The organism is Agathobacter ruminis (assembly GCF_002735305.1).
Taxonomy (GTDB): domain Bacteria; phylum Bacillota; class Clostridia; order Lachnospirales; family Lachnospiraceae; genus Roseburia; species Roseburia ruminis.
Map to the genome: position 1 here is coordinate 1 of NZ_PDYG01000015.1, position 49,986 is coordinate 49,986.

The window sequence follows — 49,986 nt, forward strand, 5'->3', positions numbered from 1 at the left end:
TACGGTTTTGGATGTACGGATACCTGCGTAATTGTAGGTATAGGATATGTCATGATCTGATCATTGACGCGAATTAACTCATCAGATGCATTATAACAATAGGACTGTAATAAGTCATCATTTAATGATACTGAAAGAATATTTTTCTTCGCATCATAGCTGTATCGCATAAGAAAGCATGTTGCTTGCAACATGCTCGCGCCGAGCACGGTTTTCCTATCGCGCGAGTGCGCATCCATTGCGGAGCGATTTTTATGATATTGGGATTTCGGAGAAATCTCCTATATCATAAAAATCCCTCCTTACTGAACCCTTTTGATGTCCAGTAAAGAGGGTTGATATCACACTTCTCAGAAGCTTTTTATACATTCAAATTTGCCACTAATTTGCTTTCGGTTCTTCCGGTCGCATACCGCCGGGACCTCCATTTCCATCTCCATTTGGGAATCTGCCTTCACCTCCATTTTGGGCGCCGTCCGGTCCACCGAACGACTGGTTTGTGATGGTATTGGTCTCTGTTCCGTTTTCGATGATGGTTCCGCCTGTTACCTTTGCCTCCCCATCATAATCAAACGTGGACTGACCTGTTATATCAATGGTTCCTCCATTCACATAAATATTGCCGTTTGAATCGATTCCGTCCGTATCTCCGGCTCCCATTGTGATTTTCAAAGAACCATCATTGATTTCCACGGTTGGCGTATAGGCAGATGACTTCTGAGATGCATTGATGCCATCATCCGATGCGTTGATGGTAATATCACCACCATTGATTTTGATATAGGTTCCTTCCACGCATTCAGCTGCTGTCAAATCAACTGTTCCTCCATCAATTTCGACCGTGGTTGTCGCGTGAATGCCATCATCCTCTGCCGTAATATTGACAGCGCCGCCGCTCACAGATACTGATCCCACAGTATCATCATCATTGTCCTCTGCATGCAGACCATCTTTGGAAGCCGTGATATTGATAGAGCCGCCGGTAATATTCAGACTGTCTTTGACAGATATGCCGTGGCTCGCTGATGTGATTGTTAAGGTTCCATCTCCATTGAGCTCCAGGTCATCCTCTGAATAGATGGCAGCATCGAGCTGATCATTTTCTTCGGATACCTGCAGACTATTTTGGGTGTCGGTTGTTGTAATAGATACTTTGTCCGCAGACGCAACATATACTGCCGGAGCCTCGTCGTTTACGATGCTCACCGAATCCAATACCAATTCCACCTCATCAGTTTCATCTGCTTTTATGGTGATCGTTACATTTTTTGCCTCTCCGGTAAACTCATAGGTTCCTGCGGATGTGATGGTGATATCTTCTCCATCCTGTAATGTATATGACTGCTGCGACTCGCTGATGGTGGTGCTTTCGGTTGATTCCTGCTTACCGGTACATGCAGTTAATGTGCAAAGCAGCAGCACACTTGCCAAAATCATTGTGCGTTTTTTCATCATTCTTTCCTCCTATAGACTATCTGTGTTCTCAATCTTTCTACCAAGGCTGATATCAAGATTGCCATTTCTGGTTCGTATCGCGTCAAGAAAATCCTTTGTCGACATATTTGCCTTTGGCACGACGCTGAGTGTCAATTTATATAAGCTGCCCATGTTGCTGGTCTTTACTTCCTCATATTGATAGCTTACGAGATATTGTTCAAAGATATCTTCAAATTTGCCCTCATAATCCAGATTTTCCGGAACTGTAATGCGAAGGGTGCGTACAGTCTCATTGCCTGTATACCACTTTGTCATATGCATCATCCAATGGATTCCGGAAATGATAATTGTAAATACTGCTGCAATTCCGACATATCCCATTCCGGTCGCCAATCCCACAGCCATCGCCAGGAAAATTCCTGTGATTTCCTGTCCGCGTCCCGGCGTAGAACGAAATCTGACAAGACTAAATGCGCCGGCCACTGCAACACCTGTACCGATATTGCCATTTACCAGTATGATCACCAATTCCACGATTGCCGGAAGCAGCACCAGCGTAATCACCAGGCTCTTCGAGCATCGATTCCTGATCCCAAACGAGAATGCTATCACAAGGCCGCACAACAATGCGACAATTGTCGAAACAAAAAATTCTCCCCCTGTAAAAGTCCCATCTGATATTATTGAAGAAAATAACAAATTAAACATATCCTACCAATCCTTTCTTTTTACTAATCATAGCCTCATATCCTCTTCCGTATTTTGAAAATGAATTTGGAAAAATGGATAATTCGGCGAGCTTGCGTGCCAATTTTTGCGGCAGCGCATCCTTAACTTTGATTTCCATCAAATGACATCCATCCGCCAGAATCTGATTTCCTCTCTCCTGCTCTCTGAGATCCAGGCAATCCGTACTCCAGGTAATCTTCGTGTCAAAAGTGACTCGAAAACCGGGATCATCAATTCCTGCCATTGCAATGCGATCATATCCGATTCGCATCGCCGGCCTGAGGTTTCGATACATCTGAAGAAATCCTGCAATTTCCTGCGAAATCTGTGAGTCATCGATTGGCTGTCCTTTGCCGATCAGATAACGAAATGTATGATCGTAATCACCGGATACGCGTCTCTTGTATACTATCCCGTCATACTTTTTCTTTATCTCTATAAATGAGTTTGTTTCCCCATTTGTATCTCCATAAGTGCGAAGCCTTAGCTTTTCTTTGTAAATCGGTTTTTCCAGTGAGGTACGAATCAACCGGTAATCCGGGGTATCAAAATAAATATTTTGGATTCTTGTCTTTCCGTATTGATCAACGCTTGCCATCTCCTGCATAAACGGAAATAGCTGTTCATACTGTTCCCCGGATAAGAGGTATTTGATTTCTTTTCGCTTAAAAGTTTCAATATATTCAGCCATATGTGCCTCCTTTCCTGATGCATTTCTTATCTTGATGCAATCATACCGGTCAAACCTTAAATGAATATTAAAAAAAGAGGTTAAATGAAATATTTAACCTCTTTTGAAATCTTCATTATTTAAATTCCACGCAAAATGTCGTCGTGCGTGCTGTGCGATCTGATTCGGCACGAATCGTTCCGCCATGATTCTGCACAATTTTCTTTGCAATTGCAAGACCCAGACCATATCGATTCTCATTCCTGCTACGCGCCTGATCGGCACGATAGAATCGCTCAAAGATGTGCTGTTCCTCCCCTTGCTGAATCGGTTCTCCACAATTGATTATTTCTAGCATCGTTGACGATTTCGCCCGATATAGGTTCAGCCGAATTGTACTATTCCTGTCACTATGTCTGATGGCATTGTCCATCAGGATACTGACAAGCTTCTCGATTTCTTCCCGGTTGCAATGCAGCCTGATAGATTCTGTAATCGCGGTTTCCACCGCCACCCCCTGCTCGAAGGCGACCGCTTCAAAGACCAATGCTGCTTTTTCGACAATTCCGGACAAATTTTCATCCTGATAAGCAGCTTCTGTAATTCCATCTTCGAGCCGTGACAAATCCAATAACTCTGCAATGAGCTTCTTCATCCGCTCTGATTCATATTTGATGTTTGCAATCAATTTCCTGTTTGTCGCATCTTCCGGCAGTTCATCCGCCGAAGCCATAATCACAGCAAGCGGTGTCTTCAGCTCATGAGAGGCATCAGCGATAAAATCTTTTTGTCTGTCAAAAGCTTCCCTTGCCGGTTTGGTAATCCATCCAGTCATGATTTTTGCAATCATGACAATCAGTAGCTCGATTACGACAAAGATTGCCAATGATTCTAACAGCACACGCCACAGTTTTTGGGCAACAACTGCGTCATTCGCAATGATAATGGAATTGTTGTTGCGATAATGAAATGAGTAATTGCCCGCGTATAGATTCTCAATATGCACAGTATCACTCGGATACGCTGCCAGAATTGCTTCGGCAGCAGACTGTGCATCAAATGCGTCGTCAGGTTCTCCCATGGCAAATGTCCTTAGAATCGTACCTTCCGGAGTCAATTCCGCGACATAAATCTCATAATCCATGATCATCATATTTTCAAAGTCTCTGCCGCCTTTGTCCATGATAAAAAGATTGCGTTTGACATTCTCATATTCTCTTCGATAGCTGGTAACATTCATCACCGCCAATACCACTACAAGAATCAATGTCAGTATCCCCAGAAGCGTCCAAAAGACCTTTCTATTCAGTGCCTTCATCCATTGTCTCCATTCGGTATCCCATATTGCGAATTGTCTTAATGGTTACATTTGCATCAATGCTCTTTAGCTTCTTTCTCACAAAGGAAAGATATGCCTCAAGATTATTGGACAAGGTATCACTGTCCGTTCCCCATACCCGGTCAAAAATCATTTCTTTTGAAAGGACACGGCTGTGATTGATCATAAAATATTCCAACAACTGGAATTCCTTATTGTTGATCTTGATTTGTTCGCCGGTACAACTATTTTTGACAGCCGGTACCTGGTAATCCAAAATGAGATTGCCAAATTGTAATTCTTCTTTTGATATGGTCGCCACGCGCAACTGCGCATTGATTCTTGCCAAAAGCTCATCGATGTGAAAAGGCTTCGGTACATAATCATTGGCGCCCTCGGAGAATCCAAGAAGCTTATCCTCCAGCTCCCCTTTTGCCGTAAGCATGATTACTTTTGATGCAATTCCCTCCGCGCGTATCTCCTTTAGAATTTCAATCCCATTCCTGTGTGGCAGCATAATATCCAGCAGAATCAGATCGTAGATTCCGGTGAGCGCCTGAAACAGTGCTTCCTCCCCATCTTCACAGACATCTACCAGATATCGTTCTTTTTTCAGCCGTTCCGCAATCAGCTCCGCCAATGCGGTTTCATCCTCAACCAGCAATATTCTCATCTTATCTTGGCTCCTGCTATTTTACAGTAATTGTTACAGGGAATGTCTTCTTTCCAATTGTTACATAAAGTGTTGCAACACCTTTGCCTTTGGCAGATACAACTCCTTTTTTATTTACAGTAAAAATCTTCGTATCGGAAGAACGATAGCTCACACGCTGCTTTGTTCCGGTCACTTTGATTGCAAGCGACTTTCCGCTTTTTACGGTTGCGCTTGTGTAATTAATAACAGCTTTCTGATATCCGGTATGGTTGATTTGTTTATTGACCGATGATGATTTGCTATTTGCTGTCTTGTATTTACTCCATTTACCACGGTGTGCTTTTCTGGCTTCCTTTGTATTTAATAAGAAGTTAGTCGTACGATAATCATATCCTGTCATCGAGCGCAAATGATACCACTTGCCGCCGATTTTGACCTGAGACCATACAATCGTAGAAGTTCCTTGTCCAGCCTCCCGGATTTTTGAAGTCACTGTATATGTTGCAATTCCATAATGTTTCATGATGACGCTAAACGCATCACAGAGGCCATATAAATTTGCCTTTCCTTTGACAAGGCATCCATCTGCAGTCGACTCAACCGGTGTGCCAAAAAACACTCCCCATTTGAGTTCCACATTCTGATCAAACCACTCGATGGTCGCGCAGGCTTTCTCATAATCCGACATCTCCGGCGTCACTGCATACTTGTAAATCAAATTCAAAACATTTTTCTTCGTACGCTTCACGACTGTAATTTTCTTGCTGTATTTTTTGCCATTATAGGTCACCACGAGATTCGCGCTTCCGGCTTTCTTGCCTTTTACATAATAATTCTTTCCGCTGACAGCAAGCACGGATTTGTTAGAGCTTGTCACTTTAATATCATGTGCATTCAAAACAACAAAGTCAATACGACCACCGACAAATGTCTTTGGTGCTTTGCATACAATCTGTACTTTCGTAGAAGTACTTGTCTGCCAATGATTACGCAGTGCATCCTGTCTCGCATAAGAAGATTTCGGCGCCACAATGGTAATATTGTTGCCACGCTCCAAATCCCAAGCATCTTCTTCCACTCTTGTCTGATTGCCCGTGATAATCAGCTGATAAAATTTCTTACAACCGCTAAATGTCCATTCCGGAATTTTCTTTACACGCTTGCCAACTGTAACGCGCTCCAGCTTGATACATGACTGGAACACACTATCTCCAAGTGTCGTAACCGTATCAGGAATGGTCATTGTCTTCAAGCTCTTACAGTCGCAAAATGCCTGCTCGCCAATTGAGGTCAACGACTTTGGGAATTTGACCGTTTGCAAATTATGGCACGAATTGAATGCATAGTCCGGCAGAGAAGTGATTCCCTCCGGCAATTGAATCGTCTTTAACTTAAAAGAACAAATGCTCCAACTTTTGGCAACTTTCTTACAACGGGCAATTGAAACATACTCTGCATTTTCCCACAACAATTCATCAAAGTTGTCAATCGCACCCTTGATGGTAACTTCTTTTAATGACTCAAAAATCGCATAATTAGCATTATTAAATGCAAAAAAATCTTTTTCTACATCACCTTCTATCACCAACTTGGTCAAGGTATGTCCATTGCTCTCATAGGTGATTTGTGTATCCGGATTAAGATATACAGAATAGACCTTCCCATCCGATGCGGTCACTGTCTTTGGAATCGTAAGCGTATTGCCGTTCAAATGAATTTCCGACAATACCATGTTGCCACTTTCGTCCAAAACATAAGTTGCATTTTCCGTCACAATGGTCGTCGGCAACGCATTCGCTTGTGTAACTGCAGGCTTCCACAGCATGACAAACACAAGAGCAAACAAAATACATACAAAACGCCCAATTCTCTTTTGATTTGTTTTCATATTCTCTCCTATCCGGTCACTGTTTTCATTTATGTGACCAACAAAAAGATTATAGCACCATATTGAATGAATTGGCAAACAAAATAGGACCTGTGAAATCCATTCACAGGTCCCTGATATGACTGATTTGTTCGTGGCGCTTGAATTAGCAAACACCCTGTGCAAGCATTGCATCTACTACCTTTTCGAATCCGGCAATATTTGCGCCTGCTACATAGTCGTCGTTTCCACCAACTGTCATGTTGTATCTCTTTGCTGCATCGGAGATATTTGCATAAATGGTCTCCATAATGCCTTTTAACTTGCTGTCAACTTCTTCGAATGTCCAAGAAAGTCTCTCAGAGTTCTGGCTCATCTCAAGAGCTGATGTTGCAACACCACCTGCGTTTGCAGCCTTTCCACCAACGAAGAGAACACCGTTCTCCTGTAAGTACTTGGTTGCTTCTAATGTGGTAGGCATGTTTGCACCTTCTGTTACAGAAGTTACACCGTTTGATACAAGCATCTTAGCATCTTCAAGATCCAACTCGTTCTGAGTTGCACATGGAAGCGCAAGATCAACCTTGTACTGCCATACACCGTGCTCTCCGTTCTTCTTCTCGAAGTACTGAGCGCTTGACTTAGCAGCTGCATACTCAGTCAAACGAGCACGCTTCACTTCCTTGACTTCCTTAAGAAGTGCTACATCGATTCCTTCCGGATCATAAATCCAACCGGTAGAATCAGAGCAGGTTACAACCTTAACTCCAAGCTGCTGAGCCTTTTCGATTGCGTAGATTGCTACATTTCCTGATCCGGAAACTGCTGCAGTCTTTCCTTCCAAGCTCTTTCCATGATCTCTCCAGAGTGCATCTGTCAAATATAACAGACCATATCCGGTTGCCTGTGTACGGGCAAGTGATCCACCCCAGGTAAGACCTTTTCCTGTCAATACTCCTTCGAACATTCCCTGAATTCTCTTGTACTGTCCGAACATAAATCCGATTTCACGAGCGCCGGTTCCGATGTCACCAGCAGGAACGTCTACATCAGCTCCGATATATTTGCTAAGCTCGGTCATGAAGCTCTGGCAGAATGCCATGATTTCACGATCAGACTTGCCCTTAGGATCAAAGTCAGATCCACCTTTACCACCACCGATTGGAAGAGTGGTAAGAGAGTTCTTGAAGATCTGCTCAAATCCGAGGAATTTGATGATACCTAAGTTTACAGAAGGATGAAGTCTTAAACCTCCCTTGTATGGTCCGATTGCGTTATTGAACTGAACACGGAATCCTCTGTTGACCTGAACCTGTCCATTGTCATCTACCCATGGTACACGGAACATAATCTGACGATCCGGCTCGGTAATTCTCTCAAGGATTGCCTCCTTGCGATACAACTGCTCATTGGCATCAATTACCGGACGAAGAGAATCCAATACTTCTGTTGCTGCCTGTAAAAATTCCGGCTCAGAAGCATTCTTTTTCTTCAGCTGCTCTAAAACTTCATCTACATAACTCATGTCTCATTCTCCTTTATCATTCTTGTTTTTAATTTTTCTTGTACGATAGTTAATATTCTAAAGCAAAATGCAAGATTAGACAACAAAAAATTCATTTTTCGCCTATTTTCCTAATTATTTTAAGTATTATCAGTCTATTTTTGAAAGTTTGCTTTATAATTTATGCGTTTTATAACTCCCGGTGTTATTTGACATAATCTGGAATTATAAAGCCTTATTTTTTAATTCAGTCGGGGTTGACAGTGCATATAAAATAAGTTAACCTATTATTCGTTGATATTGAGTTATCAAAATATATTACTGCTAGGGGTGCGTAAGCTGAGAAATACCCTTATTACTTGAACCGGATAATACCGGCGTAAGGAAGCAATCATAAGGTATCATCGATTTACCTTCCGGCAGTATGTTCAGGAGGTTTTTTTATGTCATTTTTTATCAACACAGAAGACGGTTACTTCACACTAAAGACAGCCGGATTGACTGGACTGGTCATTGTATGCATTCTGGCGATTGCCATCGCAGCCATCATTGCTGCGCGCAAGCAAAAAGCCGGACCATTCAACACCCGCACGCTTGTCTTTGCAGGCATTTCACTGGCGCTTGCATTTTTGACCAGCTACATCAAGTTCGACTGGTTCATGGGCGGATCCATTACCTTATTCAGTATGTTCTTTATCTGTTATGTCGGATATCTGTATGGAGTATCTGTCGGATTTCTCACTGCGTTTGCCTACAGCATCCTGCAATTTATCCAGACCGGCAGCAGCTATTTCCTCAGTCCGTTTCAGATTTGCTGTGATTACTTCTTTGCTTTTACCGCACTCGGCATCGCAGGATTCTGGTTTCGGAAGAAAAACGGTCTGCTCATCGGATATATTGTAGCATGTCTGGCAAGAGGTCTGTTCCATACCATCGGCGGATACATTTACTGGATGGATTACATGCCTGAATGGTTCCACACACATCACCTCGACAGTGTTTATTCGATTATCTACAATTACAGCTACATCCTTGGAGAGATGGTGATCACCATCATTGTCCTGAGTATTCCTGCTGTCAAAAACGCACTGGCAAAAATCGCAGCTGATACAACCAGTCAGCAATAAAAAAATCCTGCCGGATTTCCGGCAGGATTTTTTTAATATTATTCCATATGTCCATCTCGATACATTGAGAACTTGTCCATTGGATAATTTTTAAGGTTCTCAAGAATCTTACGTCCATCGGCCTTGCCGATCAGGCCGGTTCTGGCTTTGAGAATTTCTTTCTCAGCCTTATGCTTAGAAGGTCCACCGACGCAACCGCCGTCACAAATCATACCTTCGACAAAGTCAGCATCCAGCTTGCCACTCTTTAAAAGCATAAGCGCCTTCTTACAATCCGCTCCGCCGGCACACTGCATGAGCCTGATGTCATCTGTGTTTTCTCCACGCTCCTGCATACACTCGATTACAGCCTTTGCAACACCGCCTGAAGATGCAAAGTGCTTACCAAATGTAGAGGATTCCTGATATGCCTCCTCTACCGGTTCAAACTCAACACCCTTTGAACGCATCATTGCACGAAGTTCACCATAAGTGATTACATAATCTGCATTTCCCGGTACTGTCTTATCATTTGCTTCTGACTTCTTTGCGATACACGGGCCGACAAATACCGTAATCGTATCCTCACCCATAGTAGCCTTTACATAGCGTGAGATTGCACACATTGGAGATACCGTTGAAGACATGTTGTTTTCAAACTGCTCCGGGAAGTGCTTTCTAAGCATATTGATAAAGGCCGGGCAACAGGATGTTGTCATCTGATGACCTTCCTTCTTTGCCTCACTCCACTCAGCTGACTCGTATGCAGCTGTCATATCTCCGCCAAGCCCCACTTCTATCATGTCGTAGAATCCAAGCTTCTTGCATGCAGATTTTACAGCAGCCATTGAGATATCTTCACCAAACTGACCTTCTGTGGCAGGCGCGCACATGGCAACCACCTTTTTGCCTTCAAGAATCGCCTTGATGATATGTACAAGATATGTTTTTGAACCGATGGCGCCAAACGGACAGCTGTGGATACAGTGACCACATGAGATACACTTTTCATCGTCGATTACGCAGTGACCATATTCATCATAAGAAATAGCGCCAACCGGACAAGCCTTCTTGCAAGGTCTCACAAGGTGAACAATAGCCTGATATGGACATTCCTTGGCACACATACCGCACTCCTTGCACTTGGCAGGGTCGATGTGCATTCTTCTTTCGCCCGGAACGATAGCACCAAACTTGCAGGAATTGAGACAAGCCTTTCCCAGACAAAAACGACAGTTATCGGTCACTGAATAAGATGCAATGGAACAGTCGTCGCATGCCGGCTGAATAACCTGAACAACATTCTTTGAATCCGGATTGGTCGGAAGGTTGTCAGCGCAAGAAAGAATCACTCTCTGTCTTACAATTTCTCTTTCCTTGTACACGCAACAACGATATGTCGGTCTCGGTCCGGGAATAATTTCGTAGCAAACAGCCTCCTTGTGCTCTGCATCAAGCTCACCGCGCCATGCCAGTTTACAGACCTCTTCCATAATGCTGTGCTTCAATCTGACAATACTTTGATCTGATGTAACCATATTCTCCTCCTTTTACACTGTTTTGCCCTTAAAAACTTCCAAACTTCTGTCCAAAATACCATTAAATTGTGCGATTGCCATTCCGTAATTAACGATAGGTACCCCGCTTTGTATGCAATGTTTTGTTCTATTTTGCATTTCGGCAGCATTTACCATGCAGCCCCCGCAATGCACAACTAATTTATATTTGGATAAATCTTCCGGAAATTCATTCCCCACAGTAAAATCAAACTCGATTTCTTTGCCGCTGTATTTTCGAATCCAGCCCGGGAGTTTGACTGTACCAATATCATTACACTGTCTGTGGTGTGTGCAGGCTTCTGCTATAAGCACCACATCTTTATCATTTAAACTTTTTAATGCAGCTATGCCTTTCAGCTGTGTATTCAGGCTTCCGCTGTGTCTTGCCATCAGTATGCTGAAAGATGTAAGTGACACATCAGCCGGCACGATTTTTGCTACATTTTCGAATACCTGTGAGTCGGTGATGACCAAAGACACTTGTTTGTTTTGCTGTAATACCTCTGCAAGTTCTTCCACCTGGCAGCAAATTGCCTTGCAATGATGATCCAAAAGGTCTCTGAGTACCATCTGCTGTGGCAGAATGATACGCCCCTTTGGAGCCGATTCATCGATAGGGATTACCAAAACCACGGTACTCTTTTCCGGAATTAAATCTGCGACGATTGCAGGGTCCGCCATCTTTGGTGCAAGCGCCATCAGAGCTTCTTTCACGGCACTCATATCATCCCTTATGGCATCGATATAGATTAACTTTTCATCCGCCAGCTCCGGATAATCATGGGCCGCTGCTTCATCCACATGATTTTCGATGATGATATAAGGAAGCTTTCGCTCCTTTACCATCGTAAGAAAATCAATCTCGTCCGCTGTCAGATGGCTTGCTCTGGCATCAACCACCATCACCACAATATCCATCTCGTTCAACGCTTTATATGTGCGCTCTTTGCGAAGCTCACCGAGCTCTCCCTCATCATCAATGCCTGCTGTATCAATAATCACAACCGGTCCAAGCGGGAGAATCTCCATTGATTTTTTCACCGGGTCAGTGGTGGTGCCCTTGTGTTCGGACACTAAAGACATTGACTGATTGGTGAGCCTGTTTACGAGGCTGGACTTGCCTGCATTTCTAATTCCGAAAAAGCCAATGTGTATACGCTGGCCATTCGGTGTACTGTTTAAAGACATATAAACCTCACCCACATACTTACCTGGATTATCACTAAAATCTGAAATCGCGTCTGTCAGAATGCTTGATTGCTTCAATGTTTTCCGCAGCTGTTTTTCTGACATTCTCCTTTGGAATCTTCCTAAGCTCTTCTTCAATCATCTTGTAGCCCACTTCTTTCGTCTCGTCTGAAGCATAATCGACCAAATATTCCGTAAGTGTCATGAGTGCATTTGGATGACAGCAATTGATAATCTGGCCCGTCTTGCAAAGTGACATGAATCTGTCACCTGTGCGTCCTGCTCTGTAGCATGCTGTACAGAAGGAAGGGATATGGCCTGTCTCCATGAGCCATTTGACAACCTCGTCAAGTGTCCTCTGGTCTGAGACATCAAACTGCTCTGTATCATGTGGGCGCTCCTCTTGCGTGTAGCCACCTACCGATGTACGGCTTCCTCCCGAAACCTGTGAAATCCCTACCTGAAGCATCTTGCGACGAACCTCCTCAGACTCACGGGTAGAGATAATCATACCTGTATATGGAACTGCGATTCTGATGCATGCTGCAATCTTTGTAAATATTTCATCAGGAATCGAATTGTCAAATGCCTCCGGGTCGATATCATCCGCATGCTTTACACGGGGCACAGAGATTGTGTGCGGCCCCACGCCGTGTACAGCCTCAAGATGCTCCGCATGCATCAGAAGTCCTGCGAACTCATACCTGTAGCTCTCAAGTCCGAAGAGAACACCAAGTCCCACATCATCGATACCACCTTCCATGGCTCTGTCCATCGCCTCCGTGTGATAGGCATAATCATGCTTGGGCCCTGTGGGATGAAGTTCCTCGTAGCTCTTTTTATTGTATGTCTCCTGGAATAGGATGTATGTACCGATTCCTGCTTCCTTGAGCTTGCGATAGTTTTCAACTGTTGTTGCAGCGATATTTACATTGACACGCCTGATATCGCCATTTTTGTGATGAATGCTGTAGATGGTATTGATGCACTCAAGGATGTACTCGATTGGATTGTTTACAGGATCCTCCCCTGCCTCAATTGCAAGTCTCTTGTGCCCCATATCCTGAAGTGCGATTACCTCAGCCTTTACTTCTTCCTGCGTGAGTTTCTTACGTGCGATATGTTTGTTCTTTGCATGATATGGGCAGTAGACGCAGCCATTGATGCAATAGTTTGAAAGATAGAGTGGTGCGAAAAGGACGATACGATTGCCATAGAAAGCATCCTTGATTTCCTGTGCAACCTGATACATCTTTTCGATGTATTTTGGTTCGTCACAAGCCAGCAATACGGATGCCTCACGATGCGTAAGTCCCCTGCATACGCAACCTTCTGCAGTCTTCAAAGGACGTGCCTTTTCCAGCAATTCTTCGATGAATTCAAAATTATACTTATTCGCCTCAGCGTACTCAATCGTGTCAAGTATTTCCTGATTGTCTATAAACTCCTCAGCTTTTAGCGATTTAACATTGTACATTTTCCCCACCTTACTTATCTGTACATTTTCTATAACCCTGCTCTGTTTCCAGGGTCAGTAACAATTTGATACCGGATACTTTCCATTCGCCGCTTTAGGCATTCCAGGCACTCAGCAGCTTCTTCTCCCGTACATATCTTGTTGTCGTACAAAGCGTATTTTTTTCTGACGCTTGCAGGCGACAGATTTGGCATTACTACATTTGCACCAGCCATAATCCCCATTTCTCTCCCCCTTGGATGAATCGTCCCAAGAGCTGTGGTAGCCGGTAGCAACACCATAGGATAAATCATTCTAATCAAAGATAAACAAAACAATGTCGTCTCAAGCGTACCACTCGGCTCATTTGCAAAAGGCGTGTCCTGATGCGTAATAAAAGGACCGATTCCGCACATGTCAGGCTTGAACTCCTCCACAAATTTCAAATCCATTGCAAGATCACGCATGGTCTGCCCCGGGGACTCCACCATAAATCCGGCGCCAACCTGGTAGCCGATTTCTTTTAAGTCCTTTAGGCAATTCATGCGATGCTCCCACGAAAGTTCTGCCGGATGCAGTTTGGCATAAAGCTCAGGACTTGCAGTCTCATGCCTCAGTAAATATCGCCTTGCGCCGGCGTCATAGTATCGCCGGTAACTCTCACGAGAGCGCTCACCGATGGAAAGTGTTACAACCAAATCTTCATGAGCCGACCGGATACTGCGAATGATATCGCAAATATCATCATCGCTGTATGCAAAATCCTCACCACCCTGAAGCACGATGGTGCGAAAGCCCATATCATAGCCTTCATTGGCGCAATCCACAATCTCCTGTTTGTTCAAGCGGTAGCGCTGGCAGTTTTGATTATCTCTACGGATTCCACAATATAGGCAATTGTTTCGGCAGAAATTTGTAAACTCTACCAATCCCCTGATATAAACCTGATTGCCATAATATTGATTTTGAAACTCTTTGGCATAACCGGCCGCTATTTCCATGCTCTCACAATCCCGATGTTCCAGCAAATACCGATACTCATCAAGCGTAAGACTGTGCTCTTTTTTTAATTTGTTTAATAACGTCTTTGCATCTAATCCCATGACTAATCATATAATTTAGCATTTCATATTGAACAATTTTAATATAACATAAATTGCTCATCCGTGGCTAAATTTCAGGGTTTTTATTTCTGTACAAAAAAATGCGTGGCCGAAGCCACGCATATTCATATGTGTCTTTTTAGAGCATGTGTGCTCTTAATTCTTCTCCGCTTACCGGGGAAAGATATGCAGGTGGAATATCAAGAATGGTCTTGCATCCCGTCTGTCCTTCCTGACGCATCCTGTAAGCAGCACGCGCAATGCATACCAAAACGCTGGTGGTGAATTCCGGATTGGAATCCAGTTTCAGGCTATATTCGATTACATGATTGTGCTCCTTATTTACGCCGGTCTTTCCGGTACGGAATACGAATCCTCCATGCGCAAGTCCTGCATGGTTTGTAAGCAACTCTTCCTCGCTGATAAAATGTACGGTGGTATCATAGTCAGCAAAATAGTTTGGCATTTCCTTGATTTCTTTTTCTACCTTTGCAGCATCTGCTCCATCCTCAAGTACAACAAAGCACTCTCTTGTATGTTTCTGACGAGTGGTCAGCTCAGGATTCTTTCCGCTACGAACTGCCTCTAAAGCACTGTCAACCGGAATGGTGTACTGCTTTGCATTCTTCACGCCTGCGATTCGGCGGATTGCATCAGAGTGTCCCTGAGAAACGCCTTTGCCCCAGAAGGTATAATCTTTTCCATCCGGAAGAATTGCATTTGCATATACTCTCATCAACGAGAACATTCCCGGATCCCATCCACAGGAAATCACGCCGATGGTTCCCGCAGCCTTTGCTGCTGCATCTACATTTGCAAAATGCTCCGGAATTCTTGCGTGTGTATCGAAGCTGTCTACAACCGTAAACATCTTTGCATACTGTGGTGTCATTTCAGGCAAATCTGTTGCGCTTCCTCCGCAGAGAATCATAACATCAATCTTGTCTTTCCAATTCTCAACCTCTGAAACGGATACAACAGGAATATTTTCTGTTAAAATCTTTACACTCGAAGGGTCTCTTCTGGTAAATACGGCAACCAGTTCCATGTCAGGTGCATCCTGCAATGCAACTTCTACACCTCTTCCAAGGTTTCCGTAACCCATAATACCAAGTCTGATACTCATATGTTTCCTCCTTTAAAATGAATTGTAACCAATCTATCATATAGTAATCCCAAGCAAAAATAATTTCAACACTTTTTTTATTTAGTCAAAAAGGGTCTGCCAAAGGCAGACCTTTTTTCTGTGATTAAAATACAACTCTCTGCTACTCAAGAATTAATTGCATACTTCCATACATTCCCGCATCGTTTCCAAGTGTTGCCAATTCAAAACGGGTATTGCGACAAGCGAAAAATGCACGCTCTTTAAAATGCTTTTGAACCGCATCAATCAAGATTTGTCCTGCCTTTGAAACTCCACCTCCGATTACGAAGACTTCCGGATCTGCAATACAGCTGATGTTTGCAAGTGCACCGCCAAGATATTCTCCAAGTGTATCGACCAGCCCGATTGCAACAGCATCTCCGGCCTTTGCCGCATCAAATACATCCTTTGCAGTGACTTCTGCAAGATCACGAAGGGAAGTTGCATCATTATCTGCTGCCAGCTTTTCGGTTGCAAGACGAACGATTCCTGTTGCAGAAGCATATTGCTCTAAGCATCCCTTGCCTCCACAGTTGCAAGCTTTTGTCTCAGTCTTATTCACATTGATATGTCCGATTTCTCCGCCGGCTCCGTTAAATCCTTCTACGACTTTTCCGTCGATGATAACTCCACCGCCAACTCCGGTTCCTAAGGTAACGACTACAACGTTCTTGCTACCCTTTGCACCACCTTGCCACATTTCGCCAAGTGCTGCAACATTCGCATCGTTTCCAACCTTTACGTTTAATCCTGTTAATTTTCCAAGTTCCTCAGCAACATTGACATCACTCCAGCCAAGATTTACGCAACGCTCTACATAACTTGCATTCTTGACCGGTCCCGGAACACCGATTCCGATTCCCTGAACATCAGATTTATCAATTCCTTCTTTTGCAAGTTTCTCCTCTAACGCCTTTGCGATATCCGGCAAAATTGCAACGCCGTTATTTTCTGTATTGGTCTTGATTTCCCACTTATCCAACATCTTTCCGGTTGCCTCAAAGAATCCAATCTTTACAGTGGTTCCTCCCACATCAACGCCAAATCCATATTTTTTCATTTGTTCTTCTCCTTCATTATTGGTTTCAAATCACTAGACCTATTTTACCGCACTATATTCATGTGGGCAATTATCGTTTTTATCTTTTTTCTAATTATTTTTTGTCTTATTCCGCGTCATGATCCGCGTCATCCGCATGATCCCGGTCATCCTGATTTTCATTGTTTTCCTGCTGCTCCTGCTCATCCTCATCATCACGGTTTTCGGATTGATCATCGCGTGACTGCTCGCGGTTAAAATCATCAGACAACTTTGCATACGGCAGAAATTTCAGCGGTGACAATCCCTCGTGAATGTGATTCATATAATCCTGCCAGATGTGTGATGAATATTTCTCTTTGGTAAGATTCTCGATAGTCTTTGGCATATCAAATCCCACCCACACAGCAGTCGTATAATAACGCGTATATCCTACGAACCAACTGTCTTTGCTGTCGTTGGTCGTACCGGTTTTGACTGCTGCCGGCATATGATTGTCGAGTTCAAAGTCTCGCGCAGTCCCTTTGAATACATGCGTGAGAACCTCTGTCATCATGCGCGCTGCCGTCTCCGTATAAACAATCTGTTCCAGCGGCTCATATTTGTATACCACATTCTGATCTTTATCCACAATTGAACGGACACAGGATGGTTCACGATAGACACCATCATTTTCGAGCGCACTGTAAGCACTTGCCATCTCAAGTGAAGACACGCCTTTCGTAAAACCGCCGAGGCAGGTTGGCAAAATATAATCCTCATCGACAATTCCATTGAAATTCATCTTGCGCAGATAGCTCAGTCCCACCTCCGGTGTCAGCTCTTCATACAATTTCCATGCAACTGTATTGAGCGACTGCTGCACAGCAAAATCGATGGTCACATCACCATAGTATATGTTCGCCGCATTTTTCGGGCCGTCTTTGAATTTTTCGTCTACGATTTTGCTGTCCTTGGTATAACCGTTTTCAAAACATGGTGTATATACAATCAGTGGCTTGATTGAGCTTCCCGGCTGGCGATGACTCTGATATGCGCGATTCAGCGTATAGGATGAGAAATCCTGCGAACGGCCGCCCACAATTGCAACCACCATTCCGGTATCGTTGTCGATGGTAACCGCGGACGACTGCATCTCATAGATACCCTCATCATTCTTGCCTTTGAATTGCTTCAGCCGTTTATCAATGGTCTCCTGCAATGCATTTTGTTTGTCCATGTCGATGGAAGTATAAATCGAATATCCCTTGGAGAACAATTGCTTCTGGTAACGCGCAAATTGTTCATCATATGCTTCGTCGTATTCTTTCTCCTCTTCCTCGGTCTCGAAGTCCTGCTTGAATTCGAATCCGTTCGCCTCCATCAATGCGCGTGTGGCACAATAATAGGTATAGGTATCCACATAATTGTTCCACTTTTCGACTTCATCCTCCGGGTGATCGAGAATGATAATCTCATTGACTGCATTCTCGTAATCGCGTTCTGAGATTTTGCCATCCTCTCGCATATTCCGCAAAATCAGATTCCGACGTTTGATGGTATTGTCATAATTGGTCAGCGGATCATAGTAGGTCGGGCTGTTTGGAATTGCCAGCAAAAAAGCAACCTGTGATACCGTCAGGTCAGACAGCTCACAATTGAAATATCCTTTACAGGCCGCAACAATTCCATAATATCCATTTGCAAAATAAATATTGTTCAAATAAAATTCCATGATTTTATTTTTGCTGTAGATTTTTTCAAGCTCCATGGCAATCGCCATTTGTTCAATCTTGTATTGCCAGTCACGCCTGCTCACATCCATATAGATCAGTTTTGCCAGCTGCATTGTAATCGTGCTGCCTCCCTGTGTCACCTCACCATTTTTGAGCATGGCTTTGACCGCTCGCAGCAAGCCCTTGATATCTACGCCGTTGTGAGAATAAAATTTTTTATCTTCGATGCTGATAATGGCCGTCACGAAATCGGCCGGGATATCTTCATATGCGACATATCCGGTCTGCTTCGCACTTTTCTTTTCGGAAATCACATCTCCGTTTGCAGCATAAACAGTCACAGTTTGAGAAGGCACAAAAGCAGAAGGGTCGGAATTTACCACCAGCTCATGCGCTTTGTGCCGTAGAGAATCCACCTGCTTTGCATATCCGCCCACAAAATAATAGCCGACTGCAATCATCACAAGTGTCATCAGAACAATCTGAACTTTTATAAAACCCCAGAAGACACGATGTTTCTTCTTTTTTGTTTTTTGATTCTTTGCCATATATTTAGTTTAGCTTATCTACCATTTCTTTGCAAACTTCTGCGACCGTCTTTTGGTCTGTCACAATGGTCAGATCTGCTGCCTCTTCATATTTTGGCTTGCGCTGTTCCATCAGTGTTGCAATATATTCCACATTCATATGGTCGTTCAAAAGAGGACGGTTTGTTGTATCTTTTATCCGCTCATAAATCACCTGCGGAGAGGTTTTCAGATAAATAATCCTGCCCCCGGCACGCATCGCCTGTACGTTTTCCACACGCATCGGCACACCGCCTCCGCAGGATACCACGCAATTCCCCTCCTGACGAATGCGGTGAAGCAATGCAGTCTCCCGCTCTCGAAAATCAGCTTCGCCGTATTGTTCAAAAATATCTGCGATGCTCATTCCGGCTTCCTGCTCGATTTGCTCATCCATCTCGACGAGCTTCATCTGCAGTTCTTCTGCCAAAAGGGCGGCGATGGTACTCTTGCCACAACCCATAAATCCTATTAGAAACAGATTCTTTTTCATTTTGTCTCCTCACCAAAGCAATATGCCTTTACCGCTTCCACCGGCATCTCCTGCCCTGTATATAACAGGAATGCGCGTGCTGCCTGCCACAGAAGCATCCCTTTTCCGCCGAGTACCCGACAGCCTGCCGCCTTTGCCTCGCGCAGCAATCTGGTCTCAACCGGATTGTAAACTACATCATAAACCACCATATCCGGTCTGAAATATTCCGGATGTGTGATAATACTTTGATCATCCATCGGTTTCATTCCGACTGAAGTCGCATTGATCAGGATATCCACTGTCTGCATGGCATCACGCAGGGCTTCCTCATCGGTAATATCACACAAATGAATCTGTACATCCTTGACTTTCTTTTGGATTTCCTCTGCAATCGCTTTTGCGCGCTCAAACGATTTGCCCGGACGATTAAAGAAATACAATTCTCTCGCACCGTCCAATGCACACTGCACCTGAATGGATGTAGCAGCTCCGCCACCGCCGCAAATCATGACGGATTTTCCCTTGATGTCGATGCCATGATCGTGCAGATCCATTACAAGCCCTTCGCCATCCGTATTATATCCATGCAGCTTTCCATCTTCGTTGACAATGGTATTTACCGCACCAATCATCTCCGCTGCCGGTGAGAGCACATCCATATACTGCATCACCTCGATTTTGCACGGATAAGTCACATTGCATCCACGCATCTGAAACGTACGCATAGCTGCCATTGCATCGCCTACCCGGTCTATGTCGATTTGAAATGCAAGATAAGCATAGTCAATTCCCAGTTTTGCAAATGCATAATTGTAAATGGCCGGCGAACCGGAATGCCCCACCGGATTGCCAATGAGGCCAAGCATGGTCGTAGTTCCTGAAATTCGTGCTTCCATTTGTCAAATCCTTTCCGTTATACATAACGAAGCAATTCAGCAGGCATATCGATGATTGCCTGTGCTCCCTGCTTCTCCAAAAAACTCTTGCTCTTAAATCCCCAGCTGACGCTGATGCATGACATGCCGGCATTCTGCGCCGTCTGAATATCCACTTCGGAATCGCCGACATAAATCGCATGTTCTACCGAAACATTCAGCTCTTTTAATGCCTCCACAACCGTATCCTTCGCCGGTTTGCGCTGTACCCCCGGACGCTCTCCGATTGCCACATCGATGACATCCTTAAAAAAGACCTGTGCGAGATCCTTGACTGCCGGATCGAGTTTGTTTGATACAATTGCCATTTTGATGCCACGGTGCCGCAATTCGTGTACGAGTCCCATGATACCCGGATATGGCATGGTTTTATCCAGACTATGTGCCTGATAATATTCCTTGAATGCCACAAAAGCTGCCTCAAATTTTGGATTCTGCTTTCCGCCGATGACACTTCGCTCCATCAGCAGACCGACACCGTTTCCGACAAAGCTTTGCACTTCCTTGCGGGTGCGGTTTGGTTCTCCCACCTTTGTCAGCGCTGCATTCACCGCATCTGCGAGATCGTCAATCGTATTCAGCAGCGTTCCGTCGAGATCGAATACCACCGCTTCCACCTTTTCAGCGCTGTTGTTGACCGGCTGGTAGCGGTTTTCAAACATTTCTTTTTCGATGATATAAAGATCCTGTGCGGAATTGTTACGCATCAGAAGATAATCACCCTTGTCACCTTTGCGATATGCCCTTGTATCCCAGAGGTCAAACAGTTTGATATTTTTTTCAAGGCGGGCTGCCGTCACCGTTTCTTCCCTCTCCGGAATACAGACCTTGGCACAATTCAAAAGTGAAATCGCCTCTGAGCCCTCTTCGTCTACACGGATGGTCGGCTCGTATTCCGAAGATTTCAATGCAAACTTCCAGTCTACTGTCCGATAATCCGCATCGAAGATACTGCGACTGATGGCATTGACATCTCCGTGATCACCAATCAGGAACAGCATCTGCTCCTGCACGGTAATGATTAAGTCATCCTCTTCCATTGAACGCACACGCACGCGGGTGCCAACCGGAAATAGCCTGGTCGACTCCACATAACCATATGCAATGTTGCGGCGTTTATAGGTATCAAAGTGCATGTCATTTGCGTCAAATGTACTTGCATCAATGATAGATGTATTCTGAAAATAATTGCGGATACGATCCTGTAAAAATGCTTTGCATCCACTTGCCACCGGGATGGCGGTTTTGCCGTCCCGATCCATCTCGAATCGCGGTATCATCCCGTGGCTCTTGCAGAAGCGTTCGTATTCCGGTGTAAACAGCTGATATCGGATGAAACCTCCGGCCTTTTCGGTATGTCCGCCTCCGGAGCCGATTCCTTTCGCCAGCTCCTCCGCCATCTCATCCGCCATGACTTCCCGGATACAGCTTCGCACCGAAAACTTGATTCCGGTCGGTTGCTGTGCAAATACCACACAGGTATCGACCACATCAACCTCCAACACCAGGTCGCTGATGATACCGAGGATATTCGGGTCACACTGGTTTGCCTTGACGATGGCACAACGATGCTCCTCCATGAAATCCGTTCTCAGCAATGCGGTTCCCGCAATCTCAAGTTCGTCAATCGAGAGGTTCGAATTGCGCAGAAATGAAATCAACTGTCCGTCATAGATAATCTGGTCGCGGAAGTCCCTGTCCATCGGATGAGAGATTTCGACCAGTCCTCCGGTATCCATATACAGACCGTAATACAGCGCCGTCGCCACATTGCGGTGTTTATTGACATCGAATCCTTCCTCGCGCAGCATCGCCCATACCAGTGTCGCACAGGACGCCAGATGACTGCGCACTTCAGCCAGATCCGGCAGCTCTGTCGAAATCATATGATGATCAATGATGGCAACATTTTTGGCAGGCAAAAAAGCCACGTTGCCTTCGCCATACTGACAATCCACTGTAATCAGCAAATCGCAGTCCGACACCGTCTCGACATAGCGGATCGGAATCTGAAGTTTCTCAATCATCTTGATCAGGTTGCTTTTTCGAATCCGATTCTTTCCACTGTATACCAGTGCCACTTTTTTACCCTGCTCATGCAGATAGGTATGCAATGCAAATCCACTTCCGATGGTATCCGCATCCGGGTCATTATGACATTGGATTATGATATTGTCATATACAAGCAAGTCTTTTAATCGCATGTTATTCTTCTTTCTTTTGCTCTGTAATATATGGGAAAAATACTTTGCTGCGGTTCTTGCTGTCAAACATACTATTGTATTGCAAGATCCGGTATTTTTGTATCCATTCCGCTTCCTCACCTGTGGCCTCTGACAATTTGCGGAAGCCGCATACGGTCTTGGAATAATATCCGACCGAATTGATTGCCGGAATATGTTCTCGAAAATCTTTTAAGAACTTCTCATAAGGAGTCAGTGTAATGCCGGCCTGCTCAAGTGTGTATTCCGAAAGAAAATTCAGGCTGGTCAGCTCCACTTCCTGCTCCGGCTGTTCATAATTCGTCCAGATAAAAAACGGAACCTTATAATAATTTTCTGTCTGTTCAATATTCAAATCACTCAGGCCTTTTCCTGTGATAATTCTATAGAATCCCTCTGCCAGGCTCGGCTGATGATCTCCAAAAAATACAATCTCCACAGGTTCATCGACCGATGAGAAATAGCCGATTAATTTTTGCAGTGCATCATCACTGACTTTCAGCAATGACAGATACTGATTCGCATCCGTATAAGAGCGTCCGATCTTGTGCACCTCTTCCCGAAAATTATCATACTCTGTCGCATAGCCACCGTGGTTCTGCATTGTGACCGTCATCATAAACAGTGACTCCTGCGGATCTTTTTGTTTATAACGCGCGATGATTTTGTCATATAATTCTTCGTCGGCAATATATTCACGCACGATATTCTTTTGCGGGAAATCATCGATGAAATACATCTCATCGAATCCCAGTGCCGGATAAACCTGATTGCGGCTCCAGCCGGTCTCATAATAGGGATGCATGGCCACACAGGTATAGCCATTGTTCTTGAGCAGCGATACCATCGAAGTCGCATCTTCCTGCAGATACTGCTGGTATACGACCGATCCGGTCGGCAAAAATGCCATGCTGTTGCCTGTCATATATTCCCATTCCGAATTCGGTGTTTTGGCGCCGAATACCGAAGACAGTGCATATCCGTGGATGGTATTTCTCTTCAGTGATTGAAAGTAGGTCTGCGGTTTGAGATTGGTTTCAAATTCTCCCAACACCTGCAAATCCGCATATGATTCGTTCATCACGACAATAATCGTCGGCTTTTTTTGTGATGAGGATGTCACATCCGGCTGTCCGTATTCTTCCTCCAAGGCGTGAATTGCTTCCTCGCTATATCCTTTCGGTGCGCGGATAAAACTGTCTCGAATCCCGAGAACAAAGTTAAAGAAGTAGCCGTTGCGATAACTGCCTTTGAGTTCCCATGTCTCCGTATTCACATCTGCGGAATTCAGGATCACGGTCACAACACAAAGTGCTGCTGTAAGTGCGCAGACGACCGAAGTCTGCTTACGCGATTCAAATGAAACATTCAGCTTCCATGCCAGTGCAAACAGCAAAATGGTTGCAAACAGCACCAGAGCCCCGTGCGGATGCAGATGAACCCGATACTTGGATGCCACTGAAAGGCCCGTCGCCGTTGCTTTGAAATCAGAAAATGTAAATTCATTCTGCCGGAACTGATATACGAAATAATCGACAAATGCCCAGATTAACAGCAGACTGTGTGCAATCATGCAGGTAACGGCCGGTCGATTCGTAATCAGCATCACCACCAGGTAGACAGACAATACCAGAACGACATTGACGAACAGTTTCTGATCCGATGTCTTCATGAAATTATCTTTGTCCAAAATGACATATTGACAGGCAAACATGGTGCCAATCGCGCCACCCACGAGAATAATGCCTGCCGGAATATATTTGTATTTGTCCTCGACTGTAATCTTGAGCGTGATAATCAGATAGGTCCCCGCAAGTGCCATGCCAAATGCCCATGGCGCCGGTGAGCCAAGCAGATATATGATCAGCTCAAGAACCGCTGCAATTCCAATCCATATCCAGTTTTTTCTGTTATGTTCTAATTCTAATCTCATAAACTTAGTTATACCACGAAACCACAAGTAAAATCAATGCTGTGAATCGTGATGCAATGCGCATCAATTGATGATATAATACAGTTGCTTAAGGAGGGGATTATATGCCCGGTTTTGTCACACATTATCTGTTTGGTGTCAATGTCTTTCAGGGACTGCCAAACGGTAGTATCAAAAAAAATTTACGCAAAAATCATGCAGCATTTGCGCTGGGTCTGCAAGGACCGGATGTGTTTTTCTATTATTTGCCGTCTTATCTCCTGCATCAAAAGAATCTCGGTGCGCTCGCGCACGACCATGCAACCGATCGGTTTTTTTCCGCTCTGCTGGAAAGCCGCAATCTGTTTGCAGGCGATCCGGTTTATCTGGGAATCGCCGACGCTTATCTGACCGGTTTCATGGGGCATTATACACTCGATTGCCTTGTCCATCCGTATGTCTACGCATTTACCAATATGGATCCGGCCAACAAACCAAAGGATGTCGAATATTTCGGACAGCATGCATATTTTGAAACGGAACTGGACAATGTATTGCTCTATCGTTTCAAGCATATCTATCCGTCACAGTTCCATCAGAATGCGACGATTCATCTGAACCAATTGCAAAAACATGTCATCTCGGAAATGCTGACTTATGCTTATCACAATACGTTTCCGGAATATCATGTCACCAAAACTCAGGTGCGGCATGCCACACAGTGGATGAAAATCGGTACGCGCCTGCTGCGGGATCCTTCCGGCCAGAAAAAGGTATTGGTACGTTTCCTTGAAAAAATAGCAATCAACCGTCCTTTTATTTCCGCTATGCTGCCTTCCGACAGCTTTCATTTTGTGCCGGATCCGCTGAATCTGTCGCGCCGTTTCTGGCAGCATCCATGGACCGGCAAGTCATCCCGCGAAGGCTTTTTTGATTTATACAAAAAAGCTCTCCGGCTCTACCGCACACGCATTCATCTGTATTATGACAGCATTCGCGACGGTTACACACCGGAGAGTTTAAAAAAATTACAGGATCACTACGGTGGACGCTCATTTTTGAGCGGATTGCCACTTAATCTTCCATAAATTCTTTGATTTGATTTTGAATGATCTCCATCAGTCGCGTGCGTGCCTCCACGGAAGCCCATGCGATATGTGGGGTGATCAGTAATCTCTGAGAATCCTTGATCTGCCGAAGCGGATTGTCTTCACTCATCGGTTCCACCGATAATACATCAAGTCCCGCTGCTGCAATCCGATTCTCATTCAGCGCATCAGCAAGTGCCTGTTCATCGACAATCGGCCCACGTCCGACGTTGATGAAAATGGCACTTTTTTTCATTTTGGCGAATGCTTCTTTGGACATCAAACCATTTGTTGCCTCGTTGAGCGGTGCATGAACCGACACAATATCCGAAGTGCCAAGGAGCTCATCCAATTCCACTCTCTCATATCCATCCTGTTGATTACGGCCACTTGTCGAATAATAAATCACGCGGCAACCAAATGCCTTTGCCAGATCTGCAACACGACGGCCGATATTGCCAAGTCCGATGATTCCCCAGGTCTTGCCCGCCAGCTCATGGAAATGCATTGCGAAATGGGTAAAGCTGACATCATTGACATACTTTTCCGATTTGACATATTCATCATAATAGGACAGATGTTCCATGAGATAAAAGAGCAGTGCAAATGTATGCTGTGCCACCGTCTCTGTCGAATATCCTGCGACATTGCGCCATTCGATTCCGCGTTCTGCCAGATATTCTTTGTCGAGATTATTGGTACCGGTCGCGGTTACGCATACCAGTTTCAGATGCTCTGCCTCACCAATGGTTTCTTCATTGATTTCTACTTTGTTTAATACAATGACGTCTGCTGTCTTTGTTCTTTCGCGCGCTTCCTCTTTCGAAGAAAAATCGTAAAATTCCACTTCCCCAAGCTGAGCAAATCCGCTCAAGTCAATATCTTCTCCAATTGATTTTCGATCCAAAAAAACGATTTTCATTTGTTATACCGTATAAAATCGATATGCCGTTGTTGTATCGTACACATCGCCCTTCTTTAAAATTGCTGATTCAAAATTGTCCTGGTTGACACTGTTCGGGAAATACTGGCTCTCGAGACACAATGCCCCGCGTCTTTGGTAAGTGATACCGCCTTTGCCAACCTGTCCACCAATATAGTTGCCGGTATAAAGCTGTACGCCCGGCAAATCGGTTGTCATCTCCATCGCGATTCCCGTCTGATCGCCATATACGCGTGCTGTGAAATCTTTGCTCTGGTCGATGACAAAATTATGATCGTAACCACCGACGAACTGAATCTGCTCATCGTCACTGTCCACATCCTGTCCAATGGTTCTGCCGTTTCTGAAATCAAATACCGTTCCGGTGACATCTCTGATTTCTCCTGTCGGAATCGCCTTGGAATCAATGTCCGGTGTAAATGCATTTGATGCCAGTTCCAATTTATGTCCGTATACCAATCCGCTTGCTTGACCATTCAGATTGAAATAGCTGTGATTGGTAAAATTACATACGGTGTCTGCATCGCTGACCGCATGATAGTGAATTTCAATTGCATTCTCATCGGTCACAGAATAGGTCACTTCGACATCGAGATTTCCCGGAAAATCATCTGAAAATGCTTCGTCACGAATTGCAAATGTGATTGCCTGATCGCTTGCTTCCTTTACATTCCACATGCGCTTGCTCAAACCGTTCTTACCGCTGTGCAGATTATTTTCATTATCATTCTGTTCCAGCTTGATTTCTTTCCCGTCAATGATACAGCATGCATTTGCAATGCGGTTTGCATTTCTGCCGACGGTTGCTCCAAAATAACAGGTTCCCTTTACATATTCTTCAGCAGTGTCATATCCACATACAACATCTACTTCCTTTCCATCCTTGTCCGGTGCATACAGGCTGACCAGTGTTGCACCATACTCCGTTACCTCTGCACGGAGTCCGTTTTTGCCCCGCAATTCATACAGATGTGCGGTTTCGTTACCGACTTTTCCAAATACTTTCATCCTCGAATTCTCCTTTTCGAAATCTTCTTTTCTTGTTCCCCTCTGACCAAACTATATTTTACCGCATTTTATCCCCATACGCATCCGAATCTTTGCTTTTTTTCTTTCAAGGGGTTTATTTTTCTTACAACATGCCGATATAAGATATACATGGGACTGTTTTTCACACGGAGGTGAATGATGGCTGCAACAAAAGTTTCCACAGGCGTAACGCTGCCAAGCGATTACTATTTGCGCAATTATTATCAGGCAAATACCGCTGCGACGAAAGCATCAAGAAGAAAGAATTATTCTACGCTCGAATTGAATTATGAAGATTCGCGCGCGCTTCGCCGTGCGTCTTCGCGGATTACGCATTCCAATTATGCGGAAGATGCCAATGTGGAGGGCCTTGCCAATTCCGTAAAAGCCTATGTTGATACTTACAACAATACGCTTACATCCGCTTCAAAGAACCCGGACAACCGTCGGTATGCAAAACAGTTAAAAGATCTTTCGGAAAAATATAAAGAAGATTTGTCCAAAATCGGAATCTCGATAGAAGATGACGGTTCATTGAATCTGAATGAAACCTATATCAAAACAGTAGATGCAAAAGAAATCGGAAAATTGTTTTCGAAAGAAAGTGAATTTACCAAAATGGCCGGCACCATTTCCAAACGGATGAATCAGGCCACCCGTGATACCATTTATGCGAATATGACCGGAAGCGGTCAGACTATAAATATCGTTTTATAATCTTTATCCTTTGAAAAAAGACTCTGCTTTCGCAGAGTCTTTTTCCTTTTCACGTTTGCAATTATACAAGCTCAAGAAGAACTTCTAAAGCTCCGTCACCTTTACGCTGTGCAATCTTTACGATTCTGGTGTAACCACCGTTGCGAGATGCATACTTTGGAGCGTACTCCTCAAAAAGCTTCTTGCAAAGGTCTTCACCTTCAACAGTGTAAAGAACCTTGAGCATCTGACGACGAGCATGAAGACGGGAAGGCTGATCCTTCTTGATTGTCTTCTGAACTTCATCATAAACGGTAACTTTCTTTCCGTCTACAACTTCCTTCACACGCTTGCCATCCTTATCCTTGCGAGCAACCTTAGCAGTTACGGTAACTTCATCGAAGTTGTCCTTCTCGCGGATTGCAGCTGCAATCAGACCTTCAGCAATCTTCTTTACTTCCTTAGCCTTAGCTTCGGTAGTAACGATCTTGCCGTGCTGAATGAGCTGTGTAACCTGTCCTCTCAGGAGAGCCTTTCTCTGAGAAGAAGTTCTGCTTAACTTACGATACTTTGCCATTTTGTTTTCCTCCATTTCGAGGGATTCCGCAATGCACTTTGGTCTTACTTACGAAATACCAATTGATTTGTTACGCCGATTTTCATCGGTTTCGGGACATACTCCATGCTATTTAGTCTTACTGTTTCTGCACCGTATATGCGAAATTGCACGAGGCAATTTATGCATCTTCACCCTGATTCAGGTGTAATCCTAATTCCTTCAGCTTCAGAAGTACTTCGTCCAAAGACTTGCGTCCAAGGTTACGAACCTTCATCATGTCTTCCGGAGTCTTGTTGATAAGCTCAGCAACAGTATTGATGCCGGCTCTCTTCAAGCAGTTGTATGAACGAACAGAAAGTTCAAGTTCGTCAATGTTCAGATCAAGGATCTTTCCGGTCTCATCATCCGGCTTGTCAGTCATAACTTCGGCACCGATACCAACATCTGAAAGGTCGATAAAGAGCTTCAAATGCTCGCATAATACCTTAGAAGAAAGACTTACTGCCTCATCCGGATCGATTGCACCATTGGTATATACATCCAATGTCAGCTTATCATAATCGGTCACCTGACCTACACGAGTATTCTCTACAGTCAGATTTACACGCTCAACCGGTGTATAGATAGAATCTACAGCGATGACACCAATCGGAGTATCTTCCGATTTGTTCTTGTCTGCACTGACATATCCTCTGCCCTTTGTGATGGTAAGCTCAGCATAGAGCTTAGAATCAGCACCACCGTTCAAGTGCGCAATAACCAAATCCGGGTTGATGATTTCGATGTCAGGATCCACCTGGATATCTCCGGCGGTAACCACACCTTCACCTTCAAACTCGATATAAGCAATCTTAGGCTCGTTTGTAGAACTATTATTGCGAATTGCAATATTCTTGATGTTCATGATGATTTCGGTAACGTCTTCTTTGACACCCGGAATCGAACTGAACTCATGAAGAACTCCGTCGATCTTAACCTGGCTAACTGCTGCTCCCGGTAAAGAAGAAAGCATAATTCTTCTTAAGGAGTTACCAAGTGTAGTACCATAACCTCTCTCTAAAGGCTCTACCACAAAGCGACCATACTTTTTGTCTTCTGAAATTTCTGCAATTTCAATCGTTGGCTTTTCAAAATCGAACACGATTTGTCCTCCTTTTTTGTTATCGTCTTATAAAGTACAAAAACGCATCCGGTTCCATATAGCAAAATATATGAAACCAGACACGAAAATCAATTCTTACTTAGAGTACAACTCGACGATAAGCATCTCGTCTACAGGAACGTCAATCTGCTCACGAGTTGGGAGTTCCTTAACTGTAGCCTGAAGCTTCTCGATATCTCCGTCTAACCATTCCGGAACGATACGTCCGCTGGTAACTTCAACGATATCTTTCATTCTCTGGATTGTCTTCTTAGATTCCTTAACCTCAACAACATCTCCTGCCTTTACAAGGTATGAAGGGATGTTTACAACCTTACCGTTTACGGTAACGAACTTGTGGTCAACGATCTGACGAGCTTCCTTACGGGTTCTAGCCCATCCAAGACGGAAAACTACGTTATCAAGACGGCTCTCTAAGATGGTCATAAGGTTAGGACCGGTAAGTCCGCGCATCTTATCTGCCTTCTCATAGTAGTTGCGGAAAGGCTTCTCAAGTACACCATAGATGAACTTTGCCTTCTGCTTTTCTCTTAACTGAAGTCCGTACTCAGATACCTTACGGCTTGATCTGTTTAAGTTTCTTCTGGACTTCTTATCATATCCTAAATAACTTGGCTCTAAACCAAGGGATCTGCATCTTTTCAATACAGGTGTCTTATTAACTGCCATTTCTTATTCTACCTCCTAATTAGACTCTTCTACGCTTTGGTGGACGGCATCCGTTATGAGGTACCGGAGTTACATCCTTAATAGAAGTAACTTCAAGACCACAAGCTGCGAGTGCACGAATTGCTGCCTCACGACCTGAACCTGGTCCCTTAACCATAACTTCAACGGTCTTTAAACCGTGTGGAATAGCTGCCTTTGCAGCTGTCTCTGCTGCCATCTGTGCAGCATATGGGGTAGACTTCTTTGATCCTCTGAATCCGAGTCCGCCAGCGCTTGCCCAAGATAAAGCATTTCCTTCGCTATCGGTAATAGTTACGATAGTGTTGTTGAAAGATGCCTGAATATGTACCTGGCCGCGCTCGATATTTTTCTTAACACGCTTTTTTGTTACTTTCTTTGCAACTGTCTTAGCCATATCTAAACTAACCTACTTTCTTTACTTCTTCTTGTTTGCAACTGTTCTCTTAGGACCCTTGCGAGTTCTTGCGTTGGTCTTAGTCTTCTGACCACGAACCGGAAGTCCTTTTCTGTGACGGATACCACGATAGCATCCAATTTCCTGAAGTCTCTTGATGTTGAGCGCGATTTCTCTTCTCAAATCACCTTCTACAGTCTGAGTCTCGTCGATAACCTGGCTGATTCTCTTAACTTCGTCGTCAGTCAAATCTCTTACACGAGTGTCAGGATTAACATTTGCTGCTGCAAGGATGCGATTTGCACTTACTCTTCCGATTCCGTAGATGTAAGTCAAGCCGATCTCTACGCGTTTTTCTCTTGGTAAATCTACACCTGAAATACGAGCCATGTGTGTTTACACCTCCATAAAATTCTACTGTAATTGTCAAACTAATAAATGAAATACTGCAACGATATTTCCAACACCGAAAACCTCTGCATACAGCTGCGGTTGCTCGCCCTGAAATGTGTGTATGAAAGATTCTCTGATTATTCGCATATTACGGCGCTTCACTCGGTATTATAAAGCGCTTACAGATATGCTCTGTTTATTATGAACAGCGTCATCATTCGATGCGCTGCAGCCGCCATAATGAATTGATTTGTCCGATACTTCCCCGGACAGCATAATAAGACAGGTAACTTATTAATTAACCCTGTCTCTGCTTATGCTTTGGATTTTCGCAGATGATGCGAATGCTTCCTTTTCTCTTGATGACTTTGCACTTTTCGCAAATCGGCTTCACTGATGATCTTACCTTCACAGTTCTTCCTCCTTTCCTCCTGAAAGTCTAGAGTTTTCACGGCTTGCGCCGCTTTGTATCTTAAGCTTAGGATCTATTTATCCAAAAGCGTCCGACTAATATTATATACACAGTCTACGCAATAGTCAATCCCTATTTTTATTTATCTCTCCAGATAATACGACCCTTTGTCAGGTCATACGGAGACATCTCGATGGTTACCTTGTCACCAGGTAAAATACGGATATAGTTCATACGAAGCTTTCCGCTGATGGTCGCCATAATCTGATGACCATTTTCCAATTCTACTTTAAAAAAGGCATTTGGCAGTTTCTCAACTACTACACCTTCAACTTCAATTACATCTGCCTTAGACATTGTTCTTCCTCCTAAAATAATTCAAGAAATCCAGCTTGCTTTTCTTCTTCCGTCAAAGAAAGAATTTCCGGTTTTCCATTTGTGATTAAAATCGTATTTTCGTAATGCGCGGATAATGACATATCTTCTGATATGACTGTCCACTCATCGTCGAGCCATAATACTTCCGGTGAACCCATATTAATCATCGGTTCCACGGCCAGTGTCATTCCCGGCTTTAAACGAATTCCGCGATGCGGCCACTTTTGTCTGAAGTTCGGGATGTCCGGATCCTGATGCACTTCCGATCCGATTCCGTGACCGACCAGATCTCTGACTACACCATATCCAAAGCTTTCCGCGAAATCTCCGATGTTGTTGGAGATGTCAAACAGATGCTTTCCTGCAACGGCATTTCTCATACCCATGAAAAATGACAGTCTCGTCCGCTCGATCAAAAGTCTGGCTTCTTCGCTGACTTCCCCGACTGCAACAGTTCGCGCTGCATCGGAATGATATCCCTTGTAGCATACCCCCGCATCGAGGCTGACGATATCGCCTTCCTCAAGGATCCGGTCTGCACGCGGGATTCCATGTACGACTTCTTCATTCACTGATACACAAATTGACGCCGGATAATCATAAAGATGAAGAAAAGAAGGCGTACATCCATAGCTGCGAATCATCTCTTCTCCAATCCGATCAATATCTAATGTAGACATTCCCGGCTTAATTTCTTTTCCGAGATTCTGATGGACGAGGCCAAGAATTCTCCCGGCCTCTCTCATCAATGCGATTTCTTCCTCGGTCTTAATCGTTACCGACATATTTTATTCACCTAAAATTCCTACGATGGCAGCAAATACATCATCCATCGGCTGTGTGCCATCTACAGAATGAAGAATGTTCTGCTTCTTATAGTAATCAATCAAAGGCTGAGTCTGCTCATGATAAACAGTCAGTCTCTTCTGTACGGTTTCCGGCTTGTCGTCGTCACGCAATACGGTTTCGCTTCCACATGCGTCACACTTGCCTTCTACCTTGGTCGGATTAAATACCACATGGTATGTTGCACCGCAATTCAGGCAGGCGCGTCTTCCGCCCATACGATTGACGATGTTCTCGTCCGGAACATCCACATCGATTGCATATTCCATCTTCTGGCCAACCTTCTCAAGTGCAGCGGTCAATGCCTCTGCCTGTGGAATGGTACGTGGGAATCCGTCCAATACGAATCCATTCTTGCAATCATCCTGCTGAATGCGATCCATTACAAGATCACAGGTCAGCTCATCCGGAACCAGTTGTCCCTGGTCCATGTATGTTTTTGCTTTCTTTCCAAGCTCTGTTCCGTTTTTGATATTCGCACGGAAAATATCTCCGGTTGAAATGTGAGGGATGGAATATTTGGCAGCAATCTGCTTTGCCTGTGTTCCTTTTCCTGCACCAGGTGCCCCTAACATAATAATCTTCATAGCTTCGCTTTCTCCTTCATCTAGCCTTTGTGTTTATAGCACGAATGGAGATACCGGAAAACCCGATATCTCCAACCATATCTTAATCATTTAAGAAGCCTTTATAATAGCGAACTCTCATCTGTGATTCGATTTGTTTTAAGGTCTCAATTACTACACCTACGATAATGATGATGGAGGTTCCACCGAAGGAAACGCTCGCACCGAAAATTCCATTGAAAAAGAGTGGAATGATTGCGACGATCATAAGACCAACCGCACCAATCAATACAATGTAATTCAAAATCGAAGTCAGATAATCGCTGGTAGGCTTGCCAGGACGAATTCCCGGAATAAATCCACCTGCACGTTTCATATTATTTGCAACTTCAAGCGGATTAAATGTAATCTGCGTATAGAAGAATGCAAATGCAATAATCAGTACAATATAAAGGATAACTCCCCAAGAGGATCCCCACTGACTCGTGTTAAACCAGTTTGACTGAGACAGTCCTCGTAATACCTTGCTCCAGAAACCATTTCCGTTTCCGGCTCCGAATAAACTTGCGATGATTACCGGAGTCTGCATTAAAGATTGAGCAAAAATTACAGGAATTACACCACCGGTATTTACCTTTAACGGGATATGGGTCTGCTGTCCGCCGACCTGCTTACGTCCCTGCATCTTCTTTGAGTATTGTACCGGGATTCTTCTCTCTGCGCCCTGCAGTAATACTACGAATACTACAATTGCAGCGATGATTGCAGCAATTACAAGAACAGAAAGTGTACCTACCGCGTAGGTCTTTCCCTTTACAAACTGCTCAAATAACTTCATGAGATCCTGCGGAATGCGGGAAAGAATGTTGATGGTCAACACAATGGAAATACCATTTCCAACACCCTTCTCGGTGATTCTCTCACCAATCCACATCAAAATTGCAGAACCTGCAGTAAGAGCTGTGATAATCATAACAATTGACAACCATGCCGGTCCGTTCGAAGTGAGCTTGCCACCACGATAGAAGCTGATGGTCAGTGCAATTGCTTCAATCAAAGCAAGTGCGATTGTTACATATCTGGTAATCTCTACAATCTTCTTACGGCCATCCTCACCGTCACGCTGCATTTCCTCTAACTTTGGAATTGCAATGGTGAGAAGCTGCATAATAATGGAAGATGTAATATAAGGTGTAATATTCAATGCAAAAACGGACATATTCTCGAAAGAACCTCCGGTCAGTGCATCAAAAAATCCCAATCCGTCGCTAGAACTAAAGAAGTCCTTGAAGACGCTACCGTCAACGCCCGGAACCGGCAGTTCACAGCCGATTCGGACGACGATTAACATCATAAACGTAAAGATAATACGCTGTCTAACATCTTTAATTTTGAATGCATTACGGAGTGTTTGCAGCATTAGATCACCTCTGCTTTTCCACCAAGAGCTTCAATCTTTTCTTTTGCGCTTGCGCTAAATGCGTTAGCCTGAACAGTCAGTTTCTTGGTAAGTTCACCATTTCCTAAAATCTTAACGCCATCTCTTGCGTTCTTAACGATTCCAGCTTCTACTAAAGCTTCTACAGTTACAACTGCGTCGTTGTCGAAACGCTCAAGATATGAAAGATTGATGCCTACGATGTTAAGAGAGTTACGATTCTTGAATCCTCTCTTTGGCAATCTTCTGTATAAAGGCATCTGACCACCTTCGAAACCAGGTCTTGGAGCTCCTGAACGAGCCTTCTGTCCTTTGTGTCCCTTACCTGCGGTCTTACCGTTTCCTGAACCATGTCCACGGCCTCTTCTGAAGTTATCGTTGTGTACGGAGCCTTCAGCGGCTTTTAAATTCGATAAATCCATCTCTGACCTCCTATACTTCTTCTACTTTTACATAAGGTGCTACCTTACGAAGTGCGCCCTGTGTTGCTGCGTTGTTTGGCAACTCAACAGTTTTGTTTAATTTTGTAAGTCCAAGTGCTTCAATTGTCTTCTTGTTCTTTGGAACGGCACCGATGGTGGACTTTACAAGTGTTACTTTTACCTTATCTGCCATTGTAATGTGCCTCCTATCCTAAGATTTCTTCTACTGATTTTCCGCGAAGACGAGCTACTTCTTCTGGGGACTTTAACTGACCCAAAGCAGCGATTGTAGCAAGTACTACGTTCTGCTTGTTGTTTGAGCCAAGTGATTTTGTACGGATGTTGCTGATTCCTGCAAGCTCACATACGGAACGAGCCGGACCACCTGCGATGATACCGGTACCTTCCGGAGACTTCTTTAATAATACAGAAGCACCGGTGTGCTTTCCAACAACATCATGAGTAATACTCTTATTCTCATCAAGCTTAATGGTGATCATAGACTTGATTGCATCTTCTTTACCTTTACGGATTGCTTCCGGAATTTCGGCAGCCTTTCCGAGTCCGGCACCAACATGACCATTCTTATCACCTACTACAACAAGAGCTGTGAAACGCATGTTACGTCCACCTTTAACAACCTTTGTTACGCGCTTGATGCTTACAACTGTATCTTCCAGCTCTAACTGGCTGGCATCAATGATTTCACGTTTCATGAATGTCTCCTCCTAAAATTCTAAGCCAGCTTCTCTAGCTGCTTCTGCTAAAGCCTGTACTTTTCCTGCGTAAATAAATCCGCCTCTGTCGAAGACAACAGTGTTAATACCCTTGTCTAATGCCTTCTTTGCAATAACGCTTCCGAGCTTTGCAGCAGCGTCTACATTATTGGTCTTCTCAAGCTCTGCCTTTACATCCTTATCGAGTGTAGATGCAGATACTAAGGTATTTCCAACAGTATCGTCAATGATCTGTGCGTACATATGGTTGTTGCTACGGAAAACAGCTAAACGAGGACGCTCAGATGTTCCAGCAAGATGACCACGCATTCTGTTATGTTTCTTTACACGAACTTCGGTTCTTGATTTCTTACTAACCATTACTTCTTGTCTCCTCCTTTAACTATTTCTTACCAGTCTTACCAACTTTACGTCTGATAACTTCATCCGCATACTTGATACCCTTGCCCTTATATGGCTCAGGTCTTCTCTTGTCACGGATTTCAGCTGCATACTGGCCTACGCGTTCCTTGTCGATACCCTTAACGATAATCTTGTTATCTTCAACGGTAGCTTCAAGTCCTTCAGGATCTTCCATCTCAACCGGATGAGAGTATCCAAGGTTTAATGTAAGCTTCTTGCCAGACTTAGATGCTCTGTAACCTACACCGTTTACTTCAAGCACCTTGGTGTAACCCTCAGTTACACCAACAACCATATTGTTGATCAATGTTCTGGTCAATCCATGTAAGGATTTCATTTTCTTTAAATCATTCGGTCTTGTAACAACTACTTCAGCACCCTCAACCTTGATGGTCATTTCTGCAGGGAGAGTTCTCTCAAGAGTTCCCTTAGGACCTTTTACAGTCACATGATTATTTTCTGCGATATCAACAGTTACGCCTGCCGGGATCGCGATTGGCATTCTTCCGATTCGTGACATGCCCGTACCTCCTTTTTACCAAACAAATGCTAATACTTCTCCACCAACCTGAAGCTTACGAGCTTCCTTATCGGTAATGATACCCTGGTTTGTAGAAAGAATTGCAATTCCTAATCCATCCAAAACGCTTGGAATTTCATCCTTGCCTGCGTATACACGAAGACCCGGCTTAGAAATTCTCTTGATTCCGGTGATAATTTTTTCGTTCTTATCTGCACCATACTTTAAGGTGATGCGGATTGTCTTGAAGTTTCCGTCTTCAACGATGTCATACTTCTCGATGAAACCTTCATCTAAAAGGATGCCAGCGATAGCAACCTTGATCTTTGAAGATGGTACATCAACTGTATCATGTTTTGCAGTGTTTGCATTACGAATTCTTGTAAGCATATCTGCGATTGGATCACTTGTCATCATCATGACCGATATCCTCCTTTATTTTACCAACTTGCTTTCTTAACGCCTGGGATCTCGCCCTTGTATGCCAACTCACGGAAGCATACACGGCAGATTCCGTACTTCTTTAAAACTGAATGTGGACGACCACAAATCTTGCAACGAGTATATTCTCTGGTAGAGAATTTTGGTTTACGCTGCTGTTTAACTTTCATAGATGTCTTAGCCATTTAAAATTCTCCTCCTGATTATTTTGCGAAAGGCATGTTGAACTGAGTTAACAATTCACGAGCCTCTTCGTCTGTCTTTGCGGTAGTAACGAAGATGATATCCATACCACGAACCTTATCTACCTTATCATACTCGATTTCAGGGAAAATGATCTGCTCTTTAATTCCCAATGCATAGTTTCCGCGTCCGTCAAATGCGTTAGGGTTTACACCTCTAAAGTCACGAACTCGTGGCAATGCAAGGTTGATTAAACGATCAGCAAATTCATACATCTTTTCTCCACGAAGGGTAACCTTACATCCGATAGGCATACCTTCACGAATCTTGAAGTTTGCAATAGCGTTCTTAGCCTTAGTGGTAACGGCTTTCTGTCCTGTGATAGCTTCCATATCCTTTACAGCAGCCTCAAGGAGCTTTGCGTTTTCCTTAGCTTCTCCAACACCCATGTTAACTACGATCTTGTCAAGCTTTGGAATTTCCATAACATTCTTATATCCGAACTTCTTGACCATTGCGTCTTTGATTTCGGACTCATACATTTCTTTCAGTCTACTCAATGTTCTTTCCTCCTTCCTGACAATTAATCGATAACATCGCCGGTCTTCTTAGCGAAGCGAACCTTTTTGTCTCCATCCATCTTGAAGCCAACGCGTGTAGCCTGGCCCTTGAAGAGGAGCATAACATTTGATGCATCAATTGGAGCTTCCTGCTGTACGATACCACCCTGCTGGTTAGCCATGCTTGGCTTGGTATGCTTGGTAACCATGTTGATACCTTCAACAAGAAGTGTATTGTTTTTCTTGTTTACGGCAATAACCTTGCCCTCTTTATCTTTGTCCTTACCAGCGATAACCTTAACCATATCACCGGTTTTGATCTTTAAACTTGCCATCTCGTACCTCCTATAATACTTCTGGAGCCAGAGAAACAATCTTCATGAACTGCTTCTCACGAAGCTCACGAGCTACTGGTCCAAAAATACGGGTTCCTCTCGGAGTCTTGTCATCCTTGATGATGACAGCTGCGTTTTCATCAAACTTAATGTAGGAACCGTCCTTACGACGAGCGCCTTTTACTGAACGAACAACTACGGCCTTAACGACATCGCCCTTCTTTACAACACCGCCTGGTGTTGCATCCTTAACGGTTGCAACGATGACATCACCGATGTTCGCATATCTTCTGGTAGATCCGCCCATTACACGGATAACAAGTAACTCTTTTGCGCCGGTATTGTCAGCGACTCTAAGTCTACTTTCCTGCTGTACCATTTTTATGCCTCCTTAAACTATTTAGCTCTTTCCATAACTTCAACAAGTCTCCATCTCTTATCCTTAGAGAGTGGTCTGGTCTCCATTACTTTAACGGTATCACCGATCTTTGCATCGTTGTTCTCGTCATGAGCCTTTAACTTATATGTCTTCTTCACGATCTTGTTGTAAAGAGGATGACGCACATTGTCACGTACTGCAACAACAATGGTCTTTTCCATCTTATCACTTACAACAACGCCAACACGCGTTTTTCTAAGATTTCTTTCTTCCACGACCTTAAAGTCTCCTTTCTTAGGTTACCGGATTATTCAGCAACGCTGTTCTTCTCAGAGATAACTGTCTGAATACGAGCAATATTCTTGCGAACTTCCTTGATTCTTGCAGTGTTATCTAACTGATTGGTTGCGTTCTGGAATCTCAAATTGAAAAGTTCTTTCTTTGCATCAACAAGCTGTGACTGAAGATCAGCTACAGACTGTCCCTTTAATTCTTTTACATATGCATTAGTTTTCATTTGATTCACCGCCTTCTAAATCTGCACGAGAAACTACTTTGCACTTGCAAGGTAATTTATGTGTAGCAAGACGCAATGCTTCACGAGCAACGTCTTCCTGTACACCGGAGATTTCAAATAATACACGACCTGGCTTAACAACAGCTACCCAGTACTCAAGGGTTCCTTTTCCGGATCCCATTCGGGTTTCAGCTGGTTTCGCAGTTACTGGCTTGTCTGGGAAAATTTTGATCCAAACTTTTCCGCCACGCTTTACGTAACGAGTCATAGCGATACGGGCTGCCTCAATCTGGTTTGATTTGATCCAGCATGGTTCGGTTGCCACAATACCATACTCACCGTAAGTAATCTTGTTTCCTCTGGTTGCCTTTCCTGTCATGGAACCACGGAACTGTTTTCTATGCTTTACTCTCTTTGGTGTTAACATAATTACTGAGCTCCTCCTTCCTTATTTGCCTTTGTAGGAAGTACTTCGCCCTTGTAGATCCAAACCTTTACGCCAACCTTGCCGTAAGTTGTATCTGCTTCAGCGAAACCATAATCGATATCAGCACGAAGTGTCTGAAGAGGAGTAGTTCCCTCATTGTAAGTCTCTGTACGAGCCATATCAGCTCCACCAAGACGACCTGAAACAGATGTCTTGATTCCCTTAGCGCCGCTCTTGATTGCGCGTCCCATGCAGGACTTCATAGCACGACGGAAGGAAACACGGTTCTCAAGCTGTAATGCGATGTTCTCTGCAACAAGCTGAGCATCCTTATCCGGTCTCTTAACTTCCTTGATATCTACAACTAACTTCTTCTCGGTTAATTTCTGAACTTCAGACTTAACCTTCTCGATTTCTGCACCACCTTTACCAATTACAACGCCTGGCTTAGCAGTGTAGATGATAACCTTTACGCGATCAGATGCTCTTTCGATTTCAATCTTAGAAACACCGGCAGCGTATAACTTCTTCTTTAAAAATGTTCTGATATTGTAATCTTCTACTAAGAAATCAGCGAAATCGCCTTCTGCATACCACTTGGAATCCCAGTCTTTGATAACGCCTACTCTTAATCCATGAGGATTAACTTTCTGTCCCATGATCTGCCTCCTATCTTTCGTCCAGCACGATGGTGATGTGGCTTGTTCTCTTTTCGATACGATAAGCTCTACCCTGTGCTCTTGGATGAATTCTCTTCATTGTTGGTCCTTTGTTTGCGTAGCACTCAGCTACTACAAGGTTTTCAGCCTTAAGGCCATTGTTGTTCTCTGCGTTAGCAACAGCTGACTTTAACAACTTCTCGATAACGCTGGAAGCATAACGTGGATTGTAAGCTAAGATTGCAAGTGCAGTCTGCACATCTTTTCCACGGATTGCATCTAATACGAAGCATGCCTTCTGAACAGATACTCTGGCATAAGATACCTTTGCTGAAGGTCTGGTATCCTTTACTTCGTTTCTTTCTCTCTTAATTTGGCTTCTATGTCCTTTTGCCATTGGATATTACCTCCTTCCGATTATCTTACACCGGACTTCTTATCGTCCTTACCGTGTCCTCTATAAGTTCTTGTAGCTACGAACTCACCGAGCTTGTGTCCTACCATATCCTCGGTAACATATACCGGAACATGCTTTCTTCCATCATGAACTGCAAATGTATGTCCTACGAAGGAAGGGAAGATTGTAGAACGGCGAGACCAGGTCTTGATTACCTGCTTGTCGCCTGAAGCGTTCATAGCATCTACTTTTTTAAGTAAGCTTGCATCAGCAAATGGTCCTTTTTTCAATGAACGTGACATTCTTCTTACCTCCTAATTATTTGATAGCACGACCGTCGCGACGACGAACGATCAACTTGTTAGACTGCTTGTTCTTCTTTCTGGTCTTCAGACCCAAAGCAGGCTTGCCCCATGGTGTTGTTGGGCCCGGGCGTCCGATTGGAGCTCTACCTTCACCACCACCGTGTGGATGGTCATTCGGGTTCATTACGGAACCACGAACGGTTGGGCGGATACCCATGTGACGCTTGCGTCCGGCTTTACCAATATTTACGAGGTTGTGATCACCATTTCCGATTACACCGATTGTTGCACGGCACTGGATCGGAACCATTCTCATTTCGCCTGAAGGAAGACGAAGTGTTGCGTACTTTCCTTCTTTTGCCATCAACTGAGCAGCATTACCAGCGGAACGAACGAGCTGTCCACCCTTTCCAGGGAATAACTCGATGTTGTGAATCTGAGTACCAACCGGGATGTTCTCGAGTGGTAAGCAGTTACCTACACGAACTTCAGCCTGAGGTCCGTTCATAACCTTCATACCATCGGTCAATCCTGCAGGAGCCAAGATGTAAGACTTTGTTCCATCTGCATAGCAGATCAATGCGATGTTTGCTGTTCTGTTTGGATCGTATTCGATTCCGATTACAGTTGCAGGAATTCCATCCTTGCTGTTTCTCTTGAAATCGATGATTCTGTACTTTTGTCTGTTTCCGCCACCCTGATGACGAACAGTGATTTTACCCTGATTGTTACGACCAGCGTTCTTCTTCTTTGTTGCAAGAAGTGACTTCTCAGGAGTCTTCTTTGTGATTTCAGCGAAATCTGAGCCAGTCATATTTCTTCTGGAAGGTGTATAAGGGTTATACTTCTTAATACCCATTTTGAATTTCTCCTTTCAAATGTTTGTTCTCACGCTTTACATGCGTATAAATCGGAAGGCCTATTTTAGAGACCTGCAAAGATCTCGATATCCTTGCTGTCAGCAGTAAGCTGAACGATTGCCTTCTTTGTCTTAGCAGTCTTTCCTGAAGTCATTCCACGACGACGGGTCTTTCCATCGTTGTTCATTGTGTTAACCTTTGCTACCTTAACACCATCGAACATCTTCTCAACTGCTTCTTTAATCATGGTCTTGTTTGCTTCCGGATGAACTAAGAAAGTATATTTCTTCTCTGCCATCTGGCCCATGCTCTTCTCGGTTACTACCGGCTTGAGGATTACATCATAATACTGTACGTTTGCCATTATGCATACACCTCCTCGATTGTTGCAACAGCAGCCTTAGTGGTAACTACTGTATCATACTTTAAGATGTCATAGACATTGATCTCATTGGTCTGTGCAGTCTTAACACCAGGAATGTTTGCTGCTGAAGCAATTACATTGGTATCCATGTCGTTTAATACTACAAGAGCCTTGTTTACGTTGAGGTTCTTAAGAACTTCTGCAAACTTCTTTGTCTTGATCTCGTCTAATTTCAACTCATCAACTACTACGAACTTCTCATCTGCTACCTTTGAAGATAATGCAGACTTAAGAGCGATTCTCTTTTCTTTCTTATTTAACTTGAAAGAGTAATCTCTTGGTACCGGAGCGAATACAACTCCACCACCTGTCCATTGTGGAGCTCTGATGGATCCCTGACGAGCATGTCCGGTTCCCTTCTGTCTCCATGGTTTTCTACCGCCTCCGCGAACTTCAGAACGGGTCTTTGCCTTCTGTGTTCCCTGACGGTCATTTGCCTGCTGCTGAAGAACAGCAAGATGAACTAAATGTTCATTTACTTCTACGCCGAAAACGGAATCTGCAAGGTCAATCTTTTCAACTTCCTTGCCTTCCATATTGTATACAGCTACTTTAGCCATCGTAAAGTTCCTCCTTTCTTAATTCGCACTACTTACCAGACTTGGTAGATTCTTTCACAGTAATAAGGGCTTTCTTTGCTCCCGGTACAGCACCCTTGATGAGAAGCAGGTTCTGCTCTGCATCAACGCGAACCACTTCGAGGTTCTGGGTGGTAACCTTTACGCTACCCATGTGTCCAGGCATTCCTTTTCCTTTGAATACCTTAGAAGGTGAAGAACATGCACCGTTTGAACCCTGATGACGATGGAATTTAGAACCATGAGCCATAGGTCCTCTGTGCTGTCCAAGTCTCTTAATAGCACCCTGGAAACCTTTACCCTTTGAGATAGCGGTAACATCTACTTTATCGCCTTCTGCAAAGATATCAGCTTTGATTTCATCTGCTAAATTATATTCTTCTGCGTTCTCAAATCTGAACTCGCGAACAAATCTCTTACCGGTTACACCAGCCTTAGCGAAATGTCCCATTTCAGCTTTGTTTACACCGTGTCTGTGAGCGACACTCTTCTTGCCGGTTGCATCCTTCTCAACGACCTTTGCTACCTTGTCGCCAAATCCAACCTGTACTGCGCTGTAGCCATCATTGTCTACAGTCTTAACCTGAGTTACTACGCATGGACCTGCCTGTAATACAGTAACCGGTACCAAAACACCGTCTGCATTGAAGATCTGGGTCATGCCAACTTTTGTTGCTAAAATCGCTTTCTTCATTGTTTTTCCTCCTGTTTTCTACAGCGGAACGCATTCGCGTTCATCCTAAAAAGTAGGATATTTTACTTTTCTTTCATTTTGATATCAATGTATACACCAGCTGGCATCTCAAGACGAGATAAAGCATCTACTGTCTTCTGGGTTGGTGTAATGATATCGATGAGTCTCTTGTGAGTTCTCTGCTCGAACTGTTCACGGGAATCTTTGTACTTGTGAGTCGCACGCAAGATGGTAACTACTTCCTTTTTAGTTGGAAGTGGAACCGGTCCGCTCACCTGAGATCCGTTCTTCTTAACAGTCTCGATAATTTTCTTTGCGGATGAATCTACCAATTCGTGATCATACGCTTTGAGAGTGATTCTCATTACTTGACTTGCCATAAAAAAAGCCGCCTCCTTTTCGCACTTAAAATTTCAGTACGACAAGTGGTGACTGTACACTTCTCCGCGTGTGTCCTATTGCAACTCATTCAAACTTTCACGCGTTGTTTCTACCTTATTGTAGACGATTGTTTGTACAGTGACTTGCCGTCAGTTTCCTAACTTGACATTCGCTCCGCCGAATTCTCTACCACGATGGGTAGTAACTTCAAACTTCATCGCTATCATGTCACAGCACCGTCTATTATAGCATGATTTCAAGATATTGCAAGATGTTTTTCACAAATTTTTTCAAATATTTTTGTGCAGATTTTATTATACTACTTTTCCGTCTGCAAGCTCAATAATTTCATCAGACAATAAATTTAATTCTTCCCGGTCATGACATGCTACAATAATGATCCGGTTACCATTTCTTAAGTCTAATAATAATTTTCGAATATCCTCTACGCCTTTTTCATCCAGCGCATTGATTGGCTCGTCCAGCAAAATGATATCCGGCTTTTCCATAATCGCTGCCGCAATGCCAAGTCTTTGTTTCATTCCAAGAGAATACTTTCCGTATTTCTTTTTATCATCCGGATTTAATCCTACTGCGCTTATTACATTTCGAATATCTTCCTCGCCAATCAAATGCTTAATATCCGCAAGTGCTTTTAAATTTCTATATCCGCTATACGAATCAATAAAGGAAGGATTCTCTATTAACACTCCAATGCTTTCCGGAAACGAGAAATCTTTTCCCAGCTGCTTTCCATCGATTAAAATCTTTCCGTTGGTCAGAGTAATAAGTCCCGCGATAGCTCTCATAAGCATCGTTTTTCCGGATCCGTTCTTTCCACGGAAGCCATAAATTTTTCCGCTTTCAAAAGTAAGGCTGATGTCATCAAGAACCACCGCGTCTTTTATAATCTTTGTTGCATTTTGAATTTCTATCTTCATTTTCTCCCCCACGGTTAAAAAACATCTTTTTTCTTCATTACAAATGCACCGGCAACTATTGCCACGGCAGAACAAGCAATCATTCCAATCATAATCTTTAGGATTCCTCCGCTTAATATATAGGAAGATAATCGCACGCCCATCGCGATGCATGGAAACAGAATCGCAGAATCATAAAATACACCTGCCAACATCAAAAATCCTACTGTGCCAAAAGCAATCGCTTCATTAAATACTATAATAAGAAATAATTGCAAAAGCGAAAGCGTAATCGAAGCTAGGACAGGAATGATGAAACAAAACATCATCAATCCCAAACTTGAATATATAGAATAGTCAACTTTAAGGAACATCTGTATGTCTGATCGTACGCCAAAAATACTTCCACCCATCAGAGCTACCGCCACAAATGTCACCACATATCCGATAAGATAAATTACCAGTACTGTCGCAATCACCCATAGGACTTTTCCCATCCACCAGAGTCTCTTGCTTCTCGTTCTGATCAGCATATTGATTCCGTAATGCTTCAAATCATATAATGGATAACTTCCTATTATATAAGCAATAAAAAGTTGCAATGCGATCCATAGAATCGGCATTTCCAGCTGAGACACATCAGTTATCTCTGCCAATGGATAATTCCCCTGAAAAATATATAATATGGATTCTACCACAGAGGCATGCGCACTATCATAACAAATATTGTTTTCTGCCATAAGCGTTCCAACAAAAAACAAAAAGGCAATCAAAATCATTCGCCTAAACTGTGCACACCCTGCAACAAAATCATGCTTTATGATTCCTCTCATTGTACACCTCCGGAGACAGGCACTCTTACTTCAATCAGCCCCGGCCATTCCACTAATGACACGCGCCAATCATCACTCATCGTACGAAAGAATTCCGGAGAAACATTCACGATTGTGGAAATGCCTATTTTCTTGGTTTCCCCAGGCGCAATCATCCCGTCAAAATCATCTCCATTTATTGCCCATAAACTAAAATAGTCGACTCCGTTCGCCCAATAATCACAGCGAAAAGTGCTATCGGTTAAAAGAATTTTTTTCTCCTCATCCGATTTATTTTCTACCTGAATGAAGCAAACGAGATCTATGCCCGCATCTGCATCCTCTTCTTCCGATTCTTCCTGTATCTGATAACGCTCTATATATTCGGAATGCGTCATAAGTTCTCCATACAGTGCCTTATAGGCAACCCCATCCACAGATACTTCTTCTCCTTGAGGAACGGTCACTGTTTCTTCTATATGAAATTGTGTATTTACCACATGAAATCGAATTCCATACAATACGCCCCCCATTAATACAACCACACAAATGGCTGCTATTTTCATTCGTTTATTCCAATTCATCACTTTTCTTAATTCCCCATATTATAGAAATAACCGCACCTGCAAATAATACCAATAAAACGATTGCTATCTCAATCGGATCTGTGCTTACGCCCGGTTGCGACGGACATGCGAATGAGTCAATCGTCCAACAGTTCTTGCCAATGAATGCCAGCACTACATTCATACACTGAGTTATAACAAACGGAATCATCAGCACCGTAAAGTTGTACTTAAAAACCCAACCCAACGATAAGGATAGTGAAGACAAAAATCCATATACCACAAAATCTAACAGCAAATATAAAAGCAGATATAGATAGGTGTGGGTATAAAAGATTCCGGCCCATAACGATTCCGGGAAGATTCCGATATATCCTAATCCCGTCAGCGGAACATAAGACGGAAGAAAAAGTGCAGTGATTGCAACATTTATTATCTGCGGCACAACGGCAACGACTCCGGCTGCAAGAAATGCCACAACATATTGCGCAATATAATAGTTTCTCTTTGGCATTCTTGTAAACAGATTCTTGATGTATCCGTTCTTTCGATCCTGACTCATCACTGTCCCATATGGAATGCCAATCAAGATTGGAAGAAACATAAAATAATATGCCGGAAATACACTTCCTCGTATCATGCCCATACATTTGCTAAAAACAGAATGCGGATATAATCCCTGCAAATTCCCTGCATTCACCTCAACCATCGGAAGAACATCCACAAAAACCTGTATGATTGCAAAAAGAATTCCCACTGCCAAAGCGACAGCCATCCTTCTATTTATAAATGCTCTTTTTAACTCAATTTTAAAATAATTAAACATTTCCCCTAGTGCCTTTTTATTAAATACTATCCGGACTCCACAAACCTTCCGCATGCATCTTATGTCCATAATTTGGGCTCATGAAAATAGCCTCATACTTAAAGCCTCTCTCATATGTCCAATTTCTGATTTTCTTGGTGGTTCCTTTTTTAAAAACATATACATAACCGTTGGATACATCAGTTGAACCACCATGCTTTCCAGTATTATTAGCAATCGCGTGTGCTGTATAAGAATCACCTGAAGTTATATACGTACATTTCATATATGCTGATGAATCATCAGTTTTTCTGCGATAATCAGTCTCCCACTTTGTCCCTTCAACAGTAAATGCAAACTCTGCATCATGGTGATTATTCCCGCTCACTGCAGCGGTTCCAACAGTTCCACCAAGTAAAATCTATCCTGCAATAAAACACATTACTTTTCTTAACATACTTTTCATCTCTATCACCCTCCAATATTAGTTATTATAATTTTACTAAACAACAATCGTCTTCCAAACTTACACTTCCTGTCAAATTAATATACAACTCATCATTCAAACGATTTTCCGGAATTATATAACCTATCCTGATATCTTTTGATTCGCCCGGTGCCAAAAGAACTTGGTATGCAGACTTTCCGCCCTTGTTTTCACTTGAAAAAGCCATTTCTATTCCGCTTAAGTAATCATCTTCCACACTTTCTAGTAAAACGGTAGGCGTGTAAAATTCCAGTTTCTCATTTCCACAATTTTTAAGCGTGTAATCAATATAGACAATTTTTTCTTTTCCGACTATTTTTTTATCCTTTATCTCTATATCTTCCAGAATAAAATCTTCCCATTTTGAAAGTTCTTCTTCAAAGGTATCTGTAATTTTTGTTTGACGAATCGTAATCTCATATGGATTGCTTTTTTCATAGGATTCATCAATAACTACGGGCTCACCCACTTCAGCAAATTTTGTCACTTTTGAAAGGCGAGCGACCTCAAAATCCTTTCCCAGTACATAGTCATTTTCTGTTCCATCATGTTGGATAGATTCTGAATTTACTTGAGAGCTGTGGGCTTCATTGACCATACTGCATGACAATAATTGCATGCCCAGAAAAACACATCCTACAAGATATAATCTCCGGTTTCTCATATCCATTATATTTTCCTTAAAATAATTAAACATTTCCCCTAGTGCCTTTTTATTAAATACTATCCGGACTCCACAAGCCTTCCGCATGCATCTTATGTGCATAATTCGGGCTCATGAAAATAGCCTCATACTTAAAACCTCTCTCGTATGTCCAATTTCTGATTTTCTTAGTGGTTCCTTTTTTAAACACATATGCATAACCATTGGAAACATCTACAGCGCGTCCTACTTCACCGGTATTGTTAGCTATTGCATGTGCTGTATAGGAATCGTTTGCACTAATATCGGTACATTTCATATATGCCGATGAATCATCTGTTTTTTTACGAAAATTAGTTCTCTGCTGTGTTCCAGAAACAGTAAACGCAAATTCTGTATCATGGTGATTTATTGTAATTTTACTAAACAACAATCATCCCCAAGATTCACAGGTCCTGTTAAATTTATATACATCTCATTATTTAGGTTATTTTCTGGAATTATATAACCAATCTTAATGTCTTTTGATTCGCCCGGGCCCAAAACAACTTGGTACGCAGACTTTCCACCCTTATTTTCACTTGAAAAAGCAATTTCTGCGCTGTATATGTAATCATCTTCTATATATACCAGAGAAACGGAAGATGTGTAAAATTCCAGTTTCTCATCCTCACAATTCTTCAGTGTATAATCAATATAGACAATTTTTTCTTCTCCAACTATTTTGTTATCCTTTATATCTATATCTTCCAGCATATAATCTTCCCATTTTGAAAGATCCTCTTCAAAGGTATCTGTAACTTCAGCTCTGCAAATTGTAATTTCATATGGATTTCTCGCCTCATAGGATTCATCAACTCTTACAGTTTCGCCTACTTCTGCAAATTTCGTCACTTCCGAAAAGTGAGCAAGTTCATAATCCCTTCCCGGCAGATATACTTTTTCTGTTTCAACATTTTCTGTTTCGTTACGTTGGATAGATTCTGAATTTACTTGAGAACTGTAGTCTTCATTGACTAGACTACATGATGATAATAGCATGCTTAATAAAGCACATATCATAAGATAAGATCTTTGATTTCCCCTATCCATTATATTTACCTTCTCCCTTACACCAATCAATGCACAAATTATACTCCCCCCCTAATCAAAAGTCAACGCACTGGACGCCAGACCTCGACATATCCACGGGTGCGCAGATTAAATTTCCTCACCCTATGCCATCACTCGCCATAATTTGTTATAATTAGGAAAGTAACATAACATCCTACGCAATTTATCTCAGTCGGATAAGACCCCTTCCTCTAAGCGAAGCGAAGGTAGGGGTTATAACAA

Annotated in this window: 63 protein-coding genes and 1 riboswitch; of the genes, 3 read left to right on the top strand and 60 right to left on the bottom strand. The window is 43.3% G+C overall.

Translation table 11 applies throughout. The features are described 5' to 3' along the window. The 8 genes from CSX02_RS13730 to gdhA all read right to left on the bottom strand — a co-directional run. Nucleotides 1-194, bottom strand: a 194-nt coding sequence (locus CSX02_RS13730; RefSeq protein WP_207653748.1) for a hypothetical protein, incomplete at its 3' end; no start/stop codon positions are given. Between the two features lie 187 nt (nucleotides 195-381). Further along, entirely contained in the window at nucleotides 382-1,455 is a 1,074-nt protein-coding gene (locus tag CSX02_RS04245; protein ID WP_099385768.1) for a carbohydrate-binding domain-containing protein, read from the bottom strand. A gap of 9 nt (nucleotides 1,456-1,464) precedes the next feature. Then, nucleotides 1,465-2,145, bottom strand: coding sequence for a DUF4956 domain-containing protein (locus CSX02_RS04250; protein ID WP_099385769.1), 681 nt, complete (start codon nucleotides 2,143-2,145; stop codon nucleotides 1,465-1,467). Next, complete coding sequence (locus CSX02_RS04255; protein ID WP_099385770.1) at nucleotides 2,138-2,857, bottom strand: polyphosphate polymerase domain-containing protein; 720 nt, start codon at nucleotides 2,855-2,857, stop codon at nucleotides 2,138-2,140. Before CSX02_RS04255 ends, CSX02_RS04250 begins: the two co-directional genes overlap by 8 nt. A gap of 115 nt (nucleotides 2,858-2,972) precedes the next feature. Further along, nucleotides 2,973-4,154, bottom strand: a complete 1,182-nt coding sequence (locus tag CSX02_RS04260) for a sensor histidine kinase (RefSeq protein ID WP_099385771.1) — start codon at nucleotides 4,152-4,154, stop codon at nucleotides 2,973-2,975. Then, nucleotides 4,138-4,827, bottom strand: coding sequence for a response regulator transcription factor (locus CSX02_RS04265; protein WP_031544207.1), 690 nt, complete (start codon nucleotides 4,825-4,827; stop codon nucleotides 4,138-4,140). Before CSX02_RS04265 ends, CSX02_RS04260 begins: the two co-directional genes overlap by 17 nt. A 16-nt stretch (nucleotides 4,828-4,843) precedes the next feature. Then, nucleotides 4,844-6,697 carry a leucine-rich repeat protein gene (locus CSX02_RS04270; RefSeq protein ID WP_189281340.1) on the bottom strand — a complete coding sequence of 618 codons (1,854 nt, stop codon included), beginning with the start codon at nucleotides 6,695-6,697 and terminating at the stop codon, nucleotides 4,844-4,846. Nucleotides 6,698-6,842: 145 nt separating this feature from the next. Further along, nucleotides 6,843-8,201, bottom strand: coding sequence for an NADP-specific glutamate dehydrogenase (gene gdhA / locus CSX02_RS04275; RefSeq protein WP_031544203.1), 1,359 nt, complete (start codon nucleotides 8,199-8,201; stop codon nucleotides 6,843-6,845). Between the two features lie 295 nt (nucleotides 8,202-8,496). After that, a riboswitch (TPP riboswitch) is annotated at nucleotides 8,497-8,583 on the top strand. Nucleotides 8,584-8,623: 40 nt separating this feature from the next. On the opposite strand from gdhA, the gene CSX02_RS04280 reads away from it, so the two are divergent. After that, nucleotides 8,624-9,307, top strand: a complete 684-nt coding sequence (locus CSX02_RS04280; RefSeq protein ID WP_099385773.1) for an energy-coupled thiamine transporter ThiT — start codon at nucleotides 8,624-8,626, stop codon at nucleotides 9,305-9,307. A 38-nt stretch (nucleotides 9,308-9,345) separates the two neighbouring features. On the opposite strand, the gene CSX02_RS04285 is transcribed toward CSX02_RS04280, so the two are convergent. The 11 genes from CSX02_RS04285 to CSX02_RS04335 form a co-directional block, all read right to left on the bottom strand. Next, nucleotides 9,346-10,824, bottom strand: coding sequence for a 4Fe-4S dicluster domain-containing protein (locus CSX02_RS04285; RefSeq protein WP_099385774.1), 1,479 nt, complete (start codon nucleotides 10,822-10,824; stop codon nucleotides 9,346-9,348). 12 nt (nucleotides 10,825-10,836) lie between these two features. Next, nucleotides 10,837-12,033, bottom strand: a complete 1,197-nt coding sequence (gene hydF / locus CSX02_RS04290; RefSeq protein WP_099385795.1) for a [FeFe] hydrogenase H-cluster maturation GTPase HydF — start codon at nucleotides 12,031-12,033, stop codon at nucleotides 10,837-10,839. 34 nt (nucleotides 12,034-12,067) lie between these two features. After that, a complete protein-coding gene (gene hydG, locus CSX02_RS04295; protein WP_099385775.1) occupies nucleotides 12,068-13,510 on the bottom strand; it encodes a [FeFe] hydrogenase H-cluster radical SAM maturase HydG in 1,443 nt (480 codons plus the stop codon). Nucleotides 13,511-13,539: 29 nt separating this feature from the next. After that, a complete protein-coding gene (gene hydE / locus CSX02_RS04300) occupies nucleotides 13,540-14,592 on the bottom strand; it encodes a [FeFe] hydrogenase H-cluster radical SAM maturase HydE (protein ID WP_099385776.1) in 1,053 nt (350 codons plus the stop codon). Nucleotides 14,593-14,731: 139 nt separating this feature from the next. Continuing rightward, a complete protein-coding gene (locus tag CSX02_RS04305; RefSeq protein ID WP_031544191.1) occupies nucleotides 14,732-15,718 on the bottom strand; it encodes a diaminopimelate dehydrogenase in 987 nt (328 codons plus the stop codon). 142 nt (nucleotides 15,719-15,860) lie between these two features. Then, nucleotides 15,861-16,799: a type III pantothenate kinase gene (locus CSX02_RS04310; protein WP_099385777.1), complete on the bottom strand. Its 939-nt coding sequence runs from the start codon at nucleotides 16,797-16,799 to the stop codon at nucleotides 15,861-15,863. 106 nt (nucleotides 16,800-16,905) lie between these two features. After that, on the bottom strand, nucleotides 16,906-19,041 hold the full coding sequence (locus CSX02_RS04315; protein ID WP_099385778.1) for a transglycosylase domain-containing protein: 2,136 nt from the start codon (nucleotides 19,039-19,041) through the stop codon (nucleotides 16,906-16,908). A gap of 4 nt (nucleotides 19,042-19,045) precedes the next feature. Then, nucleotides 19,046-19,552, bottom strand: coding sequence for a shikimate kinase (locus tag CSX02_RS04320; RefSeq protein WP_031544184.1), 507 nt, complete (start codon nucleotides 19,550-19,552; stop codon nucleotides 19,046-19,048). Then, on the bottom strand, nucleotides 19,549-20,430 hold the full coding sequence (aroE, locus tag CSX02_RS04325; RefSeq protein WP_031544182.1) for a shikimate dehydrogenase: 882 nt from the start codon (nucleotides 20,428-20,430) through the stop codon (nucleotides 19,549-19,551). The genes CSX02_RS04320 and aroE overlap by 4 nt, the downstream gene beginning before the upstream one ends. Before the next feature lie 17 nt (nucleotides 20,431-20,447). After that, nucleotides 20,448-22,673 carry an HAD-IA family hydrolase gene (locus CSX02_RS14015; RefSeq protein ID WP_099385779.1) on the bottom strand — a complete coding sequence of 742 codons (2,226 nt, stop codon included), beginning with the start codon at nucleotides 22,671-22,673 and terminating at the stop codon, nucleotides 20,448-20,450. Between the two features lies 1 nt (nucleotide 22,674). Further along, nucleotides 22,675-24,624, bottom strand: coding sequence for an LTA synthase family protein (locus tag CSX02_RS04335; protein ID WP_099385780.1), 1,950 nt, complete (start codon nucleotides 24,622-24,624; stop codon nucleotides 22,675-22,677). A gap of 104 nt (nucleotides 24,625-24,728) precedes the next feature. Between CSX02_RS04335 and CSX02_RS04340 the strand changes: the two genes are divergently transcribed. Beyond that, the gene (locus CSX02_RS04340; RefSeq protein WP_099385781.1) at nucleotides 24,729-25,691 is read left to right on the top strand and encodes a zinc dependent phospholipase C family protein; all 963 of its coding nucleotides are present in this window, start codon (nucleotides 24,729-24,731) and stop codon (nucleotides 25,689-25,691) included. On the opposite strand, the gene CSX02_RS04345 is transcribed toward CSX02_RS04340, so the two are convergent. Continuing rightward, nucleotides 25,678-26,613 carry a D-2-hydroxyacid dehydrogenase gene (locus CSX02_RS04345; RefSeq protein WP_099385782.1) on the bottom strand — a complete coding sequence of 312 codons (936 nt, stop codon included), beginning with the start codon at nucleotides 26,611-26,613 and terminating at the stop codon, nucleotides 25,678-25,680. The genes CSX02_RS04340 and CSX02_RS04345 overlap by 14 nt on opposite strands. A 3-nt stretch (nucleotides 26,614-26,616) precedes the next feature. Beyond that, nucleotides 26,617-27,642 carry an aldose epimerase family protein gene (locus CSX02_RS04350; protein WP_099385783.1) on the bottom strand — a complete coding sequence of 342 codons (1,026 nt, stop codon included), beginning with the start codon at nucleotides 27,640-27,642 and terminating at the stop codon, nucleotides 26,617-26,619. A gap of 180 nt (nucleotides 27,643-27,822) precedes the next feature. Between CSX02_RS04350 and CSX02_RS04355 the strand changes: the two genes are divergently transcribed. Further along, nucleotides 27,823-28,380 carry a hypothetical protein gene (locus CSX02_RS04355; RefSeq protein ID WP_099385784.1) on the top strand — a complete coding sequence of 186 codons (558 nt, stop codon included), beginning with the start codon at nucleotides 27,823-27,825 and terminating at the stop codon, nucleotides 28,378-28,380. A gap of 61 nt (nucleotides 28,381-28,441) precedes the next feature. On the opposite strand, the gene CSX02_RS04360 is transcribed toward CSX02_RS04355, so the two are convergent. The 39 genes from CSX02_RS04360 to CSX02_RS04550 all read right to left on the bottom strand — a co-directional run bounded on the left by CSX02_RS04360 (nucleotide 28,442) and on the right by CSX02_RS04550 (nucleotide 49,773). Further along, on the bottom strand, nucleotides 28,442-28,936 hold the full coding sequence (locus CSX02_RS04360) for a bL17 family ribosomal protein (RefSeq protein WP_031544171.1): 495 nt from the start codon (nucleotides 28,934-28,936) through the stop codon (nucleotides 28,442-28,444). Nucleotides 28,937-29,096: 160 nt separating this feature from the next. Then, on the bottom strand, nucleotides 29,097-30,059 hold the full coding sequence (locus CSX02_RS04365) for a DNA-directed RNA polymerase subunit alpha (RefSeq protein WP_031544170.1): 963 nt from the start codon (nucleotides 30,057-30,059) through the stop codon (nucleotides 29,097-29,099). Nucleotides 30,060-30,155: 96 nt separating this feature from the next. After that, nucleotides 30,156-30,749, bottom strand: a complete 594-nt coding sequence (gene rpsD / locus CSX02_RS04370) for a 30S ribosomal protein S4 (RefSeq protein ID WP_031544168.1) — start codon at nucleotides 30,747-30,749, stop codon at nucleotides 30,156-30,158. Between the two features lie 19 nt (nucleotides 30,750-30,768). Continuing rightward, a complete protein-coding gene (gene rpsK, locus CSX02_RS04375; RefSeq protein WP_031544167.1) occupies nucleotides 30,769-31,164 on the bottom strand; it encodes a 30S ribosomal protein S11 in 396 nt (131 codons plus the stop codon). Nucleotides 31,165-31,185: 21 nt separating this feature from the next. Then, nucleotides 31,186-31,554 carry a 30S ribosomal protein S13 gene (gene rpsM, locus CSX02_RS04380; RefSeq protein ID WP_031544165.1) on the bottom strand — a complete coding sequence of 123 codons (369 nt, stop codon included), beginning with the start codon at nucleotides 31,552-31,554 and terminating at the stop codon, nucleotides 31,186-31,188. A gap of 301 nt (nucleotides 31,555-31,855) precedes the next feature. Continuing rightward, nucleotides 31,856-31,969 carry a 50S ribosomal protein L36 gene (gene rpmJ / locus CSX02_RS04385; RefSeq protein WP_003022746.1) on the bottom strand — a complete coding sequence of 38 codons (114 nt, stop codon included), beginning with the start codon at nucleotides 31,967-31,969 and terminating at the stop codon, nucleotides 31,856-31,858. A gap of 138 nt (nucleotides 31,970-32,107) precedes the next feature. Next, nucleotides 32,108-32,326 (bottom strand): translation initiation factor IF-1, encoded by a 219-nt coding sequence (infA, locus tag CSX02_RS04390; RefSeq protein WP_031544159.1) that lies wholly within the window; start codon nucleotides 32,324-32,326, stop codon nucleotides 32,108-32,110. 11 nt (nucleotides 32,327-32,337) lie between these two features. After that, nucleotides 32,338-33,132, bottom strand: a complete 795-nt coding sequence (gene map / locus CSX02_RS04395; RefSeq protein WP_099385785.1) for a type I methionyl aminopeptidase — start codon at nucleotides 33,130-33,132, stop codon at nucleotides 32,338-32,340. A 3-nt stretch (nucleotides 33,133-33,135) separates the two neighbouring features. Then, nucleotides 33,136-33,780, bottom strand: coding sequence for an adenylate kinase (locus CSX02_RS04400; protein ID WP_031544155.1), 645 nt, complete (start codon nucleotides 33,778-33,780; stop codon nucleotides 33,136-33,138). Between the two features lie 82 nt (nucleotides 33,781-33,862). Continuing rightward, the gene (gene secY / locus CSX02_RS04405; protein ID WP_099385786.1) at nucleotides 33,863-35,179 is read right to left on the bottom strand and encodes a preprotein translocase subunit SecY; all 1,317 of its coding nucleotides are present in this window, start codon (nucleotides 35,177-35,179) and stop codon (nucleotides 33,863-33,865) included. Continuing rightward, on the bottom strand, nucleotides 35,179-35,619 hold the full coding sequence (gene rplO / locus CSX02_RS04410; RefSeq protein ID WP_031544153.1) for a 50S ribosomal protein L15: 441 nt from the start codon (nucleotides 35,617-35,619) through the stop codon (nucleotides 35,179-35,181). Before rplO ends, secY begins: the two co-directional genes overlap by 1 nt. A 10-nt stretch (nucleotides 35,620-35,629) precedes the next feature. Continuing rightward, on the bottom strand, nucleotides 35,630-35,812 hold the full coding sequence (gene rpmD, locus CSX02_RS04415) for a 50S ribosomal protein L30 (protein WP_031544152.1): 183 nt from the start codon (nucleotides 35,810-35,812) through the stop codon (nucleotides 35,630-35,632). A 13-nt stretch (nucleotides 35,813-35,825) separates the two neighbouring features. Then, nucleotides 35,826-36,335, bottom strand: a complete 510-nt coding sequence (gene rpsE, locus CSX02_RS04420; protein ID WP_031544150.1) for a 30S ribosomal protein S5 — start codon at nucleotides 36,333-36,335, stop codon at nucleotides 35,826-35,828. A gap of 12 nt (nucleotides 36,336-36,347) precedes the next feature. Continuing rightward, nucleotides 36,348-36,716 (bottom strand): 50S ribosomal protein L18, encoded by a 369-nt coding sequence (gene rplR, locus CSX02_RS04425; RefSeq protein WP_031544148.1) that lies wholly within the window; start codon nucleotides 36,714-36,716, stop codon nucleotides 36,348-36,350. Between the two features lie 22 nt (nucleotides 36,717-36,738). Then, nucleotides 36,739-37,278 carry a 50S ribosomal protein L6 gene (rplF, locus tag CSX02_RS04430; RefSeq protein ID WP_031544145.1) on the bottom strand — a complete coding sequence of 180 codons (540 nt, stop codon included), beginning with the start codon at nucleotides 37,276-37,278 and terminating at the stop codon, nucleotides 36,739-36,741. A gap of 15 nt (nucleotides 37,279-37,293) precedes the next feature. After that, on the bottom strand, nucleotides 37,294-37,695 hold the full coding sequence (rpsH, locus tag CSX02_RS04435) for a 30S ribosomal protein S8 (protein ID WP_099385796.1): 402 nt from the start codon (nucleotides 37,693-37,695) through the stop codon (nucleotides 37,294-37,296). A gap of 23 nt (nucleotides 37,696-37,718) precedes the next feature. After that, nucleotides 37,719-37,904: a type Z 30S ribosomal protein S14 gene (locus CSX02_RS04440; protein ID WP_031544142.1), complete on the bottom strand. Its 186-nt coding sequence runs from the start codon at nucleotides 37,902-37,904 to the stop codon at nucleotides 37,719-37,721. A gap of 18 nt (nucleotides 37,905-37,922) precedes the next feature. Further along, complete coding sequence (gene rplE, locus CSX02_RS04445; protein ID WP_031544141.1) at nucleotides 37,923-38,462, bottom strand: 50S ribosomal protein L5; 540 nt, start codon at nucleotides 38,460-38,462, stop codon at nucleotides 37,923-37,925. Nucleotides 38,463-38,485: 23 nt separating this feature from the next. Continuing rightward, entirely contained in the window at nucleotides 38,486-38,797 is a 312-nt protein-coding gene (gene rplX, locus CSX02_RS04450) for a 50S ribosomal protein L24 (RefSeq protein WP_031544139.1), read from the bottom strand. A gap of 10 nt (nucleotides 38,798-38,807) precedes the next feature. Then, the gene (rplN, locus tag CSX02_RS04455) at nucleotides 38,808-39,176 is read right to left on the bottom strand and encodes a 50S ribosomal protein L14 (RefSeq protein ID WP_031544138.1); all 369 of its coding nucleotides are present in this window, start codon (nucleotides 39,174-39,176) and stop codon (nucleotides 38,808-38,810) included. A gap of 17 nt (nucleotides 39,177-39,193) precedes the next feature. Beyond that, nucleotides 39,194-39,451 (bottom strand): 30S ribosomal protein S17, encoded by a 258-nt coding sequence (gene rpsQ, locus CSX02_RS04460; RefSeq protein ID WP_031544136.1) that lies wholly within the window; start codon nucleotides 39,449-39,451, stop codon nucleotides 39,194-39,196. A gap of 32 nt (nucleotides 39,452-39,483) precedes the next feature. Continuing rightward, nucleotides 39,484-39,693: a 50S ribosomal protein L29 gene (gene rpmC, locus CSX02_RS04465; RefSeq protein ID WP_031544135.1), complete on the bottom strand. Its 210-nt coding sequence runs from the start codon at nucleotides 39,691-39,693 to the stop codon at nucleotides 39,484-39,486. Beyond that, nucleotides 39,683-40,120 carry a 50S ribosomal protein L16 gene (gene rplP, locus CSX02_RS04470; RefSeq protein WP_031544134.1) on the bottom strand — a complete coding sequence of 146 codons (438 nt, stop codon included), beginning with the start codon at nucleotides 40,118-40,120 and terminating at the stop codon, nucleotides 39,683-39,685. Before rplP ends, rpmC begins: the two co-directional genes overlap by 11 nt. 2 nt (nucleotides 40,121-40,122) lie before the next feature. Next, nucleotides 40,123-40,779, bottom strand: coding sequence for a 30S ribosomal protein S3 (gene rpsC / locus CSX02_RS04475; protein ID WP_031544132.1), 657 nt, complete (start codon nucleotides 40,777-40,779; stop codon nucleotides 40,123-40,125). 10 nt (nucleotides 40,780-40,789) lie between these two features. After that, a complete protein-coding gene (rplV, locus tag CSX02_RS04480) occupies nucleotides 40,790-41,176 on the bottom strand; it encodes a 50S ribosomal protein L22 (RefSeq protein WP_034219303.1) in 387 nt (128 codons plus the stop codon). A 20-nt stretch (nucleotides 41,177-41,196) separates the two neighbouring features. Further along, nucleotides 41,197-41,478, bottom strand: coding sequence for a 30S ribosomal protein S19 (gene rpsS, locus CSX02_RS04485; RefSeq protein WP_031544129.1), 282 nt, complete (start codon nucleotides 41,476-41,478; stop codon nucleotides 41,197-41,199). Nucleotides 41,479-41,494: 16 nt separating this feature from the next. After that, nucleotides 41,495-42,340: a 50S ribosomal protein L2 gene (gene rplB / locus CSX02_RS04490; RefSeq protein WP_031544128.1), complete on the bottom strand. Its 846-nt coding sequence runs from the start codon at nucleotides 42,338-42,340 to the stop codon at nucleotides 41,495-41,497. 65 nt (nucleotides 42,341-42,405) lie between these two features. Beyond that, nucleotides 42,406-42,705 carry a 50S ribosomal protein L23 gene (gene rplW / locus CSX02_RS04495; protein WP_031544126.1) on the bottom strand — a complete coding sequence of 100 codons (300 nt, stop codon included), beginning with the start codon at nucleotides 42,703-42,705 and terminating at the stop codon, nucleotides 42,406-42,408. Then, nucleotides 42,705-43,325 (bottom strand): 50S ribosomal protein L4, encoded by a 621-nt coding sequence (rplD, locus tag CSX02_RS04500; protein WP_031544125.1) that lies wholly within the window; start codon nucleotides 43,323-43,325, stop codon nucleotides 42,705-42,707. Before rplD ends, rplW begins: the two co-directional genes overlap by 1 nt. A gap of 28 nt (nucleotides 43,326-43,353) precedes the next feature. After that, entirely contained in the window at nucleotides 43,354-44,037 is a 684-nt protein-coding gene (gene rplC / locus CSX02_RS04505) for a 50S ribosomal protein L3 (protein WP_031544123.1), read from the bottom strand. 62 nt (nucleotides 44,038-44,099) lie between these two features. Then, nucleotides 44,100-44,417 (bottom strand): 30S ribosomal protein S10, encoded by a 318-nt coding sequence (rpsJ, locus tag CSX02_RS04510; RefSeq protein WP_031544122.1) that lies wholly within the window; start codon nucleotides 44,415-44,417, stop codon nucleotides 44,100-44,102. 315 nt (nucleotides 44,418-44,732) lie between these two features. Further along, nucleotides 44,733-45,359: an ATP-binding cassette domain-containing protein gene (locus CSX02_RS04515; RefSeq protein WP_099385787.1), complete on the bottom strand. Its 627-nt coding sequence runs from the start codon at nucleotides 45,357-45,359 to the stop codon at nucleotides 44,733-44,735. A 14-nt stretch (nucleotides 45,360-45,373) separates the two neighbouring features. Further along, nucleotides 45,374-46,171, bottom strand: a complete 798-nt coding sequence (locus CSX02_RS04520) for a hypothetical protein (RefSeq protein WP_099385788.1) — start codon at nucleotides 46,169-46,171, stop codon at nucleotides 45,374-45,376. Beyond that, on the bottom strand, nucleotides 46,168-46,716 hold the full coding sequence (locus CSX02_RS04525) for a hypothetical protein (RefSeq protein WP_143248130.1): 549 nt from the start codon (nucleotides 46,714-46,716) through the stop codon (nucleotides 46,168-46,170). The genes CSX02_RS04520 and CSX02_RS04525 overlap by 4 nt, the downstream gene beginning before the upstream one ends. Before the next feature lie 4 nt (nucleotides 46,717-46,720). Beyond that, nucleotides 46,721-47,479 carry a hypothetical protein gene (locus tag CSX02_RS04530; protein WP_099385790.1) on the bottom strand — a complete coding sequence of 253 codons (759 nt, stop codon included), beginning with the start codon at nucleotides 47,477-47,479 and terminating at the stop codon, nucleotides 46,721-46,723. A gap of 82 nt (nucleotides 47,480-47,561) precedes the next feature. After that, on the bottom strand, nucleotides 47,562-47,909 hold the full coding sequence (locus CSX02_RS04535; protein ID WP_099385791.1) for a DUF2712 domain-containing protein: 348 nt from the start codon (nucleotides 47,907-47,909) through the stop codon (nucleotides 47,562-47,564). Nucleotides 47,910-48,012: 103 nt separating this feature from the next. Then, nucleotides 48,013-48,606 carry a hypothetical protein gene (locus CSX02_RS04540; RefSeq protein WP_189281341.1) on the bottom strand — a complete coding sequence of 198 codons (594 nt, stop codon included), beginning with the start codon at nucleotides 48,604-48,606 and terminating at the stop codon, nucleotides 48,013-48,015. A gap of 118 nt (nucleotides 48,607-48,724) precedes the next feature. Further along, nucleotides 48,725-48,970, bottom strand: a complete 246-nt coding sequence (locus CSX02_RS04545) for a DUF2712 domain-containing protein (protein WP_189281343.1) — start codon at nucleotides 48,968-48,970, stop codon at nucleotides 48,725-48,727. An 89-nt stretch (nucleotides 48,971-49,059) separates the two neighbouring features. Next, nucleotides 49,060-49,773: a DUF4352 domain-containing protein gene (locus CSX02_RS04550; RefSeq protein ID WP_143248131.1), complete on the bottom strand. Its 714-nt coding sequence runs from the start codon at nucleotides 49,771-49,773 to the stop codon at nucleotides 49,060-49,062. Nucleotides 49,774-49,986 lie beyond the last annotated feature (213 nt).

Coding starts and splice junctions, on each gene's coding strand:
- CSX02_RS04245 (WP_099385768.1), bottom strand. CDS start 1,455: ATGATGAAAAAACGCACAATGATTTTGGCAAGTGTGCTGCTGCTTTGC.
- CSX02_RS04250 (WP_099385769.1), bottom strand. CDS start 2,145: ATGTTTAATTTGTTATTTTCTTCAATAATATCAGATGGGACTTTTACA.
- CSX02_RS04255 (WP_099385770.1), bottom strand. CDS start 2,857: ATGGCTGAATATATTGAAACTTTTAAGCGAAAAGAAATCAAATACCTC.
- CSX02_RS04260 (WP_099385771.1), bottom strand. CDS start 4,154: ATGAAGGCACTGAATAGAAAGGTCTTTTGGACGCTTCTGGGGATACTG.
- CSX02_RS04265 (WP_031544207.1), bottom strand. CDS start 4,827: ATGAGAATATTGCTGGTTGAGGATGAAACCGCATTGGCGGAGCTGATT.
- CSX02_RS04270 (WP_189281340.1), bottom strand. CDS start 6,697: ATGAAAACAAATCAAAAGAGAATTGGGCGTTTTGTATGTATTTTGTTT.
- gdhA (WP_031544203.1), bottom strand. CDS start 8,201: ATGAGTTATGTAGATGAAGTTTTAGAGCAGCTGAAGAAAAAGAATGCT.
- CSX02_RS04280 (WP_099385773.1), top strand. CDS start 8,624: ATGTCATTTTTTATCAACACAGAAGACGGTTACTTCACACTAAAGACA.
- CSX02_RS04285 (WP_099385774.1), bottom strand. CDS start 10,824: ATGGTTACATCAGATCAAAGTATTGTCAGATTGAAGCACAGCATTATG.
- hydF (WP_099385795.1), bottom strand. CDS start 12,033: ATGTCTTTAAACAGTACACCGAATGGCCAGCGTATACACATTGGCTTT.
- hydG (WP_099385775.1), bottom strand. CDS start 13,510: ATGTACAATGTTAAATCGCTAAAAGCTGAGGAGTTTATAGACAATCAG.
- hydE (WP_099385776.1), bottom strand. CDS start 14,592: ATGGGATTAGATGCAAAGACGTTATTAAACAAATTAAAAAAAGAGCAC.
- CSX02_RS04305 (WP_031544191.1), bottom strand. CDS start 15,718: ATGAGTATCAGACTTGGTATTATGGGTTACGGAAACCTTGGAAGAGGT.
- CSX02_RS04310 (WP_099385777.1), bottom strand. CDS start 16,799: ATGAAAAAATATGGATTTGGCGTTGATGTGGGAGGAACCACTGTAAAG.
- CSX02_RS04315 (WP_099385778.1), bottom strand. CDS start 19,041: ATGGCAAAGAATCAAAAAACAAAAAAGAAGAAACATCGTGTCTTCTGG.
- CSX02_RS04320 (WP_031544184.1), bottom strand. CDS start 19,552: ATGAAAAAGAATCTGTTTCTAATAGGATTTATGGGTTGTGGCAAGAGT.
- aroE (WP_031544182.1), bottom strand. CDS start 20,430: ATGGAAGCACGAATTTCAGGAACTACGACCATGCTTGGCCTCATTGGC.
- CSX02_RS14015 (WP_099385779.1), bottom strand. CDS start 22,673: ATGCGATTAAAAGACTTGCTTGTATATGACAATATCATAATCCAATGT.
- CSX02_RS04335 (WP_099385780.1), bottom strand. CDS start 24,624: ATGAGATTAGAATTAGAACATAACAGAAAAAACTGGATATGGATTGGA.
- CSX02_RS04340 (WP_099385781.1), top strand. CDS start 24,729: ATGCCCGGTTTTGTCACACATTATCTGTTTGGTGTCAATGTCTTTCAG.
- CSX02_RS04345 (WP_099385782.1), bottom strand. CDS start 26,613: ATGAAAATCGTTTTTTTGGATCGAAAATCAATTGGAGAAGATATTGAC.
- CSX02_RS04350 (WP_099385783.1), bottom strand. CDS start 27,642: ATGAAAGTATTTGGAAAAGTCGGTAACGAAACCGCACATCTGTATGAA.
- CSX02_RS04355 (WP_099385784.1), top strand. CDS start 27,823: ATGGCTGCAACAAAAGTTTCCACAGGCGTAACGCTGCCAAGCGATTAC.
- CSX02_RS04360 (WP_031544171.1), bottom strand. CDS start 28,936: ATGGCAAAGTATCGTAAGTTAAGCAGAACTTCTTCTCAGAGAAAGGCT.
- rpsD (WP_031544168.1), bottom strand. CDS start 30,749: ATGGCAGTTAATAAGACACCTGTATTGAAAAGATGCAGATCCCTTGGT.
- rpsK (WP_031544167.1), bottom strand. CDS start 31,164: ATGGCTAAGACAGTTGCAAAGAAAGTAACAAAAAAGCGTGTTAAGAAA.
- rpsM (WP_031544165.1), bottom strand. CDS start 31,554: ATGGCTCGTATTTCAGGTGTAGATTTACCAAGAGAAAAACGCGTAGAG.
- infA (WP_031544159.1), bottom strand. CDS start 32,326: ATGTCTAAGGCAGATGTAATTGAAGTTGAAGGTGTAGTAGTTGAGAAA.
- map (WP_099385785.1), bottom strand. CDS start 33,132: ATGTCGGTAACGATTAAGACCGAGGAAGAAATCGCATTGATGAGAGAG.
- CSX02_RS04400 (WP_031544155.1), bottom strand. CDS start 33,780: ATGAAGATTATTATGTTAGGGGCACCTGGTGCAGGAAAAGGAACACAG.
- secY (WP_099385786.1), bottom strand. CDS start 35,179: ATGCTGCAAACACTCCGTAATGCATTCAAAATTAAAGATGTTAGACAG.
- rplO (WP_031544153.1), bottom strand. CDS start 35,619: ATGGATTTATCGAATTTAAAAGCCGCTGAAGGCTCCGTACACAACGAT.
- rpmD (WP_031544152.1), bottom strand. CDS start 35,812: ATGGCAGATAAGGTAAAAGTAACACTTGTAAAGTCCACCATCGGTGCC.
- rpsE (WP_031544150.1), bottom strand. CDS start 36,335: ATGAAACGTGAAATCATTGATGCCAGCCAGTTAGAGCTGGAAGATACA.
- rplR (WP_031544148.1), bottom strand. CDS start 36,716: ATGGTTAGTAAGAAATCAAGAACCGAAGTTCGTGTAAAGAAACATAAC.
- rplF (WP_031544145.1), bottom strand. CDS start 37,278: ATGTCACGAATCGGAAGAATGCCAATCGCGATCCCGGCAGGCGTAACT.
- rpsH (WP_099385796.1), bottom strand. CDS start 37,695: ATGATGACAAGTGATCCAATCGCAGATATGCTTACAAGAATTCGTAAT.
- CSX02_RS04440 (WP_031544142.1), bottom strand. CDS start 37,904: ATGGCTAAGACATCTATGAAAGTTAAACAGCAGCGTAAACCAAAATTC.
- rplX (WP_031544139.1), bottom strand. CDS start 38,797: ATGGCAAGTTTAAAGATCAAAACCGGTGATATGGTTAAGGTTATCGCT.
- rplN (WP_031544138.1), bottom strand. CDS start 39,176: ATGGTACAGCAGGAAAGTAGACTTAGAGTCGCTGACAATACCGGCGCA.
- rpmC (WP_031544135.1), bottom strand. CDS start 39,693: ATGAAAACTAATGCATATGTAAAAGAATTAAAGGGACAGTCTGTAGCT.
- rplP (WP_031544134.1), bottom strand. CDS start 40,120: ATGTTAACACCAAAGAGAGTAAAGCATAGAAAACAGTTCCGTGGTTCC.
- rpsC (WP_031544132.1), bottom strand. CDS start 40,779: ATGGGACAGAAAGTTAATCCTCATGGATTAAGAGTAGGCGTTATCAAA.
- rplV (WP_034219303.1), bottom strand. CDS start 41,176: ATGGCAAAAGGACATAGAAGCCAAATTAAGAGAGAAAGAAACGAAGTA.
- rpsS (WP_031544129.1), bottom strand. CDS start 41,478: ATGTCACGTTCATTGAAAAAAGGACCATTTGCTGATGCAAGCTTACTT.
- rplB (WP_031544128.1), bottom strand. CDS start 42,340: ATGGGTATTAAGAAGTATAACCCTTATACACCTTCCAGAAGAAATATG.
- rplW (WP_031544126.1), bottom strand. CDS start 42,705: ATGGCAAACGTACAGTATTATGATGTAATCCTCAAGCCGGTAGTAACC.
- rplD (WP_031544125.1), bottom strand. CDS start 43,325: ATGGCTAAAGTAGCTGTATACAATATGGAAGGCAAGGAAGTTGAAAAG.
- rplC (WP_031544123.1), bottom strand. CDS start 44,037: ATGAAGAAAGCGATTTTAGCAACAAAAGTTGGCATGACCCAGATCTTC.
- rpsJ (WP_031544122.1), bottom strand. CDS start 44,417: ATGGCAAGTCAAGTAATGAGAATCACTCTCAAAGCGTATGATCACGAA.
- CSX02_RS04515 (WP_099385787.1), bottom strand. CDS start 45,359: ATGAAGATAGAAATTCAAAATGCAACAAAGATTATAAAAGACGCGGTG.
- CSX02_RS04520 (WP_099385788.1), bottom strand. CDS start 46,171: ATGAGAGGAATCATAAAGCATGATTTTGTTGCAGGGTGTGCACAGTTT.
- CSX02_RS04525 (WP_143248130.1), bottom strand. CDS start 46,716: ATGAAAATAGCAGCCATTTGTGTGGTTGTATTAATGGGGGGCGTATTG.
- CSX02_RS04540 (WP_189281341.1), bottom strand. CDS start 48,606: ATGGTCAATGAAGCCCACAGCTCTCAAGTAAATTCAGAATCTATCCAA.
- CSX02_RS04545 (WP_189281343.1), bottom strand. CDS start 48,970: ATGAAATGTACCGATATTAGTGCAAACGATTCCTATACAGCACATGCA.